At 61.2% G+C, this 55,833-nt stretch carries 54 protein-coding genes (2 of these 54 cut by a window edge); 31 read left to right on the top strand and 23 right to left on the bottom strand.

Annotated features, from left to right (window positions below):
* The 9 genes from ACIO0C_RS09695 to ACIO0C_RS09655 all read left to right on the top strand — a co-directional run.
* A protein-coding gene (locus ACIO0C_RS09695; RefSeq protein ID WP_401310862.1) for a hypothetical protein crosses the window boundary here: on the top strand, positions 1-64 show its 3' end. Its footprint begins 455 nt before the window's first position; 64 of the gene's 519 nt are visible here — the last part of the coding sequence; its start codon lies off the left edge, out of view; the stop codon is at positions 62-64.
* On the top strand, positions 61-1,893 hold the full coding sequence (locus ACIO0C_RS09690; protein ID WP_401310859.1) for a secretin N-terminal domain-containing protein: 1,833 nt from the start codon (positions 61-63) through the stop codon (positions 1,891-1,893). Before ACIO0C_RS09695 ends, ACIO0C_RS09690 begins: the two co-directional genes overlap by 4 nt.
* Before the next feature lie 2 nt (positions 1,894-1,895).
* Entirely contained in the window at positions 1,896-2,369 is a 474-nt protein-coding gene (locus ACIO0C_RS09685; RefSeq protein WP_401310856.1) for a type II secretion system protein, read from the top strand.
* 4 nt (positions 2,370-2,373) lie between these two features.
* Complete coding sequence (locus tag ACIO0C_RS09680; RefSeq protein WP_008054599.1) at positions 2,374-2,748, top strand: type II secretion system protein; 375 nt, start codon at positions 2,374-2,376, stop codon at positions 2,746-2,748.
* Positions 2,723-3,262: a type II secretion system protein gene (locus tag ACIO0C_RS09675; RefSeq protein ID WP_401310853.1), complete on the top strand. Its 540-nt coding sequence runs from the start codon at positions 2,723-2,725 to the stop codon at positions 3,260-3,262. The genes ACIO0C_RS09680 and ACIO0C_RS09675 overlap by 26 nt, the downstream gene beginning before the upstream one ends.
* Positions 3,259-3,648 (top strand): curli production assembly/transport protein CsgE, encoded by a 390-nt coding sequence (gene csgE, locus ACIO0C_RS09670; protein WP_401310850.1) that lies wholly within the window; start codon positions 3,259-3,261, stop codon positions 3,646-3,648. Before ACIO0C_RS09675 ends, csgE begins: the two co-directional genes overlap by 4 nt.
* Positions 3,645-4,064, top strand: a complete 420-nt coding sequence (locus ACIO0C_RS09665) for a curli assembly protein CsgF (RefSeq protein ID WP_401310847.1) — start codon at positions 3,645-3,647, stop codon at positions 4,062-4,064. The genes csgE and ACIO0C_RS09665 overlap by 4 nt, the downstream gene beginning before the upstream one ends.
* A gap of 30 nt (positions 4,065-4,094) precedes the next feature.
* Positions 4,095-4,967: a CsgG/HfaB family protein gene (locus ACIO0C_RS09660; protein WP_401310844.1), complete on the top strand. Its 873-nt coding sequence runs from the start codon at positions 4,095-4,097 to the stop codon at positions 4,965-4,967.
* A gap of 1,116 nt (positions 4,968-6,083) precedes the next feature.
* Positions 6,084-6,401 carry a DUF6124 family protein gene (locus tag ACIO0C_RS09655; RefSeq protein ID WP_401310841.1) on the top strand — a complete coding sequence of 106 codons (318 nt, stop codon included), beginning with the start codon at positions 6,084-6,086 and terminating at the stop codon, positions 6,399-6,401.
* Between the two features lie 197 nt (positions 6,402-6,598).
* Here ACIO0C_RS09655 and ACIO0C_RS09650 read toward each other — a convergent pair whose 3' ends face one another.
* From ACIO0C_RS09650 to ACIO0C_RS09635, 4 genes are read right to left on the bottom strand one after another with little or no spacing between them, the layout of a single operon-like run.
* Positions 6,599-8,053: a curlin gene (locus tag ACIO0C_RS09650; protein ID WP_401310838.1), complete on the bottom strand. Its 1,455-nt coding sequence runs from the start codon at positions 8,051-8,053 to the stop codon at positions 6,599-6,601.
* A 27-nt stretch (positions 8,054-8,080) separates the two neighbouring features.
* Complete coding sequence (locus tag ACIO0C_RS09645) at positions 8,081-8,542, bottom strand: curlin (RefSeq protein WP_401310837.1); 462 nt, start codon at positions 8,540-8,542, stop codon at positions 8,081-8,083.
* Between the two features lie 60 nt (positions 8,543-8,602).
* The gene (locus ACIO0C_RS09640; protein ID WP_401310834.1) at positions 8,603-10,837 is read right to left on the bottom strand and encodes an Ig-like domain-containing protein; all 2,235 of its coding nucleotides are present in this window, start codon (positions 10,835-10,837) and stop codon (positions 8,603-8,605) included.
* Positions 10,838-10,872: 35 nt separating this feature from the next.
* Complete coding sequence (locus ACIO0C_RS09635; RefSeq protein ID WP_401310832.1) at positions 10,873-12,219, bottom strand: hypothetical protein; 1,347 nt, start codon at positions 12,217-12,219, stop codon at positions 10,873-10,875.
* 291 nt (positions 12,220-12,510) lie between these two features.
* On the opposite strand from ACIO0C_RS09635, the gene ACIO0C_RS09630 reads away from it, so the two are divergent.
* The 4 genes from ACIO0C_RS09630 (at position 12,511) to ACIO0C_RS09615 (ending at position 18,218) form a co-directional block, all read left to right on the top strand.
* Positions 12,511-13,959 (top strand): sensor histidine kinase, encoded by a 1,449-nt coding sequence (locus tag ACIO0C_RS09630; RefSeq protein WP_401310829.1) that lies wholly within the window; start codon positions 12,511-12,513, stop codon positions 13,957-13,959.
* Positions 13,960-14,145: 186 nt separating this feature from the next.
* The gene (locus ACIO0C_RS09625; protein ID WP_401310827.1) at positions 14,146-15,225 is read left to right on the top strand and encodes an SCO family protein; all 1,080 of its coding nucleotides are present in this window, start codon (positions 14,146-14,148) and stop codon (positions 15,223-15,225) included.
* A 100-nt stretch (positions 15,226-15,325) separates the two neighbouring features.
* Positions 15,326-16,819, top strand: coding sequence for a sensor histidine kinase (locus ACIO0C_RS09620; RefSeq protein ID WP_401310824.1), 1,494 nt, complete (start codon positions 15,326-15,328; stop codon positions 16,817-16,819).
* On the top strand, positions 16,788-18,218 hold the full coding sequence (locus ACIO0C_RS09615) for a sigma-54-dependent transcriptional regulator (RefSeq protein WP_401310821.1): 1,431 nt from the start codon (positions 16,788-16,790) through the stop codon (positions 18,216-18,218). The genes ACIO0C_RS09620 and ACIO0C_RS09615 overlap by 32 nt, the downstream gene beginning before the upstream one ends.
* A 54-nt stretch (positions 18,219-18,272) precedes the next feature.
* Here ACIO0C_RS09615 and ACIO0C_RS09610 read toward each other — a convergent pair whose 3' ends face one another.
* Positions 18,273-18,653, bottom strand: coding sequence for a hypothetical protein (locus ACIO0C_RS09610; RefSeq protein WP_401310818.1), 381 nt, complete (start codon positions 18,651-18,653; stop codon positions 18,273-18,275).
* Positions 18,654-18,831: 178 nt separating this feature from the next.
* Here ACIO0C_RS09610 and ACIO0C_RS09605 point away from each other — a divergent pair, with 178 nt between their 5' ends.
* On the top strand, positions 18,832-19,638 hold the full coding sequence (locus tag ACIO0C_RS09605) for a class I SAM-dependent methyltransferase (RefSeq protein WP_401310815.1): 807 nt from the start codon (positions 18,832-18,834) through the stop codon (positions 19,636-19,638).
* Between the two features lie 158 nt (positions 19,639-19,796).
* Here the strand turns inward: ACIO0C_RS09605 and ACIO0C_RS09600 are convergent, their stop codons facing one another.
* Both ACIO0C_RS09600 and ACIO0C_RS09595 read right to left on the bottom strand, forming a co-directional pair.
* Positions 19,797-20,528, bottom strand: a complete 732-nt coding sequence (locus ACIO0C_RS09600; RefSeq protein ID WP_401310812.1) for an anti-sigma factor domain-containing protein — start codon at positions 20,526-20,528, stop codon at positions 19,797-19,799.
* A complete protein-coding gene (locus ACIO0C_RS09595) occupies positions 20,525-21,091 on the bottom strand; it encodes a sigma-70 family RNA polymerase sigma factor (RefSeq protein WP_401310810.1) in 567 nt (188 codons plus the stop codon). The genes ACIO0C_RS09600 and ACIO0C_RS09595 overlap by 4 nt, the downstream gene beginning before the upstream one ends.
* 228 nt (positions 21,092-21,319) lie before the next feature.
* On the opposite strand from ACIO0C_RS09595, the gene ACIO0C_RS09590 reads away from it, so the two are divergent.
* The 4 genes from ACIO0C_RS09590 (at position 21,320) to ACIO0C_RS09575 (ending at position 26,773) form a co-directional block, all read left to right on the top strand.
* Complete coding sequence (locus tag ACIO0C_RS09590) at positions 21,320-22,774, top strand: TrkH family potassium uptake protein (RefSeq protein ID WP_401310807.1); 1,455 nt, start codon at positions 21,320-21,322, stop codon at positions 22,772-22,774.
* Between the two features lie 327 nt (positions 22,775-23,101).
* Positions 23,102-24,394: an LssY C-terminal domain-containing protein gene (locus ACIO0C_RS09585; protein WP_401310804.1), complete on the top strand. Its 1,293-nt coding sequence runs from the start codon at positions 23,102-23,104 to the stop codon at positions 24,392-24,394.
* The gene (locus ACIO0C_RS09580) at positions 24,391-25,635 is read left to right on the top strand and encodes an LssY C-terminal domain-containing protein (protein ID WP_401310801.1); all 1,245 of its coding nucleotides are present in this window, start codon (positions 24,391-24,393) and stop codon (positions 25,633-25,635) included. The genes ACIO0C_RS09585 and ACIO0C_RS09580 overlap by 4 nt, the downstream gene beginning before the upstream one ends.
* Positions 25,622-26,773, top strand: a complete 1,152-nt coding sequence (locus ACIO0C_RS09575; protein WP_401310799.1) for a hypothetical protein — start codon at positions 25,622-25,624, stop codon at positions 26,771-26,773. The genes ACIO0C_RS09580 and ACIO0C_RS09575 overlap by 14 nt, the downstream gene beginning before the upstream one ends.
* A gap of 31 nt (positions 26,774-26,804) precedes the next feature.
* On the opposite strand, the gene ACIO0C_RS09570 is transcribed toward ACIO0C_RS09575, so the two are convergent.
* Entirely contained in the window at positions 26,805-27,209 is a 405-nt protein-coding gene (locus tag ACIO0C_RS09570; RefSeq protein ID WP_401310796.1) for a hypothetical protein, read from the bottom strand.
* A 213-nt stretch (positions 27,210-27,422) separates the two neighbouring features.
* On the opposite strand from ACIO0C_RS09570, the gene ACIO0C_RS09565 reads away from it, so the two are divergent.
* The 5 genes from ACIO0C_RS09565 (at position 27,423) to ACIO0C_RS09545 (ending at position 33,467) form a co-directional block, all read left to right on the top strand.
* Positions 27,423-28,091 carry an ABC transporter ATP-binding protein gene (locus ACIO0C_RS09565; protein ID WP_401310793.1) on the top strand — a complete coding sequence of 223 codons (669 nt, stop codon included), beginning with the start codon at positions 27,423-27,425 and terminating at the stop codon, positions 28,089-28,091.
* A gap of 1 nt (position 28,092) precedes the next feature.
* Positions 28,093-30,564: an ABC transporter permease gene (locus ACIO0C_RS09560; RefSeq protein WP_401310791.1), complete on the top strand. Its 2,472-nt coding sequence runs from the start codon at positions 28,093-28,095 to the stop codon at positions 30,562-30,564.
* Positions 30,554-31,627, top strand: a complete 1,074-nt coding sequence (locus tag ACIO0C_RS09555; protein WP_401310788.1) for a lipocalin-like domain-containing protein — start codon at positions 30,554-30,556, stop codon at positions 31,625-31,627. The genes ACIO0C_RS09560 and ACIO0C_RS09555 overlap by 11 nt, the downstream gene beginning before the upstream one ends.
* 194 nt (positions 31,628-31,821) lie before the next feature.
* Positions 31,822-32,403: a hypothetical protein gene (locus ACIO0C_RS09550; protein ID WP_401310785.1), complete on the top strand. Its 582-nt coding sequence runs from the start codon at positions 31,822-31,824 to the stop codon at positions 32,401-32,403.
* A 386-nt stretch (positions 32,404-32,789) separates the two neighbouring features.
* Positions 32,790-33,467: a type 1 glutamine amidotransferase domain-containing protein gene (locus tag ACIO0C_RS09545; RefSeq protein ID WP_401310782.1), complete on the top strand. Its 678-nt coding sequence runs from the start codon at positions 32,790-32,792 to the stop codon at positions 33,465-33,467.
* A gap of 103 nt (positions 33,468-33,570) precedes the next feature.
* On the opposite strand, the gene ACIO0C_RS09540 is transcribed toward ACIO0C_RS09545, so the two are convergent.
* The 3 genes from ACIO0C_RS09540 to ACIO0C_RS09530 form a co-directional block, all read right to left on the bottom strand.
* Entirely contained in the window at positions 33,571-34,950 is a 1,380-nt protein-coding gene (locus tag ACIO0C_RS09540; protein ID WP_401310779.1) for a VOC family protein, read from the bottom strand.
* A 111-nt stretch (positions 34,951-35,061) separates the two neighbouring features.
* On the bottom strand, positions 35,062-36,018 hold the full coding sequence (locus ACIO0C_RS09535; protein ID WP_401310776.1) for an alpha/beta fold hydrolase: 957 nt from the start codon (positions 36,016-36,018) through the stop codon (positions 35,062-35,064).
* Between the two features lie 21 nt (positions 36,019-36,039).
* The gene (locus ACIO0C_RS09530; protein ID WP_401310774.1) at positions 36,040-37,491 is read right to left on the bottom strand and encodes a flavin-containing monooxygenase; all 1,452 of its coding nucleotides are present in this window, start codon (positions 37,489-37,491) and stop codon (positions 36,040-36,042) included.
* A gap of 191 nt (positions 37,492-37,682) precedes the next feature.
* Between ACIO0C_RS09530 and ACIO0C_RS09525 the strand changes: the two genes are divergently transcribed.
* A complete protein-coding gene (locus ACIO0C_RS09525) occupies positions 37,683-38,756 on the top strand; it encodes a diguanylate cyclase (protein ID WP_401310771.1) in 1,074 nt (357 codons plus the stop codon).
* 269 nt (positions 38,757-39,025) lie between these two features.
* Here ACIO0C_RS09525 and ACIO0C_RS09520 read toward each other — a convergent pair whose 3' ends face one another.
* From ACIO0C_RS09520 to ACIO0C_RS09510, 3 genes are all read right to left on the bottom strand, one after another.
* Positions 39,026-39,895 (bottom strand): oxaloacetate decarboxylase, encoded by an 870-nt coding sequence (locus ACIO0C_RS09520; RefSeq protein ID WP_401310768.1) that lies wholly within the window; start codon positions 39,893-39,895, stop codon positions 39,026-39,028.
* Between the two features lie 42 nt (positions 39,896-39,937).
* Positions 39,938-41,074, bottom strand: coding sequence for an arginine N-succinyltransferase (gene astA, locus ACIO0C_RS09515; protein ID WP_401310765.1), 1,137 nt, complete (start codon positions 41,072-41,074; stop codon positions 39,938-39,940).
* A gap of 61 nt (positions 41,075-41,135) precedes the next feature.
* Positions 41,136-42,152 (bottom strand): arginine N-succinyltransferase, encoded by a 1,017-nt coding sequence (locus ACIO0C_RS09510; RefSeq protein WP_401310762.1) that lies wholly within the window; start codon positions 42,150-42,152, stop codon positions 41,136-41,138.
* Positions 42,153-42,495: 343 nt separating this feature from the next.
* On the opposite strand from ACIO0C_RS09510, the gene ACIO0C_RS09505 reads away from it, so the two are divergent.
* Both ACIO0C_RS09505 and cobF read left to right on the top strand, forming a co-directional pair.
* Positions 42,496-43,071, top strand: coding sequence for a histidine phosphatase family protein (locus tag ACIO0C_RS09505; RefSeq protein WP_401310760.1), 576 nt, complete (start codon positions 42,496-42,498; stop codon positions 43,069-43,071).
* Entirely contained in the window at positions 43,068-43,823 is a 756-nt protein-coding gene (gene cobF / locus ACIO0C_RS09500) for a precorrin-6A synthase (deacetylating) (RefSeq protein ID WP_401310757.1), read from the top strand. The genes ACIO0C_RS09505 and cobF overlap by 4 nt, the downstream gene beginning before the upstream one ends.
* 8 nt (positions 43,824-43,831) lie before the next feature.
* On the opposite strand, the gene ftrA is transcribed toward cobF, so the two are convergent.
* Positions 43,832-44,806: a transcriptional regulator FtrA gene (gene ftrA / locus ACIO0C_RS09495; protein WP_401310754.1), complete on the bottom strand. Its 975-nt coding sequence runs from the start codon at positions 44,804-44,806 to the stop codon at positions 43,832-43,834.
* A 101-nt stretch (positions 44,807-44,907) separates the two neighbouring features.
* On the opposite strand from ftrA, the gene ACIO0C_RS09490 reads away from it, so the two are divergent.
* The 3 genes from ACIO0C_RS09490 to ACIO0C_RS09480 all read left to right on the top strand — a co-directional run bounded on the left by ACIO0C_RS09490 (position 44,908) and on the right by ACIO0C_RS09480 (position 47,582).
* The gene (locus ACIO0C_RS09490; RefSeq protein WP_401310751.1) at positions 44,908-45,327 is read left to right on the top strand and encodes a rhodanese-like domain-containing protein; all 420 of its coding nucleotides are present in this window, start codon (positions 44,908-44,910) and stop codon (positions 45,325-45,327) included.
* A gap of 254 nt (positions 45,328-45,581) precedes the next feature.
* Positions 45,582-46,361: an ABC transporter substrate-binding protein gene (locus ACIO0C_RS09485; protein ID WP_401310748.1), complete on the top strand. Its 780-nt coding sequence runs from the start codon at positions 45,582-45,584 to the stop codon at positions 46,359-46,361.
* A 108-nt stretch (positions 46,362-46,469) separates the two neighbouring features.
* Positions 46,470-47,582: a succinylglutamate desuccinylase/aspartoacylase family protein gene (locus ACIO0C_RS09480; protein ID WP_401310745.1), complete on the top strand. Its 1,113-nt coding sequence runs from the start codon at positions 46,470-46,472 to the stop codon at positions 47,580-47,582.
* Between the two features lie 11 nt (positions 47,583-47,593).
* On the opposite strand, the gene ACIO0C_RS09475 is transcribed toward ACIO0C_RS09480, so the two are convergent.
* Positions 47,594-48,211: a hypothetical protein gene (locus ACIO0C_RS09475; protein ID WP_401310743.1), complete on the bottom strand. Its 618-nt coding sequence runs from the start codon at positions 48,209-48,211 to the stop codon at positions 47,594-47,596.
* The gene (locus ACIO0C_RS09470; protein WP_401310922.1) at positions 48,208-49,671 is read right to left on the bottom strand and encodes a PAAR domain-containing protein; all 1,464 of its coding nucleotides are present in this window, start codon (positions 49,669-49,671) and stop codon (positions 48,208-48,210) included. The genes ACIO0C_RS09475 and ACIO0C_RS09470 overlap by 4 nt, the downstream gene beginning before the upstream one ends.
* Before the next feature lie 205 nt (positions 49,672-49,876).
* On the opposite strand from ACIO0C_RS09470, the gene ACIO0C_RS09465 reads away from it, so the two are divergent.
* On the top strand, positions 49,877-50,593 hold the full coding sequence (locus ACIO0C_RS09465) for an alpha/beta hydrolase (protein WP_401310740.1): 717 nt from the start codon (positions 49,877-49,879) through the stop codon (positions 50,591-50,593).
* A gap of 3 nt (positions 50,594-50,596) precedes the next feature.
* On the opposite strand, the gene ACIO0C_RS09460 is transcribed toward ACIO0C_RS09465, so the two are convergent.
* From ACIO0C_RS09460 to ACIO0C_RS09440, 5 genes are all read right to left on the bottom strand, one after another.
* Positions 50,597-51,169, bottom strand: coding sequence for a hypothetical protein (locus tag ACIO0C_RS09460; RefSeq protein ID WP_401310737.1), 573 nt, complete (start codon positions 51,167-51,169; stop codon positions 50,597-50,599).
* Between the two features lie 108 nt (positions 51,170-51,277).
* Positions 51,278-51,604: a putative quinol monooxygenase gene (locus ACIO0C_RS09455; RefSeq protein WP_401310735.1), complete on the bottom strand. Its 327-nt coding sequence runs from the start codon at positions 51,602-51,604 to the stop codon at positions 51,278-51,280.
* A 28-nt stretch (positions 51,605-51,632) separates the two neighbouring features.
* Positions 51,633-52,307: a glutathione S-transferase family protein gene (locus ACIO0C_RS09450; RefSeq protein ID WP_401310733.1), complete on the bottom strand. Its 675-nt coding sequence runs from the start codon at positions 52,305-52,307 to the stop codon at positions 51,633-51,635.
* Positions 52,308-52,390: 83 nt separating this feature from the next.
* Positions 52,391-53,179, bottom strand: a complete 789-nt coding sequence (locus ACIO0C_RS09445; protein WP_401310731.1) for a hypothetical protein — start codon at positions 53,177-53,179, stop codon at positions 52,391-52,393.
* Positions 53,180-53,293: 114 nt separating this feature from the next.
* The gene (locus ACIO0C_RS09440; protein WP_401310728.1) at positions 53,294-54,187 is read right to left on the bottom strand and encodes a LysR family transcriptional regulator; all 894 of its coding nucleotides are present in this window, start codon (positions 54,185-54,187) and stop codon (positions 53,294-53,296) included.
* Positions 54,188-54,250: 63 nt separating this feature from the next.
* Here ACIO0C_RS09440 and ACIO0C_RS09435 point away from each other — a divergent pair, with 63 nt between their 5' ends.
* The gene (locus tag ACIO0C_RS09435) at positions 54,251-54,904 is read left to right on the top strand and encodes an NADPH-dependent F420 reductase (protein ID WP_401310725.1); all 654 of its coding nucleotides are present in this window, start codon (positions 54,251-54,253) and stop codon (positions 54,902-54,904) included.
* Positions 54,905-55,044: 140 nt separating this feature from the next.
* On the opposite strand, the gene ACIO0C_RS09430 is transcribed toward ACIO0C_RS09435, so the two are convergent.
* Positions 55,045-55,833 carry the 3' portion of an acetyl-CoA C-acetyltransferase gene (locus ACIO0C_RS09430; protein ID WP_401310722.1) on the bottom strand. The gene runs 393 nt beyond the window's last position, so the window shows 789 of its 1,182 coding nt (coding positions 394-1,182); the start codon falls outside the window, past its right edge — the gene reads right to left on this strand; its stop codon occupies positions 55,045-55,047.

The raw sequence follows: 55,833 nt of genomic DNA, 5'->3' as shown, positions 1-55,833 counted from the left end.
ACTGAGCCTGGTCTATTTGCCTCTGCATTTGTCCCAGACCTTGTCTGTGGGGAGCGCGCAATGAACAAATCCCGTTTGCTGATGAGCCTGTGTCTCTGTGCAGGGCTGGCCGCCTGCAGCTCGGCGCAGGTTGCCAAGGAAGAAGCCTCTGAGCTGATCGAACAGGGTCAGTACGAAGCCGGCCTGGCCCGGATCGAGGAGGGCCTGCGGGAAAACCCTCGCGATACCGAACTGCACATTGCCCTCAACAGCGCGCGTGCCCGTTCGATCACGGCGCTGCTGACCCAGGCCGACATGGATCGCACCCAGCGTGATTTCGCGTCCGCTCGCATGGGGTACGGCCGGGTGTTGACCATCGAGCCGAACAACCGCCGCGCCCAGGACGCCTTGCGCCAGCTGGAACACATGCGCAGCCTCGATGAAAAACTCGAACTGGCCCGTGGCGACCTGCGCCGTGGTGACATCTACGGCGCCGAGCGTCAGGTCAGGCAGATTCTCGAACTGGACCCCAACAATGAAGGAGCCCTGGAACTGCAAGGCAATATCCGCCTGGTGCAGAGCCGGAACGTAGTGACCTATCCGCAACTGCGCACCCGCCTGGACAAGCCGGTGACCCTGGAATTTCGCGACGCCAACCTCAAGACCATCTTCGAAGTGCTGTCCCAGGTCGCCGGCCTGAACTTCATCTTCGACAAGGACCTGCGCCCAGACATCAAAGCCACCATTTTCGTGCGCGACGTGCGCATCGAAGACGCGGTGGAACTGCTGCTGCAACAGAACCAGCTGCACCAGAAAGTGGTGAACGAAAACACCCTGCTGATCTACCCGGACTCGCCGCAGAAGCTCAAGGATTACCAGGAACTGGTGATGCGTACCTTCTACCTGACCAGCATCGATGCCAACACCGCGTTGAACATGGTCAAGACCATGCTCAAGACCCGCGACGTGTTCGTCGACGAACGCCTCAACACCCTGACCATGCGCGACACCGGCGACGCCGTGCGCATGGCGGAAAAACTCCTGCAATCGCAGGATCAGTCCAACCCCGAAGTGGTGCTGGAAGTGGAAGTGATGGAAGTCGCCACTCAGCGGATCCTCGACCTGGGCCTGCAATGGCCGAACACCTTTGGCGTGATCAACAGCGACGGTACCGCGGTCAGCGTTCTCGACCAGCTCAAGGGCATCAACTCCAGCCGGATCACCATCCAGCCTTCGCCACAGGCCAAGATCAACGCGGCAGACAAGGACATCAATACCCTGGCCAGCCCGGTGATCCGCGTCAGCAACCGCGAACAGGCGCGCATCCACATCGGCCAGCGCGTGCCGATCATCAGCGCCACGTCGGTGCCGTCGACCCAGGGACCGGTGATCACCGAAAGCGTGACTTACCTCGATGTCGGTCTGAAACTGGAGGTGCAGCCCACCGTGCACTTGAACAACGAAGTGGCGATCAAGGTGGCTCTGGAAGTCAGCAACGCCACGCCACTGGAACCGACCCGCCAGGGCACGATTCCGGTCCAGGTCGATACGCGCAACGCGCAGACCACCCTGCGCCTGCATGACGGCGAAACACAGATCCTCGCCGGCCTGATGCGCAACGACCATGGCAGCACCGGCAACAAGATTCCCGGTCTTGGCGATATCCCGGGCCTCGGCCGCCTGTTCGGCAGCAACAAGGACGACGTGAGCAAATCCGAGCTGGTGCTGTCGATCACGCCGCGGATCGTGCGCAACCTGCCGTACCAGAGCCCGTCGGACATGGAATTCCCCACCGGCACCGAAACCAGCATGCACATCCAGGCGCCGGATCGCTCGAAGGTCGAAGTCGAAGAGGTGAAAGTGCGGGGCATGAACGCACCGATCGCTACCACCGTCACCGTCGGGAAGCCTTGATCATGAACGCCTCGCAACGCGGTTTTACCTTGATCGAAGTCGTGGTGACGCTGTCGTTGATCGGCCTGCTGGCCGGCATGGCCGCGCCGCTGACCGAGACCGTGGTGCGCCGGGGCAAAGAGCAGGAACTGCGGACCGCGTTGTACCAGATACGCGATGCCATCGACGCCTACAAGCGCGCTTTCGACGCCGGTTACATCGAGAAGTCGCTCAACAGCAGCGGCTACCCGCCGAACCTGCAGGTGCTGGTGGAAGGGGTGCGCGATGTGCGTAGCGCCAAGGGTGCCAAGTTCTATTTCCTGCGCCGCGTACCCCATGACCCGCTGGCACCGGTCAAGCGCGACGACGAAGGTGGCTGGGGCCTGCGCTCCTATGACAGTACGGCTCAAAACCCGCGGGACGGCGAGGACGTCTTCGACGTTTACTCCAAGGCCCGGGGCAAGGGTCTCAACGGCATCGCCTACCGGGAGTGGTGAACATATGCGTCGGGAAAAGGGTTTTACCCTATTGGAACTGATGGTGGTCATGGCAATCATCGCCACCCTGATGACGATCGCCTTGCCCCGCTATTTCAACAGCCTGGAGGCCTCCAAGGAGACCACCCTGCGCCAGAGCCTGTCGGCGATGCGCGAGGCCCTGGACCACTACTACGGTGACACCGGGCGCTATCCCGATTCCATCGAGCAGCTGGTTGAACAGCGCTACCTGCGCAATCCGCCGATGGACCCGATTGCCGAACGCAAGGACGCCTGGGTCATGGTTGCACCGCCTGACGGCGTGGCCGGCGGTGTCGCCGATATCAAGAGTGGTGCCACAGGGAGGGCGCGTGATGGCAGCCTGTATTCCGAGTGGTAAGCCTGGGGCGCAAGACGGCTTCACCTACCTGGGTGTGCTGTTTCTGATCATGGTGATGGGCATGGGCCTGGCCAGTGCCGGCGAGTTGTGGTCCACCGCCTCGCGGCGCGATCGCGAACGCCAATTGCTCTGGGTCGGCACCCAGTACGCCCAGGCCCTGCGCAGCTATTACCGCAGTTCGCCCGGCCTGGCCCAATACCCCAAGGAACTCGCCGACCTGTTGCAGGACGAGCGCTTTCCCAATGCCAAGCATCATATCCGCCAGCTGTACCCGGACCCGATCGGCGGCGGCGAATGGTTCCTGATGCGTGGCTTCGACGGACGCATCACCGGCATCAGCAGCTCGTCCACGGAACTGCCGCTCAAACAGGCGGACTTCCCCAGCCAGTGGTCGGACTTCAACGGCATGGCCAGCTACAAGGACTGGCAGTTCGTGGCCGAGAAAGCCTTCCTCGATGGCACCTCGGGCCCGGCCAAAGGCCAGTCCGCGGCACCTGGGGGATTGCAGCCATGAAGCGCTTCTGTCTGGCGTTGGTCTTGCTGTTGAGCACTGCTGTGACCTGGGCCGCTGAAGAGGACGAAATGCTCGGCTTTATCGTCGACGACACGATCTCGCACATCGGCCACGAATTTTACTACTCGTTCAGTGAACGCCTGCGCGCCACCAGCCCGATGGATTTCAACCTGGTGGTACGCGAACGACCTTCGGCTCGCTGGGGCAGCCTGGTGACCGTGGAATATCAACAACGCCTGGTTTACCGGCGCTTCCTGCCGCCGAACACCGTGGAGCTCAAGGACGAGGCCTATGCCGCCGCCGACTGGGTACGCGGGCAGATTGTCCAGCGCAAGCTGGAAACCTTGTTGCAGGACACCACGGACCTTGAGAGGGACGAACTATGAAAGCGAAAACGTTTTTGCAGCGCGCCGGTGGATGCTTGCTCGGGCTGGGCGCCTGCGCCCTGGCCCAGGGCACGGAACTGGTCTATACGCCCGTCAACCCTTCGTTTGGCGGCAACCCGTTGAACGGCACCTGGCTGCTCAACAACGCCCAGGCGCAGAACGACTACGACGATCCCGACTTGAAGGATCGGACCTCGGCGGCCGGCACCTCGGCCCTGGAGCGCTTCAGCGCCCAGTTGCAATCGCGCCTGCTGGGGCAACTGCTGGACAACATTTCCACCGGCAATACGGGGAGCCTGTCCACGGACGCTTTCATCGTCGACGTGGTCGACGACTCCGGTGCGCTGACGATCAACGTGACCGACCGGGCCACGGGTGAAGTTTCGGAAATCCAGGTCAATGGCCTGGCCCCTTGAGGGGAATCGGGACAATGGGGAGTTAAGGACATGAAAAAAATAATTGCGCTAGGGCTGATGTTGGCGGCATTACAGGGGTGCAGTCTGCGCGAGCCGATGCCGGCCGAACAGGACTCCAAAACCCCGACCCTGACCCCAAGGGCCTCGACTTACTACGACCTGATCAACATGCCACGACCCAAGGGCCGGTTGATGGCGGTGGTCTACGGCTTCCGTGACCAGACCGGGCAATACAAGCCGACCCCGGCCAGCTCGTTTTCCACCAGCGTCACCCAGGGCGCGGCGAGCATGCTGATGGACGCCTTGCAGGCCAGCGGCTGGTTCGTGGTGCTCGAGCGCGAAGGGCTGCAGAACCTGTTGACCGAGCGCAAGATCATCCGCGCCTCGCAGAAAAAACCCAATACCCCGGTGAACATCCAGGGTGAACTGCCACCCCTGCAAGCGGCGAACATGATGCTCGAAGGCGGGATCATCGCCTACGACACCAACGTGCGCAGCGGCGGCGAAGGGGCGCGCTACCTGGGCATCGACATTGCCCGGGAGTACCGTGTCGACCAGGTCACGGTGAACCTGCGTGCGGTGGACGTGCGCAGCGGGCAGGTGCTGTCCAACGTCATGACCAGCAAGACCATCTACTCCGTGGCCCGTAGCGCTGGCGTGTTCAAGTTCATCGAGTTCAAGAAATTGCTTGAGGCCGAAGTGGGTTACACCACCAACGAACCGGCGCAGTTGTGCGTGTTGTCGGCGATCGAGGCGGCGGTGGGGCATATGCTGGCGCAGGGGATCGAGCGACGTTTGTGGCAGGTGGCGGGGGATAATTCCCAGCCTGCGCAGAATGAAACGCTGGATCGGTACCTGACGCAGAACCGGGTGGTGCCGGAGGGTGAGGGGGCGGATGAGTGAGCCGAGGCGACCTGAAAGCCGACCAGGCTCCCGCAGATGTACCCAATCCAAACTGTAGGAGCTGGCTTGCCGGCGAAGGCGGCCTGACAGCCGACCCATCTCTCACGGCTGTACTCGATTAACTGTGGGAGCTGGCTTGCCGGCGATGGCGTCCTTACAGCCGACCAGGCTCCCGCAGATGTACCCGATCCAAACTGTAGGAGCTGGCTTGCCAGCGAAGGCGGCCTGACAAACGACCTGGATTTTGTTGACGGAGTACATATCCATTTCTGCGGTAACGGCCACCTAGGGTTTCGCCCTTACGGCGAGTCACTTGGAAAAGCCCCAAGTAACCAAGGGCTCTTGCCCCTGACGTTCGGTGCCTCGCTAATGCTCGGCATGCCCTCGCTCCGGTCCTGCTCCGTGGGCCCGCCGCGATGGGCCCTCCCTGGCCCAGCGCGGCTAAACCGGCATCCATGCCGGTTTACCCACTGCGCAGAACCTCCGCTCGGCCTCTCGACGGGGCAAGAAAATCAAAAGCCAAAGCAAGATCAAAAGCCAAAGCAAAAGCAAAAACGAGGCGGCCTACGAGCCGACATGATTTAGCGGGTGTACCCGATCCCCCTGTAGGAGCCAGGCTTGCCAGCGAAATAGGCGCTACGGTGTCTCTGTTGTACCGCGCTATCGTTCTTCGCCGGCAAGCCTGGCTCCTACAGGGGTATGTCGCCCACAAAGTCACGGTATGGGCGCGCTTTTTTTGTAGGAGCGAGGCTTGCCCGCGAAGGCGGCTTGTCAGTCGACCAATCTCCCACGGCTGTACACGATCCAGGCAACATCTGTAGGAACAATCCGCGGCTACATCGCCTTGCGCCGTTGCCTACAACTACGCCAGAATCCGCCCGCTTGTGCGCCTTGGTCCTTGTCTCTATCGTCGCCGTATCGCTGCACATTCAGTGGTCGGGTTTAGCAGCTCGGTCAATTTCAAGGCGCGTCATTGTCACCCCGTTATGGTGGCTGTGCGTGGGGCACTTCGGTGCGCCGGGTTCCTTGATCCCTGGTCTGCTAACCCGCGTACAGTCGCCACCCATTCCATTTAGCAGCGAAGTGTGGCGGTTCCACTGATCGAGGAGCTTCACGATGCCCAAGCCCAGCCCCAATCCCCCCGCATCAAAATCCGAAAATCCAGCTTCCAGCCTTCATCTAAAACCCGCCATCCTGAAATCTTCCACCCCCCACAACCCCAGCTCAATGTTCCTCATCGCCCCAGACATCAGCACCGAAGACCTGCTGTCCCACGCCTGCGAATCCCTGGCGTCCGCCAGCATCATGGCCACCGATTTCGCAACGTTTGTAGACGGCCCCCAGCGCAGCATGTTGCTGGGCATCCAGCAGGTGATCATGCTCGCCGACCTGGCGGTAAACCGAGCGTTGGATAATCTCGATCCGCAGGGCTAACCACCCCATCTGTGGGCGCTGGCTTGCAGGAGCGCCGCATCCCAACAATGGCGCCCGAAAGAGCAGCGCAGGACCCAAGGACGCCTTCGCCTGCAAGCCTGGCTCCTACAGGGTTGTGCCGTCCAAAAATGAAGGTGTGGGCCATAAAAAAACCGCGACCCTCCCTCAAGAGCCGCGGTTTTTTCCCGCCGTGCAGTTTACTTCTGCAACACAGTCGCACTGTTAGCCGAACCAAACTGCTGCACGTTGGCCGTCTGGGTCATGCCGCTCTGATCGACACTGGCAATGTTGCCAGTCCCGCCCTGGGTCACGTAGGCGACGTTCATGGTGTCCGCCTGCTTGATGGTGATCATGTTGTCTTCGCCATACAGCTGCGTGGTGAACGCCTGGTTGCCGCTGCCTTCCTGGTTGACGTCGGTGGTGTTGTGGGTGCCGGTGCTGCTGCCCTGGGTCAGGTTGTTGGTGCCGCGCTGGTCGGCGATGAGGATGTTGTCGGTGCCGTTCTGGTCGAAGTACAGCTCGTTGTAGGTATCGGCCTGGGTGACCGTGGTTTTGTTGCCGTAGCCGGTCTGGTTGGTGGTCATGATGTGGCCGGTGTTTTTCTGGGTGAAGTTGGCGACGTTGCCGTCGCCGTTCTGGTTGACGGTGGCGCGCTGGTTGCTGCCGAACTGGCCGCCCATTTGCGTGGCCGGGCCTTTCCAGTTGCTGGCATAGACCTTGTTGTCGTTACCCGAAGACGTGGCGTTGAGCACATGGTTGGTGCCGGTCTGGTAGGTGAAGTGGATGTTGCCGATGCCCTGTTGATTGAGGGTCACGGTCGAGCCCATGGACTCGAACTGGTCGGCATAGATCGCGTTGAGATCACCGACCTGGATCACCTGGGCGACGTTGTGGTCGCCGAAACTCTGGTCGACGATGGTTTCGTTGGTCTGGCCGTTCTGGTCGATGGTGGTTTTGCTGGCGACCTGGGTGTCCTGCCAGACTTCGCTGCCGTTGCCGTCGCCATACTGGTTGATGGTCAGGTTGCCGCCATCGCCGTAGCGTTGGTCACCGTAGGCATAGTTGGTGCCACCGGACTGGTTGATATCGATCTGGCCGTTCATGTGGTTGATCTGTTCGGCGGTGGCGTAGTTGGCGGTGCCGTACTGGATGATCACCGCGTTGTTGGCCGTGCCCACCTGGATCTGTTCGATGTTGGCTTCGTTGCTGTCGCCGTACTGGTAGGTTTTGCCGGAGGTGTTTTCCTGGCTGTCCTGGTAGACGAACGAGAAGTTGCCATTGCCTTCCTGTTGTTGCAGGACCTGGCCACCGCCGACCCCGATCGACTGGCTGGCATGGCTGATGTTGGTGTCACCGCTCTGGTTCTGGATGATGCTGCTGTTGTTTTCGAACAGTTGCTCGGCATAGCCGGCGTTGTAGTTGCCGCTCTGGTTCTGTTCGATGGTGCTGGTGGCGTTGTCTTGTACGGCGGCCGCGTCGTTGCCGGTGCCGGACTGGTTCTGGGTGGCGGTGCTCAGGGGCGCCGCCGTCTGTTTCACATCGGCGATGTTGGTGTCACCGAACTGGTTTTGGGTCGACACGCTGTCATTGGCCAATGCTTGAGCACTGACTATGACCAGGATGGCGGCGGTGAGGGGCGTCAGTTTGAACATGATGAAACCTCCAAGTGGTGCAGTGCTTTAGCGATATTGAGTGACCGATACGCTCATTCCATTTCCTGCTTGGGTCACAGCGCTTTGCTGTCCCGTGCCGGCCTGGACAATGCTGGCGTCGTTGTTGTTGCCGTTCTGGGATATCTGTGCGCGGTTGTGGCTGCCGGTTTGGGTGATGGACGCGGCGTTGCCGTAACCTTGTTGGTTGATCAATGCCATCAGGTCGCTGCCTTGCTGCAGGATGTACGCTTCCTGATTGCTGCCCGACTGCACGATCTGGCCAAGCAGCGACTGGCCGTTCTGCTGAAGCAGCGCGACGTTGGCCTGGCCGTTCTGGTCGATCAGGGCTTGCTGGCCCACCGGAGGTGGCAGCTCGCCAAGATCGACGCCGGGTGCGATGTCATCGTTCTCCATCAAATCGTCGGCACGCCCGCCCGCGCCGCTGCAGAGCAGAAGCAGGCAGAGCAGGGCGGCGGTCGGCGTTTGCATGGCGTTGTCCTTAGGTAAGAGGCCGGCCTCCCCAGCCAGGTCGGCTGGGGAGGCGAGGGCTCAGTTGGAGACCACCGACACCGTGCGCACAGTGCCTTGGGACGATGTGATGGTGGCTGTCGGGTTCGCCGACGGAATCACCGTGGTCGAGTTGCTGACGGTCAGCCTCCAGCGCCCGGTCAGTGGCACCGTGGTGCTACCCAGGGTTACCAGGCCGGTTGGCGTGGTCACCTGGACGGTGATGGTGTTGCCGGTGGTCACCGAGGAGGTCCCCGTGAAGTCCCAGTTGAAGCGGTTGTTGGAACGGGCCGTCACCGTGGCTGTCGTGACCGTGAACGTTTCCGCGGCAGGCCGTGGCGAGACTTGCACCGTGACCGTGGCCGGTGACGTCGCCTGGGCACCGAAGCTGTCCTGGGCGATGTAGGTGAAGGTCGTGGTGAACGCCGTGGTGACCGTGGCCGGTGGGTTGTAGGTCAGGACGGTGCCGTTGCTGGTCACCGTGCCGCGCCCGGTCGGTGGTTGAGTGAAGCTGGCGACTGCGAGCGGCACGTTGCCTTCCGGATCGGTGTCGTTGGCCAGCACGCTGATCGGTATCGACACACCCAGGGTCGCAATGCTGTCGGCGACGGCCACCGGAGGCTGGTTAGGCGCCACAGTGATGGTCACGGTCGCCGCAGCGGTCGAGGCCAGGCCTTTGATGTCTTGCGCCTTGTAGGTGAAGGTCGTGGTCAGCGGAACAGTAACCACGGCTGGCGGGGTGTAGACCACCGCCGTGGTGCCGCTCAACGCCACGGTGCCCTGGCCGGTCGCCGGTTGGGTCAGCTCGGTGATGCTCAGTGGTGTGTTGCCGTCCGGGTCGCTGTCGTTGGTCAGCACGTTGAGGGTGATCGGGATGCCGAAGCTGGTGCTGCCGCTGTCGGCGAGCGCAATCGGCGCCTTGTTCTCGCCGGTGTCTGGCGCGGTGCCGACAACCACGACTGGCTCTGTATCGCTACCGCCCGAGGCCGACTTGATCGTCACGGTTGCCGGTGGCTGGGCCAGGTCAGCGACGGTCAGGCGTTGCAGGGTGCCGGACTTGGTCAACCGTCCGTAGCCCTGGGCGACCATATCCGGTACCACCACTTCGTCAGACGAGGTGGCTTCGATCAGCAGGCTGTGGTTGTCCCAGCTGTAGCGCGCGGTCTGGACCTTCACCACGTCGCTGACTTTGCTCGATACCGCCGTCGGCCGGGTGGTGCCACTGGGGTTGGTCGCGGTGACCACCACCAGTGGAGGAACGGTGCTGCCTGTCAGGCGATGGCCGAAGAACTGACCGTTGTTGTCGCCAGGCATAGTGATCAGGCAAGGCGTCGGCGGTGGTCCGGCCACCAGGGCGACGGATTCGCGAAAGCACAGGCTCGAACTGTTGGCCGATTTGCCGAAGACCTCCACCCGGGTACCTGCAGAGGTGCGACGGTAAGTGGCGCGGCCGATTTCCACCGGGGTTTGCGCCCGGTTGTCGAGGACTTTGCCAGACACGGTAAAGAGGTTGGTCTCGATGGTCCCGGCCGGACCCTGGACCCGCAGGAAGTTGGTATTGAACGGGCTGCCGGTGACCGCTTCGGTGAGGTTCGGGTCACCGACGAAAGTCTCGGTGGCACCGGTGTCCGGGTTCAGTTCGGTATAGGGACCGTTGACGCTGCGCAGGAATGGTCCGACTTCACCGTTGAGGGCGCCGGAGAAGTTGCCCGGTGCGCCGATGCCGATGTCGCGGGTTATGTTGATCGCCCGGCGGCCCGGTGTGGTGACGGTGACCGTATCCACGCCGTACGGGTGGGTGATGGTGTAAGTCCCGGCGACCGGCACGTTCACCCGCAGACGGATCCGCGCGAAGCTTGCCTGGTCTCCGTCGACAGGGTTCTCGGACGCGAATGCCGCTTCGATCCCGGCCACATAGGCATCCACGCCATAACCACCGACATCGTTGATGCTGGTCTCGGCGAGGTACCAGAACGTTTCTGGTGGCCAGTTATCCGGGAACACCATCGGCTGGGTGTCGTCGTAAACCCCCGGTTCCGGGATCAGGATGCACATGTAGGCTGGTGCACCGGGCGCGCCCGGTGACCGCGAACTGGTCGCCCGCGACTGGCACAGTTCCAGCGACAGCAGATTGTTGTCCTGATACCACATGGGGAATTTCCCCGTGGCATAGGTGTAGGGGCCGGGGTCGACGGCAGCCAGTTGCGCGAATGCACTGCCGGACAACGATAGAGTCAGTCCCAGGGCGTTGAGCGCCAGGCGTGGCAATTTGTTCATGATGCCTCCTGATGAGGATCTGCGCATGTGTGCGTTCATTGCACGATGACCACTTCTTCGGTATCGCTGCCGCCATTGGATGACGTCACCCGAACCTGGGCCGGTGGAATCGGCGTGATGCCGGTCGACAGGGATTTCACCGCGCCATCGCCACTGAGTGAGCCGATGGCGACACCCGTGCCGGTGGTGGCGGTGAGCACCGGTGGCGAGACTTCATCGCTGGTCGAGGCCACGATGGTGATCTGCCCGCTGTTGAGGCTGTATTGGGCCTGCGAAATCACCACCAGGTCGGTCAACGGCATGGACAGGGTGGTCGGCGTGCTGCTGGGAATGGCCAGGTGGTTATCGGCAGTCACCTGCAAGCTGCTCGGCAACGTCGGGTTGGTGGAGGATTGCGCGTACCAGTGGCCGGTGGTGTCGGCCTCGGTCAGGTTCAACACCGGGCTGTTGCTGTCCAGGGTCACGGTGGCCGGTGGTGGCGGGGCCATCACGAATACATCCTGCTGTGCCACCGGTGCGCTTTCCCCGGCTTTGCGCGAATAAGTGCTGCGCTCGGTGATCATCGGGGTGGGGCGGACCACCGTCGACAATTTGCCGGAAATGGTCATCACCGTCGTGCGCAAATCCAGTCCGTTGGGCCCTTCGATGCGGATGTAGTTGGTGTTGAAAGGGCTGCCGGTGAAGGCCTCGGCCAGGTTCGGATCGCCAACGAATTGCTCGGCTTGACCGGTGTCCGGGTTGGTTTCGGTGTAGGGGCCGTTGACGCTGCGCAGGAACGGCCCGATATCGCTCCTGAGTGCGCCGTCGTAGGTTTTCGGCGAGCCGATGCCGATGTCGCGGGTCATGTTGATGGCGCGGCCTCCACCGGCGGGAACGTCAAAGATGTCGACGCCGTAGGGGTGGGTGATGGTGTAGACGCCGGCGGTGGGCACGTCGACCCGAATACGGATACGGCCAAAACTGACCTGGTCGCCTTCTTTCACTTCTTCCGCGGCGAAGGCTGCTTCGATGGCGCTGACAAACGTCAGGTCGATGCCCCGGGCCGCGTCGACGATGGAACCCTCACCGGTAAACCAGAACGTTTCATCGGGAAAGTTGCTCGGGAAAGCGATGGGCAGGGTGTCGTCGAAAACCCCGGGAGCAGGATTCAAAACGCACATGTAGGAGGGGGCGCCAGGAGCACCCGCAACCCTGGAACTGACAGCCTTGGACAAGCACAAATCGAGGGTTCGACCGTGGGAGTCCTGATACCAGGCAGCGAAGCCGCCGGTGGCGGGTTGATAGGGACCTGGGTCTACAGCAAACAGTGCGGCCTGTGCAGCGCCTTGGGCCAGAGCACTCACGACCAGGGCGATCGCGGTTTTGGACAGTAAAGGGTGCATGAGTATTCCCTCTATCAGAGTACCTGCCCCTTGGATATGGGTCAGTTGGAGGGTCTTCGGCAACTCCCATGCCAACCGCAAAAAATGTCGGTGTCAGCCCCGGTACACAGGCGTTTGCGACGCGCGCCTTGTTCGAACGGCAAATGACCGGGCGGGCCTCTTTCCCCACCATTGGGGGGAGATGGGGGCAGCAGGGGTATCGGGGGGAGGTGGAGGAGGAATGACTCCAATGACGGGCAAACGGCGAGTAGTGCGCTATAAACCTATAGGGCTTCGGCGGGAACAATGTCCATGACCATGCTTGCAAAGACACTGGCGTCCGACCAGGGTGAAGTTCGCTTGAGATCGCGCAAGCAGCCGTTCAATCTGCTGCGCTGGTTTTCGCTCATCAGCATGGCGGTGATCGGCACGGTGGCGGTGGCGTTGGGCTCGGTGTCGACCAAGTTCGTGATTACCGAAAGCGTGCAGCGCGATGCACTGTTGACGTCGCAATTCATCCAGGCGATCGCCTCGGCCGAGGTGCGCCACGTATCGATTCCCAATGTGCGGACCATGGGCGAGTTGCTCGACCCGCGCAAGGACCGGGACTTTCCCGACGTCGACCCGCTGGCCCGCGCCAATGCCCGGGGCGAGTTCCTCGACCACATCGAACACTTGCCGGATGTGATCCTGGCCAACATCTATGCCCCCGACCGCATGATCATCTGGTCGACCAACCCGGCCCTGATGGGGACCACGATTCACGCCGACGAAGACCTGGACCAGGCCCTCGCCTCGAAGAGGCCCGTGTCGGCCAGTTATCACGATGTCGACCAGGCCCGTATGGAACAGAAGTTCATCACGCCGCCGGAATACATTTTCATCGAAAACTACATTCCGCTGTTCGATGCCGAAGGCAAGAACGTCACGGCGATGGTCGAGATCTACAAGGAACCCAAGGACCTGATCAGCCGGATGGAACGCGGCCTGGTGCTGATATGGATGGCCACGGCGCTGGGCGGCGGTCTGATTTACCTGGGGCTGTACTGGATCGTGCGGCGGGCGGCGATCCTGCTGGCGGCGCAACAGAAGCAACTGATCACCAACGAAACCTTCGTGGCCCTGGGCGAGATGTCGTCGGCCGTTGCCCACAGCCTGCGCAACCCCCTGGCCACGATTCGCTCAAGCGCCGAACTGGCACTGGAGTTCGACAGTGGCCCGGCGCACAAGAACATCAATGACATCATCGGCCAGGTCGATCGCATGTCGAAGTGGGTGCGCGAGCTGTTGCAATCCTTGCGCCCGCTCAATGACGACGGTGAACCGATCAACCTGGTGGCGGCGCTGCACGACAGCCTCATGGCTTTTGAGCAGCAGATCGTCAAGGGCCGGGTCAATGTGCTGTTCGAACCCATAGGGACGCCGATGGTGCTGAGCCAGCAGGTGCAGTTGACGCAGATCCTCAACAGTTTGCTGGCCAATGCGCTGGAGGCCATGGACGAAGGTGGTACCTTGGCCATCACCATGGCGCCCATCGATGCCCAACGTGTTCGCGTGGTGGTCAGTGATACCGGCAAAGGCATGACCGAGGAGCAGCGCCGCATGGCGTTCCGGCCGTTTTTCACGACCAAGCAGGGTGGTCTCGGTGTCGGGCTGGTGCTCGTCAAGCGCATCATGGAACGCTTTGGCGGGGCGGTGGCCCTTGAAAGCCGCGAGGGCGAGGGGACCCGTGTCAGCCTGTCGTTCAAGCGGGTTCCCTGAAAATGGGTGTGAACTTCCCCCGATAGCGGGTGCCATTCCCCAGTCGCTACTTCCGATCATGGCACATTGATGTTGATAAGCCGTTGTTTCGTCATGTGTTAATGCCTATGTATAAGGCAGTTACAAATCTGGCCGACTCCTTGCAAAACCCCCGTCATCCCCTTCACACATTCGAGGCGGCTGGTGATGGATACCGCACGTGCGCAAGCCCTGGGCATGCACCTGATGCTGATATTGGTGACTGGTTTGCTGGCCAGCCAGCTGCTGGTCGCCAGTCAGGCACCGACGACACCGGCACCGATAGCCTCTGCCGAATCCTCCACCCCCTGGGGTGGCGACTATTTCCCCAACACCCTGCTGACCGACCAGGACGGTCGGCAGGTGCGTTTTTTCGATGACATGATCAAGGGCAAGGTGGTGGTGATCAACTTCATCTTCACCTCGTGCAGCGACTCCTGCCCGCTGGAAACCGCGCGCCTGCGCCAGGTGCAGAAGCTGCTCGGCGACCGGGTCGGCAAGGACATCTTCTTCTACTCCATCAGCATCGACCCCTTGAGCGATACCCCCGAAGTGCTCAAGGCCTACGCGCAACGTTTTCAGGTCGGGCCAGGCTGGCAGTTTCTCACCGGGGAGTTCGCCGACGTCACCGAGCTGCGGCAAAAACTCGGGCTGTTCATCGAAGGTGTCGACAATGGCCGCAGCAAGGATCACAACCTGAGCCTGATCGTCGGCAACCAGCAAACCGGTCGCTGGATGAAAGCCTCGCCTTTCGAGAATCCCTGGATCCTGGCCGATCAATTGGCCAATACCTTGCATAACTGGAAGCAACCGAGCATCGGCGAAAGCTACGCCAATGCCCCGCAAATCCGCCCGCCGAGCAACGGCGAAGAATTGTTCCGCACCCGTTGCGCGTCGTGCCACAGCCTCGGTCCGATGGATGGGCAGGGCATCGGCATGCGCAGCATCGGTCCGGACCTGATCGGCGTGACGCGCCAGCGCGATCCGGCCTGGCTGAACCGCTGGATCCGCGAACCCGACCGCATGCTGGCCGAGAAAGACCCGATTGCCATGGCGTTGTTCGAGCGTTTCGACAAGATCCCGATGCCCAACCTGCGCCTGGACGAGCGCTCGGCGCAGTCGATCATCGAGTTCCTGCAGGCAGAAACCGACCGCCAGCAGCCGCTGCCCGCACCCCTGGCCGTCGGCGCTGAAGAACCGCAACACGGCCACGCGATCGCGGCACCGGACAAGGCGCAGGTGCAATAGTGGCGTAATAGTTTTATCGGGCAGCCGCGACGGTCAATGCCACCTACACTGATCGGGAATGCGGCTGAGAAAGGCTTGTTTCAAGCAATCAGGACCTCCCATGCAGAGACTGGAATCTCCAAAAGTATCTGCGCTGGATACGCCGGCAGCAGAGGGCAAGGATTGGCGGCCGCCATTCAACCTGGTGCGCTGGTTTTCCCTGGCGAGCTTTTTCATCATTGCCGGCGTGGCATTGGGGCTGGGCTACATTTCCACGCGTTTCGTGGTCGAGGAGAGCATCGAGCGCGACTCCATGCTGACCGCGCAATTCGTGCAAGCCATTGGCGCGGCCGAAATTCGCCACGCCGCGATTTCACCGAACCGGACCATGGGCGAAATGCTTGACCCACGCGCCGACGGGGCCTATCCCGACGTCGACCCAGGCGCCCGTGCCACGTCCCGTATCGAGTTTCTCGATCATGTCGAACACCTGCCGGACATCCTGCTGGCCACCGTGTACGCCCTGGACCGCACTGTGGTCTGGTCGACCAACCCCGAGCTGATCGGTGTGCGCATCGACAATGACCAGGAACTCGACGAGTCCTTCGAAATGAAGGAAGCAGTGTCCACCAGCTACCACGAGATCGACGAGGAGCGCCCCGAGCAACGGCTGCTGCATGAACCCCAATACCTGTTCGTCGAGAACTACATTCCAATGTTCAACGCCGACAAAAGCAAAGTGGTGGCCATGGTCGAGATCTACAAGGAGCCGACGGACCTGGTAGAGCGGATCCAGCGCGGGTTCAGGGCGATCTGGTTGACCACCCTGCTCGGCGGTGCGGTCATCTACCTGGGGTTGTTCTGGATCGTGCGCCGTGCGGCCCTGTTGTTGCAAAGCCAGCAGAAACAACTGGTGGCCAACGAAACCTTCGTCGCCTTGGGGGAAATGTCCTCGGCGGTCGCCCACAGCCTGCGCAATCCGCTGGCGAACATTCGTTCCAGCGCCGAACTGGCCCAGGAAATCGCCAACCAGACCGCGCAGAAGAACATCGGCGACATCATCAGCCAGGTCGATCGCATGTCGCGCTGGGTCCGTGAGTTGCTGGTGTCCTTGCGCCCGGTCAACGACGACTTTGAAACCGTCGACCTGGTGCTGGCCATCGACGACACCCTGAGCGCCTTCGCCCCGCAGATCCAGCGTTCGAACGTCGAGGTGCGCTTCACCCCCAGCAAGGTTGCACCGGTCGTCAGCCAACAGGTGTTGCTCACACAGATTCTCAATAGTCTGTTCGCCAACGCCCTGGAAGCCATGCCCAAGGGCGGCGTACTGAGTATCGATATTGAAACACCGGTAGCCGACCAGGTGCGCATGATCCTCAACGATACCGGCAAGGGCATGACCCCGCAGCAACAGCAAATGGTCTTCAAGCCGTTCTTCACCACCAAACAGGGGGGGTTGGGCGTGGGCCTGGCCCTGGTCAAAAGAATAATGGAGCGTTTCGAAGGCTCGGTCGAACTGACCAGCCAAGAGCAGGAAGGAACCCGCGTGTGTCTCAATTTCAAAGTGGCAACGGGAGGGGAATATGGAGCACAGCATACTGCTGGTCGAGGATGATGAGCTGCTCGCCGAGAATATCCAGACCTACCTGGAACGCAAGAACTTCGAAGTGACCGTCTGCCACTCGGCCGAAGACGCACTGTCGCAGTTGAGCACCTTCGTTCCGGATGTGGTGCTGACCGACAATTCGTTGCCGGGCATGAGTGGCCACGACCTGATCCAGAAGCTGCGCATCAGCGCGCCGGATCTGAAAGTGATCATGATGACCGGCTACGGCAATGTCGAAGACGCCGTGGTGGCGATGAAAGAGGGGGCGTTCCACTACGTGACTAAACCTGTGGCCTTGCCAGAGCTCAAGCTGCTGCTGGACAAGGCCCTGGCCACCGACCGGATGGAGCGCACGCTGTCGTTCTATCAGGAGCGTGAAGCGCAGAAGTCCGGGGTGCAGGCCTTGATCGGCGAATCGGCGCCGATGGTCTACCTCAAGGGCACCATCGCGCAGTTGCTCGACGCTGAGCGGCGCATGGCCAATACCGACCTGCCGCCGGTGCTGGTGGAAGGCGAGACCGGCACCGGCAAGGAACTGGTGGCGCGGGCGCTGCATTTCGACGGGCCGCGCAGCAAGGGACCGTTCATCGAATTCAACTGCGCCTCGATTCCTTCCAACCTGGTGGAGTCGGAGCTGTTCGGGCACGAGAAGGGCGCCTTCACCGATGCCAAGGACCGTCGCCTGGGGTTGGTGGAAGCGGCCGATGGCGGCACGCTGTTTCTCGATGAAATCGGCGAAATGGACCTGATACTGCAGGCAAAATTGCTGAAGCTGCTGGAGGACCGGACTATCCGCCGGGTCGGTTCGGTGAAGGAGCGCAAGGTCGACCTGCGGGTGATCAGCGCCACCAATTGCAACCTTGAGCAAATGGTCCAGCAGGGCAAGTTCCGCCGCGACCTGTTCTTCCGCCTGCGCATCATCTCGATCAAGGTGCCGCGCCTGTATGCCCGGGGCGAGGATATCCTGCTGCTGGCCCGGCACTTCCTGGCAACCCATGGCAAACGCTACGGCAAGCCGCACCTGCGTTTCAGCGAACAGGCCGAAGAGATGCTGCTCAACTACACTTGGCCGGGCAACGTGCGCGAACTGCGCAACATGCTTGAACAGACGGTGTTGCTGGCACAAAACGACACCATTGCCGCCCATCAGTTGAACGTCTGCCTGTGCCTGGTGGACGAGCCGGCGATGTTTACCCACGAGCTGCCGCCGATGGAACCCCGTGCGTCCTATAACGGCAACGAGTCAATGAACCTGCCGGAAGTGGAGCGCGACATGGTGCGCAAGATGCTCGACAAGACCGACTGGAACGTCACCAAGTCCGCACGGCTGTTGGGCCTGAGCCGCGACATGCTGCGTTACCGGATCGAGAAACTCGGCCTGGCGCGTCCGGACAAGCGCCAGTGGTAGAGAAACAGCTGCGAGCTTGAAGCTTCTTCAAGCTGCAAGTCAGGAGCGGCCTTGTCACAAGGCCGGGTTCTGGCCGCTGAGGCAGGCGAGCATGCACGTCGGGTCGATGACCTCCTGGTTCACATAGACGCCGTGTTCGGCGTCGTAGGTGCGAATGAATACGCGTACGGTGGTATCGGCCACCGTCGGCAAGCGGGAATCGGAAAACACGTGCTGGCTCGACACCGGGGTGAACGACTGGGGCGATGTCGGGATGTACGATCCCGGTGGCACCGTGCTCATGGTCTGAGGCACCGGATGGGCAAAGGGCTGGTCCGCGCCGTAGTAGTTGAATTCACTGCTGGACTCTTCGGTTTGCATCGCACTGTCGTCCGCCTGGGCGCTGCTGGCAGCCAGGCAGAGGGCAAGTAACAGCGTGGGTACGGTTGTGTTCATGGCAGCACCTGCGGCATCGGTTTTCGCGCGTTTCCCCAAGGTGATTAACTATAGCGTTCCCGTGGGCGAACGTCGGTGATGCGCGGTTTACAAAAAACCAACACCGCGGCGATGGTGACGTTTGCGGGCATGATCCAGACTCGGCCACTCGATTCAACAGCGAATGCCGGAGCGTGCAATGGAAATGCCGTCAAAAGAACAGGTCATCGCCAGCAACCGCGATGCCTGGAACGACTCTGCCCGTCACCACAAGGAGACCGCGCAATGGCAGGCGCACTTGAGCGCGGTGGCCCAGGCCGATTTTTCCTGTCTGGATGAAACCCTGGCCGGGGTACTGAACCAGGTCGGTATCGCCGCCAAGGACGTGCTGCAACTGGGCTGTAACAACGGCCGCGAAAGCCTGTCGCTGTTCGCCCTGGGGGCCCGCCATGTGGTGGGGGTCGACCAGTCCGCGGCGTTTCTCGAACAGGCACGGGAGCTGGCGTCACGCTCGCCCCATTCGCCCGAGTTCATCGAGGCCGACATTCACCTCCTGCCGCCGCCGTTGCACGGGCACTTCGACGTGGCGCTGGTCACCATCGGCGTGTTGAACTGGATGCCGGACATCGGCGAGTTCTTTCGCCATGCGGCGCAGACACTCAAGCCCGGTGGCGCGCTGGTGCTCTACGAAACCCACCCTTTCCTGGAAATGTTCGACCCCGAGGCCGCCGATCCCTACCGCCTGGCCAGCTCGTACTTTCGCCGAGAACCTTTTGTCCAGAACCAGCCGATTGTGTACGAAGGCAAAGTCGAGCAACAGGCCGCCCCGTCCTACTGGTTCGTCCACACCCTGGGCGCGATCTTCAGCGGCGCCATTGAAGCGGGGCTGCAGATCAGCCATTTCAGGGAGTACCCGCATTCCAACCGCGAGGAACTCTATGACCGCTACGAGTCGCAGGAGGCGCAGGTGCCGATGTGTTTCACCTGGGTGGCGGTAAAGCGTTGAACCGGGGGGCGCGGTGCATCTGCAGCACCGCGTCATGCGTTTCCGTTATCTGATGTCTTCCTTCGCCTGCAACTCACACACACACACACACAGATCCCCCGCCAAGCGCATTTGGATGAAAAGGCCGCCTCAGCGGCCTTGTCATCCAAAGCGCTCGCTCAGATCACTTTAACGGCCCGTCCAATGAATTGAATCGGTCCTGTGGGTTTGCCAGTCGGCGATCCATTGGGGTTTTCCAGCGTCAACTCAAAGAGTTGGTTGGGTTCCAGCGGCGGCAATTTATCCAGGGGGACAGAAAGCGTTTGCCCAGGTTTGACCAGTCCAAGGGATACCGGACCTTGCCAGCCATCCCCCTTGGTCCAGAACTCAAGTGCTTTGTCGATTGGGACTTGCGCGACCCCCAACGGGATCAGTTGGATTTCTCTTGGGCTGCTGGCCTGTATCACCCAGCCGGGCGCCTGGTTCTGGGGAGCCACCAGAACGACCAGGTAGGTGGTCGGATTCACCGCAGCTGTTTGTGTCAGTAACATTGTTCCGAGCAACAACGCTGCGGCCAGACCTGTCCCCGCCAGCCCACGCCACAGCGGCAGAAGGTTCCACCATGAGATTGGCTGCGCGGTGGCCGTCACTCGTGGTGCTCGCCGGTCAATGCCGTTCAAGCTGCGCTCGATACGCCCCCAGAGTAATGCCGTAGGTGTTTGCGGTTCAGCCAGTTCGGTCAACGCAAGCAAACGTTGTTCCCAGGCATCCACAGCCGCTCGCAAATCGGCATCCTGGGCAAGACGCTTTTGTACTTCGCTACGATGCTCTGCCGACAACGTGCCTAGCACATACTCACTCGCCAGTTCTTCAATGTTGTCGGGGCTGTCATCCTGTGGACTTATGGTCATCCCATGCACTCGCGCAATGCCAGCAGGCTGCGTTTGATCCAGGCTTTGACGGTCCCCAGTGGTGCGCCCAGTTTCTGTGAAATTTCTGAATGCGAATAGCCGTCGACATACGCATGAAGGATGCAGTTGCGACGCGCCGGCTCCAGTTGCTCGAGGCACGCATAAATACGCCCTGAACGGGCTCGATAATCGAAGGCATCCACATTCTCTGGCGATGCCTCCATGGACGCTGAAGCTTGCAGTGCTGTTTCCCGTTGCTCACTCACTTGTAGCTCCCTGGCGCTATCACGCATGAAGTTGAGCGCCAGATGCCGCGTTACGCTGAAAATCCAGCCACGCGCAGTGCCTCTCGCCGGATCGAAACTGGCGGCACGGGTCCAAATCCTGATAAAGGCATCGTGTACGATGTCTTCGGCCAGGGCGTTATCACGAGCGATGCGCTTGGCAACACCCAAAAGACGAGCACTTTCCTGCTCATACAAGTCCCGCAGTGCCTGCTGCTCGCCTCGGGCGCAAGCAATCAGGCAGGCTTCATAGTCAAAAAAGGGCTCAGGCAAGGACAAGGTTTTCAGCCATCAGCAGGTGGTAAATACCCCAGCCATAGGGCTGGGGTTGCATCGAAGCAGAGTAGACGACTTGTGCACCGACCACCTGGTGGATCGTTGGCTTAATTGGCCACTCAGTCTGGCCAACGGCGTTGGCCTTGTCGCGTAGAAGTTTTACGCAAAATTTACGGGGCTCTCAGGTTGGGTATCCGATACTGCGCGGTGAAAATTTGGAACGCTACTGTTATGTCCCTCGCAGCAATTCGGCTTATCGGCTTCATCCTGGGCATTTTTCTGATCACGCTGGCCGTAAGCATGGCTTTTCCCATGATCACACTGGTGGCCTATGAGCGTAGTGACGATCTGTCGGCGTTTCTTTGGTCGAGTTTGATAACCTTCATTTGTGGCCTCCTGTTGATCGTGCGGGGGCGCCCGGATACTGGCCAGCTTCGTCCCAGGGACATGTACCTGCTGACGACCGCAAGCTGGGTAGTTGTATGCACCTTCGCAGCGTTGCCAATGGTGTTCATCAGCGATATCAGCTACACCGACGCATTCTTTGAAACGATGTCTGGCATCACAACCACTGGCTCGACTGTACTCACCGGTTTGGATAGCTCCTCTCCCGGCTTGTTGATATGGCGCTCCATGCTGCATTGGTTGGGAGGTATCGGTTTTATCGGCATGGCAGTGGCGATCCTTCCACTGTTGCGAGTCGGCGGCATGCGTCTGTTCCAGACAGAGTCCTCAGATTGGTCGGAGAAAGTGACACCGCGTTCCCATGTGGCAGCCAAGTACATTCTTCTGCTCTATCTGGGGCTTACTGGCATCGGCGCTCTGGCGCTCTGGCTCGCTGGAATGACGCCTTTTGAAGCGGTCAACCACGCAATGTCGTTGATCTCTACCGGGGGGTTCTCAACTTCGGACGCTTCACTTGGGCATTGGACGCAACCAGCGATTCACTGGGTGGCGGTGGCCATCATGATTCTGGGCAGCCTGCCCTTTACCTTGTACGTTGCGACATTGCGGGGCAATCGGCGTGCGCTGATCAAGGACCACCAGGTACGCGGATTCATAGGATTCTTGCTCGTCACATCACTGGCTGTGGGGACCTGGCTTTGTTTTCACAGCGATTACGGATGGTGGGATGCGTTTCGTATCGTGGCAGTCAATGTGACCTCGGTCGTCACGACCACCGGAATTGCGGTTGGCGACTACACGTTATGGGGCAGCTTCGCTGTCTTGCTCTTTTTCTATCTGACCTTTGTCGGTGGATGTTCAGGCTCAACTGCAGGCGGCCTCAAAATCTTCCGTTTTCAGGTTGCTGCCGCCCTACTGGTCAGTAGTTTGAAGCAGTTGATCCATCCTCGAGCCGTGATTCAGAAGAAGTACAATGGTCATCCCATCGACGAGGAGATCTTGCGCTCGCTATTGACCTTCTCGTTTTTCTTCACCATCACTATTGCTGCCATCGCCTTGGGCCTGGCTCTCATTGGACTTGACTGGACAACAGCATTGAGCGGCGCCGCTACTGCGGTGTGTAACGTCGGGCCAGGGCTTGGCACGATCATTGGGCCGGCCGGTAATTTCTCAACATTACCGGATGCCGCCAAATGGCTACTGACCGTGGGAATGCTTCTAGGTCGATTGGAAATCCTGACTGTGTTGGTACTCGTAACTCCAGTTTTCTGGAGATATTGACCCACCATGTCGGGGTTTGAGCCTGAAAGGCACTCGACGGTGAACTCAATCAGTCCACCGTCTGCTACGCGTCATGTGTATGAGGGCCGATCGGCCGTTTCTGTGGTTCAGTTTCATTGCCCGTATCACCTGCAGAGGTCGAAGCGGCCTGCTATCGATAGTTCGACTATTCTGCCATGGCGGCGTTACTCACACCCAAAAGCCTGCGGGATTTGCGGGGCAGTTCATGATGAAAAGCTGCGATGTAGAAGCTAATGTTCGTGGTAGCCACGGATTACGTAGGCAGGCCAGCGAAGATGGGTAAAGCTCAGTCGATGAGGTTACGCGATGCATCGCATGGTGAGACAGGTTCTCGCAGCAACAGCCATCGTAGCCGCGCTCGCCGGCTGTGCTTCCCAGCCTGCGCCAACGACGAGCCTTGACTACAAGAGCCGCGCCGTGACACGCAGCGATGGCGGCTTGCGCGTGTCGACCGCCGTACTGTCGGCCGCCGAAAGCGAGGCGGTCTACGGCGTGCCGCTGGCGGATAAATCGATACAGCCAGTCTGGATCGAAGTCACAAATCGCGAAGACCGCGCCTACTATCTGCTTTCGCCGGGCCTCGATCCCAATTTCTTCCCTGCATCCGAGGCGGCCGAAGCATTTTTCTCAGGGGGCACGCAGGACGAGTGGACGGCGCTCGACCGGCACTTTCGTCGGCTGGCCTTGCGCAACCCAATCGCACCTGGCGCGACGACCTCGGGCTTCGTGTTGACCAATCTCGACGAGGGATTCAAGTTCGTTAACCTTGATCTGGTGGCAGACGGGCGGTCCAGGCACTTCTCTGTCCTGGCCATCGTGCCGGGCCTGCGCACCGATTACCACATCAGCGAAGTGTTCAGGAAGGGCATCTATGCGCCCCAGGACATTGTCAACTACACCGATGACGCCAGTTTCCAGGCGGCGCTGGAGGCGCTGCCGTGTTGCGTCACCAACGAGGAGGGTTCCAGGAACGGCGATCCGCTGAACCTGGTGGTTGTCGGCGGGCTCGATGATGCCTTCCCCGCCTTCGCACGTCGCGGCTGGCGTGGAACCGAGGAGAAGTGGTCGGGGTCGATCATGAAAGTGGTTAACTCGGCGCTTTCCGGTGAGCGTTATCCCTATGCGCCGGTGAGCGATCTCTATCTGTTCGGGCGAGCTCAGGACCTTGCCTTGCAAAAGGCGCGTGACAACGTCCACCAGCGCAATCACCTGAGGCTATGGCTCAGTCCCATGCAGTATCACGGCAAGCAGGTGTGGGTCGGACAGATCAGCCGTGATATCGGCAGCCGGTTGACCGTGCATACCGCGACGCTGACGACGCACAAGATCGACCCTGACGTCGACGAAGCGCGCAGTGCGCTGACACAGGATATGGCGTATTCGGTGACGCTGGCCAAATTCGGCTTTGTGAAGGGTGTGGGGGCTGCGCCCCAGAGCGCGCCGCGGGAGAACCTGACGACCGATCCTTACTATACGGATGGCCTGCGCTGTGTCCTGGTATTCGATCCTACGCACACCTCCCTGGCGCAAATCGAATTCTTTCTATCACAGGGCATCTACGAGAATGGCGGGCAATTACCGAGGCGGGTCAAGCCATGAGCCGATGGGCAATGCGCTGCTTGCACATCCTGGGTTGTGCAGCGACTCTTGCGCTCGCCGTTGCCTGTTCGACCTGGCAGGCGCCTGCCGACTTCAGTACCGCCGGATTGCGTGAACGTGCGCAGACGGCCACCAGCCACGAGATACGCGTCAGCGCCGCCGTGCTCAGTGCCGAAGACAGGCGGCGCATGCTGGGGGTAGAGCTGGACAAGACGCGTGTGCAGCCGGTGTGGGTCGAAGTCCAGAACCAGACGGCCGAACCGCTCTTGTTGCTGCGGCCGGGAACCGATCCCGATTACTTCTCGCCACTCGAAGTCGCCTGGTCCATGCACGGGATATTCGCCCCGGCAGCGAACGCGCGCATCAACGACCACCTGGACCAGCTGGGCTTCAAGAATCCCGTCCTGCCAGGCGAAACGAAAGCGGGCTTGCTGTTCATCAACCCGGAGCGCGCTACGCGGTTGCTCAATATCGATCTGCTGCAGAGAAAGACGCTGGTCCCGTTCTCCCTCTTCTTGCGGGTGCCGGACGATGCCGGGGAAAAATGGTTTGCCGAAGGCTTGTTCCAGCATCACGGTTCCGAGATCAAGGACTATGACGATCTGGCCGCGTTGCGTTCCGCTTTGGAGCGCCTTCCCTGCTGCGCCGCTGACGCGAACGGCAGGGCGAACGGTGATCCGTTCAATGCGATTCTCGTCGGCGAGTTCGCCGATATCGCCACCGCATTTGTGCGTCGTGGCTACCGACGTTCCACGCACCCCGCGGATGCGGCCGAACGTGCATTCGGCCGCATGCCCGATGCCGTGGTTCGCAAGCAATCGCAAGCCGGAGCGCCGGCGACCTGGGTGCGTGTGTGGATCACGCCTCTGCGCTTCGACGGTCACTCCGTTTATCTCGCGCAGGTCGCAAGACCGACCGGCGGACGCTTTGCACCGCGCGAGGCGCAAGACCTCGTCTTGCATGAGGACGTCGATGAGGCGAGGAATTTGCTGATCCAGGACATGATGTATTCAGCCGGTCTGGACAAGCTCGGGTTCGTCACCGGCGCCGGTGCTGCGGCCCAGGCACAACCGCGAACGACGTTCAGCGGCGCCCATTACTTCAGCGACGGTCTGCGTGCGGTCATGTTCTTTGCGACGCGGCCGCTCAGCCTGTCGCAGGTGCAGATGCTCGATTGGGAACCGTATCTGGACTGGCGCGAATCGCCTGCACGCAAGGAGGTCGACGATGCCCGCAAGTGACCTGTTCGGCAGGCCGGATGACTCGGCTGGCCGTTTGTGCGGTGCCTACCCATTGTTGCGCAGCGCGGGCATGGCATGGCTGGTGATCGCTGGCTGCCATGCGCTCACCGCCTGCACACCCGCGCCGCTGATTGCCTACTCGCCGGACACACCGCCGCTGGTGCTGGTCCCTGCGTCGCAGGCCGGCGTGAAGGACCAGCGGGGGCGCTTTCGCGAGATTTTCTGCTCGATCCTCGACACGCGAGCAAGCGTCCTGCCCGATAGCCGCCCTTGCGAGGAGGCACTGACACGCGTCGGTAGCGAACCTGTTGGCACTGGAAAACCCGTCGATCTCGGTCAATCGAAACGCCGTCTGATCGGCGCTGTGGTGGCCGGCGTCGGCTACGAATGCTTCGAGCAATGGCTGCAAGCGCCCGGCAGCGTAGCGATTCATCTGCGTCAGTTCGGATATGACCTGGTGCAGATGAAGGTCGACGCCTTATCGAGTTCCGCAAAGAACGCTCGGCAAATACGCGACGCGATCATGGCGATGCCAGCCGAAGCCGGACCGCCGCGCCTCGTCCTGATCGGCTATTCGAAGGGCGCGCCTGACATTCTCGAAGCGATGGTGAATTACCCGGAAATCCGCGGCCGCGTGGCGGCAGTGATCAGCGCAGCCGGCTCGGTCGGCGGCTCGGCGCTGGCCAACGATGCCGAGCAGTACCAGGCGGACCTGTTGCGGCACTTTCCCGGTGCGACCTGCGATTCGGGCGACGGTGGGGCGATCGACAGCCTGCGACCCGCAACGCGCAAGAACTGGCTGGCGCAGAACCGGCTGCCGTCCGATGTGAACTTCTATTCGCTCGTTACCTTCCCGCAACCGGACCACATCTCGGCCGTGCTGACATCGAGTTACAACAAGCTGGCGCGCATCGATGCCCGCAACGACAGCCAAGTGATCTTCTACGATCAGATTGTGCCTGGCAGCAGCCTGATGGGCTTTATCAACGCCGATCATTGGGCACTGGCAGTACCGATCGCCCGAACGCATTCGACCCTCGCTTCACTCTTGGTGACACAGAATGCCTATCCGCGCGAGGCGCTGGCGGAGGCGATGCTGCGCTTTGTCGAAGAGGATCTGGCGGCATCTGCGCGCTGACCCGCCCTGTCACGCGTCGGCGCTTTACACCTTAAAATAGCCGGGTGATTTCATTCAAGATCCGATCCTGGGTTTGAGTACTTGGCCTTTGGCGATAGGCCACTGCAAAAAATGCGACGCCTTCGTAGTCGCAGCGAATCGAAAAAGTCATGCCTTCACGCAGCCCATAGACTGATCGATCTCCTGCTTCAACAAAATACCTCGCTTTTGCAAGAGCCGCCCTGGCGTGCTCCAGACAGCCCTTTTGGCTCAGTGAGTGTTGCAGCCAACTGGTCGTGACTCGCACCGACGAAGTCTCGCTGTCATCGATAGGGGGGCGAGTAATTTCTTTAGGTGCCTTATAGTTCACGTCGCTGCTGCAAGCGGTCAGCCCCACTGTAATAACACCCAGTAAGAAGCCATAACGAACGATTGAATGCTTCAGTGGATTTAGCATCGTGGGGGCGTACCTGTGACGATCTGCAATGAATGAAGTGGCTACTAACGTAATAGCGGATTTCTGATCTATTGCTACCTGTGTTCAGTAATTGCGACGAGAAGCGTCGTGCGGTTTCGCATTCGAAAGGGCCGCGCAGGGCCTCAATCGGCAACGGACAAAAACCACTGCGGACCGCTATCCTTGGCCCACGCTCATCGAACGGGTGCTCCCATGCTGGAAGTCCAGGGTGTCTTCAAAAGCTACGCCACGCCGCAAGGGCCATTGCCGGTGTTGCAGGGTGTCGACCTGACCCTCAAACCCGGCAGCAGCCTGGCGCTGATGGGCGAGTCGGGCAGTGGCAAGAGCACCTTGCTGCACCTGATCGCCGGGCTGGACAAGGTCGATCGCGGCAGCATTCGCAGCGGTGAGCACCGGTTGGAGCAGATGAACGAAGGGCAACTGGCGAGCTGGCGCCGCAGCGAAATCGGCCTGGTGTTCCAGCAGTTCAACCTGATCGGCAGCTTGCGGGTGGAGGACAACCTGGCGTTTCAGGCGCGCCTTGCCGGCCGCCATGATCCGCGCTGGCAGGCGCATCTGGTGCAGCGCCTGGGCTTGGGCGATTTGCTGCGGCGTTATCCCGAACAACTCTCCGGCGGCCAGCAGCAACGGGTCGCCTTGGGCCGGGCCCTGGCCTCGCAACCCAAGTTGCTGTTGGCCGACGAGCCCACCGGCAGCCTCGATGAAGGCACCAGCGACGAAGTGCTGAAGTTGCTGCTGGAGTTGCTCGACGACAGTCCGACGACCCTGCTGATGGTCACCCACAGTCCCGGCGTGGCGGCGCGAATGGCTGAAAAGGTGGTGCTGCACGGCGGTCGGCTGGCGGCTGTGGACGAGCGCTGAGATGCGCATTTTTCGCCAGGCCCTGCACGCGCTGCTCAGTCATTGGCGACAGCACCCGGTGCAGTTTTTCAGCGTGCTGACCGGGCTGTGGCTGGCCACCAGCCTGCTGACCGGGGTGCAGGCGCTGAACAGCCAGGCGCGGGACAGCTATGCCAGGGCCAGTCAGCTGATTGGCGGCGAACCCCAGGCCAGCCTGAGTGCGCCCGCTGGCGGGACTTTTGCGCAGCAGTTGTTTGTCGACCTGCGCCGCGCCGGTTGGCCGGTGTCGCCGGTACTGCAGGGTCGGCTGACGCTCAAGGGCCATGAAGATCAGCGCCTGCAACTGATGGGCATCGAGCCCGTGTCGCTGCCGGCCGGGGCCGAGGTGGCGGGGCAGGCATTGGCCATCGAGCAGGTGGTCGAATTTTTCACCGCACCGGGCAGCACCTGGATTGCACCGCAGACCTTGCAGGGACTGGGGCTGAAGGAGGGCGAGCGGCCATTGGCCTTGAACGGCCACGCCTTGCCGCCGCTGCACGCTCAAGCGGACATGGCGCCGGGCGTGTTGCTGGTGGACATCGGGTTTGCCCAGCAGATCCTCGGTTTGCCGGATCAGTTATCACGCCTGCTGCTGCCCAGGGATTTCACCGCGACGCTGCCCGATTCGTTCAAGGGACAACTTCAGCTCAAGAGCAGCGGCGAAGAAAACAATCTGGCGCGCCTGACCGAGAGCTTTCACCTGAACCTGGACGCCCTCGGGTTTCTCTCGTTCGTGGTCGGCCTGTTCATCGTGCACGCCGCGATAGGACTGGCGCTGGAACAGCGTCGCGGTTTGCTGCGGACCCTGCGCGCCTGCGGGGTCAGCGCGCGGATGCTGATTTTTTGCCTGGCCGTCGAGCTGGGTGGCCTGGCGCTGATCGGCGGCGTGGCCGGCGTCGTCAGCGGTTACCTGCTGGCCAGCGTGCTGCTGCCGGATGTCGCCGCCAGCCTGCGCGGCTTGTACGGGGCCGAAGTGGCGGGGCAGTTGAACCTGAGCCCGCTGTGGTGGTTCAGCGGCGTCGGTCTGAGCCTGTTCGGCGCCGCGCTCGCCGGGGCCAACAGCTTGTGGCGTGCGGCGCGCTTGCCATTGCTGGCCCTGGCCGATCCGCAGGCCTGGCATCAGGCCCATGGGCGCTGGTTGCGCCGCCAGGGTTGGATCGCGGCGCTGGCCTCGGCCATTGCGTTGCTGGCCTTGCTGCGCGGTGACAGCCTGGCCAGTGGTTTTGTGCTCATGGCCGCGTTATTGCTGGGCGCCGCGTTGGCGTTGCCGGTGGTGCTCAATGCCGTGCTCAATGGGCTGACTACCCGCACTTCATCGGTGCTCGGCCAGTGGTTCGTCGCCGATTGCCGCCAGCAACTGCCGGCCTTGAGCCTGGCGTTGATGGCGCTGCTGCTGGCCCTGGCGGCCAACATCGGTGCCGGCAGCATGACCGCCGGTTTCCGCCAGACCTTCAGCAACTGGCTCGAACAACGGCTGACCGCCGAGCTCTACCTCAATCCACAAAACCCGGCCCAGGCTCGGGAGATGCATGACTGGCTCAAGCAACAGCCGCAGCCCACGGCGGTGTTGCCCAACTGGCAGGTCTCGATTCAACTGCAAGGCTGGCCCGCGGATTTGTCTGGCGTGATCGATCACCCGACCTATCGCCAGCACTGGCCGTTGCTGGAAGCCCTGGATGACAAGCCATGGGATCGCCTGGCCGCGGACGATGCGCTGATGCTCAGCGAGCAACTGGCGCGGCGCCTGAAGGTGAAGCTCGGCGATCACCTGACGATTGCCACGCCCAACGGTCCCTGGTCGCCGCGTATCGTCGGCATCTACGCCGACTACGGCAATCCCAAGGGCCACCTGCTGGTCAACGTCGAGCACTTGCTGCGCGGCTGGCCGCAACTGACGCCGAACCGCTTCAACCTGCGCATCGAGCCGGCCTTGATCACGCCGTTCGTGACCGCGCTGCAGGCGCGCTTCGCCCTGGAGGACAGCCGCATCGTCGATCAGGCCCGGCTCAAGGGCTGGTCGACGCAGGTGTTCGAGCGCACCTTCGCCGCCACCGCCGCGCTCAATAGCCTGACCCTTTGCGTGGCCGGCGTGGCGCTGTTCATCAGCCTGCTGACGCAAAGCCAGAGCCGTCTCGGGCAACTGGCGCCGCTGTGGGCGCTGGGCGTGACGCGCCGGCAACTGATGCTGCTCAACCTCGGGCAGACCTGGCTGCTGGCGCTGCTGACCCTGGTGCTGGCGTTGCCCTTGGGCATCGCGCTGGCCTGGTGCCTGGACGCGGTGATCAACGTCCAGGCATTCGGCTGGCGCCTGCCGCTGCAGGTGTTTCCCCTGCAATTGCTGCAGTTGATGGGGCTGGCATTGTTGGCGACTTTGCTGGCATCGGCGTGGCCGCTGTATTCGCTGTATCGCACGCAACCGGCGGACCTGCTGAGGACCTTTGCCCATGAGGATTAAGCTCGGGCTGTGCCTGGTAGCAGCGTTGCTCGCCGGTTGCGACCAGCCGGCACCGGAGGAAAAAGGTTTCGCCGGCCTTGGCAATCAAGCGGCCGCGTTTACCCAGGTGGTGCCCGGCCGGGTGTTCAGCTTCCCGGCGGATCACGGCCCGCACGAGGGTTTTCGCATCGAATGGTGGTACGTCACCGCCAACCTCAAGGATGCGCAGGGCCGCGAGTTCGGTGTGCAGTGGACGCTGTTTCGCAGTGCCTTGAAAGCCACGCCCGAGGTGGCCGGCTGGAGCAACCAGACGTTATGGCTGGGCCACGCGGCGGTGACCTCGGCCACTGTGCATCACGCCGCCGAGCGTTATGCCCGCGGCGGCGTGGAGCAGGCCGGGGTGAGCCTGACGCCGTTCAATGCGTGGATCGACGACTGGCATTTCAGCAGCCAGGCAACGGGTGCCGATCCCTTGGCCGATCTGCAACTCAGCGCCCGCGACAAGGGCTTCAGCTATCAACTGCGCCTGACCGCGAACCGACCGCTGGTGCTGCAGGGCGACAAGGGGTTCAGTCAGAAGTCCGAACAGGGCCAGGCGTCCTATTACTACAGCCAGCCGTTTTTCCAGGCCAGCGGCACCCTGGAGATCGACGGCCAGCGTTTTCAGGTCAGCGGCCCCGCGTGGCTCGACCGGGAGTGGAGCAGCCAGCCCCTGACCGCCGAGCAGAGCGGTTGGGACTGGTTTTCCCTGCACCTGGACGGCGGCGAGCAGGTGATGCTCTATCGCATGCGGCAAAAAAACGGCGAACCCTACCTGACCGGCACCTGGATCGACGCCCAGGGCCAGCCGCAACGGCTCGATGCCGACGCCATCCGCCTCACCCCGCAGGACACCGCCAAGGTGGCCGGGCGCTCGATGCCCGTGCGCTGGTCGATCCAGATCCCCGGCAAACACCTCGATATCGTCATCAGCGCCCTCAACCCCAATGCCTGGATGAATCTGCGCATCCCCTACTGGGAAGGGCCAGTGCACCTGAGCGGCAGCCACGGCGGCCAGGGCTACCTGGAAATGACCGGCTATTAGCATTTCCCTGTAGGAGCTGCCGCAGGCTGCGATCTCTTGATTTTCGTCTCCCGAGGCATGATCGGCAGGGGCGAATCAAACTGCGCAAAAACTGCGAACACTCCCGGATCAGCGTCTATGCTCAACCATCACACGGCGTTGAAACTTCGCGGGTGCGCCGTTTTCCATCCTCCATCACAGGGAATGTTCTGCCTATGAAACTCAACGCACTGACCAAAGCCGTCACCCTCGCTACCTTGCTGTCTGCCGCCAGTTTTAGTGCCGTCGCAGAAGACATCCCGTTGTCTGCCGTCGTGGAAGCTGATCAGATCAGCACCAAAGTCGTCTCGGTCGATGCCGCTAAACATCAAGTGGTGCTTGAAGGGCCGGAAGGTCGCCAGGTGCATGTGCAACTGACCGACAAGGCGAAAAACCTCGGCAACCTCAAGGCCGGCGACCAGGTCGACATCAAGGTCACCCGTTCCGTCGCGGCCTACCTCGACACCGATGTCGACAAAGGCTTGCCGGGCAGCTCAGAGCGTGCAGGTGAAGCCCGCAACGCACCCGGGAACGTCCCTGGCGGCGAAGCTTATCGCCAGGTACAGGTCCAGCTGCAAATCACCGACATCGACCAGAAGAAAAACCAGGTGTCCTTCAAAAACCCGCAGGGGCAGACCAAAACCATCACTGTCGAAGATCCGAAAGTTCAAGCCAAGCTCAAGGACCTTAAAGTCGGACAAAGCGTGTACGTGACATACACCGACATTCTGCAAGTGACCACCAAAGCCGGAAGTTGAGTGATCTATCCATTGATTGTTCCTGTGCAACTTTCGTATAGGAACAATCAACTACTTTGGTCTAGTCAGTGCGTTTAAGTTGTTGGTTTTGAATTATATTTAAGCTGACATCTTATAAAATACATATCAGCAAATTTCATGTTGCAGGCGCGGACATATCCATAAACATCTATTAAAATACACCCCGTTCGCCCAGTGTCAGGGTTCTTTACCAGTGCATGGATTGCCGAGGCCACAGCACTGGGCGAACACTTTTTCTCGATACACGACTGCATGTTCAAGCGAATGAATGGCGCAGTCGTTGTGCTCTGCAATATTCACCGGGCTGAACTTTTAACTGACTGTTATCTGTTTTGCCTGCAGCCCCGAGATGGAGTGACGACGACATGAAAATCCTGATGGTTCTAACGTCCCACGATCAATTGGGTAACACCGGCAAGAAAACCGGCTTCTGGCTGGAAGAATTCGCTGCACCCTATTACGCCTTCAAGGACGCTGGCGCCCAACTGACCCTGGCCTCGCCCAAGGGCGGCCAGCCACCGCTGGACCCCAAGAGCGACGAGCCGGATGCGCAAACCGAGGCCACCGAACGCTTTCGCCAGGACCCTGCGGCGCAATCCGCGTTGGCCGCGACCGTCGTGCTGGGCACGGTGAAGGCCGGGGACTACGACGCAATTTTCTATCCAGGCGGCCATGGACCGCTCTGGGACCTGGCCGAAGACCGGGATTCGATCGCGCTCATCGAAGCGTTCTACGACGCCGGTAAGCCGGTCGCGGCTGTCTGCCATGCGCCGGGCGTATTGCGCCATGCCAAAGGCGCCGACGGCCAGCCACTGGTCAAGGGCAAGCAGGTGACGGGGTTTACCAACAGCGAAGAAGAAGCGGTGCAGCTGACCAAGGTCGTGCCTTTCCTGGTGGAGGACGAGCTCAAGGCCAAGGGCGGGATTTTTTCCAAGGGGCCTGATTGGGCGAGCTACGTGTGTACCGACGGCCTACTGCTGACGGGGCAGAATCCGGCGTCTTCTCAGTCCACGGCCGAGGCTTTGCTGGCTAAATTGAAATGAACACTGTGTAGGAGCCGGCTTGCCGGCGAAGGCGTCTTCGAGCATTGCGTAAGTCTTGCGGACGCCTTCGCCGGCAAGCCGGCTCCTACAGGGGAGGTGTTGTTCAATTGCCCAAGGCGGCGAGACACTGCTCGATCGAGCGCTGTTGCGTTTCGGCGTACAACTGCAGTTCATCAATGGTCGGACGCCCCAGGGCTTTTTCGAACGCCTGCTGGTTGGAGTGCTCGCCGTAGTTGGTTTGTGCGGCATCGCCCAGGTTTGACTGGAAAATCCCCGCGGCGCTCACCGGCAGGAAATCCTCGTAGACCAGCGGTTCAACGCGCAGATAGCCGTCGCGGACCAGGTCTTCGAGCGCCAAGGTTTTCAGTTCGGCCGCCGCCAGGCCTTTTTCCGTCACAAAGTAGCGAAAGAACGCCAGTCCCTGTTGGCGCATGCCCTCATGGGTGTCAGGAAATTCGCTGAAGTGTTGCACCATCAATTCGTTATAGCGGTCGGCGTTGGCTTCGTTGGGGAAATCCTTGAGTTCGTCCCGCGCGGCATTGAGCAAGCGGTCGTACAGCGCCCGGCCTTTGGGCGTCAGTGCGGCGCCGCGTTGTTCGATTTCACCGAAGCGGGCGCTGTGGCTGCCGCGGGTGTCGGATTGATCGGTGAACGCGACCGGTTCGTCGAGCGCCTTGAAACTGGTCTGGCGCAGCAGGATAGGACACTGCCGGCGGGGTGGCCCTTCGATCACCGCTTTGGGGGTGATGCCGTGCGCGGGCATTTGCGCCTGCACGATGTCGATGTCCAGGGTGCGCGGCGTCAGGTGATTGATGTGCGGTCCCTTGAACGCCACCACATCGGCAATCAGGCGATGCTGGGCGCTGAGTTGCTGATATTGCCCGGCGCTGACCGTGGCGCTGTGGTGCCAGCGGAAGGTTTCCAGGGCCTGTTCGACGAACGCCTCGGCGTCTTTTTCGCTGAGGCCGCCCTGGCTTTCGGCGCGGTCGATGAGGGTGAGGGCAGCCGGGGTGAAGATCGAACGCTTGTCCAGCACCGACTGGGCAAACGCCCGCAGCTCGAGGTCTTCGATCAGCTCCAGGCGCAACAGCGAGGTGAACACCCGGAACGGGCTGACCTGCAACGATGCCTCATGCACCGCACGGAACGCGGTGGAATGCACCGGTACCCCGGCCGGGGTCAGGTCGTAGTAACCCACCGGCTGCATGCCCATGACGGCGAACAGGCGGGCGAGGGTGGCCAGTTCAGCGGCGGTGCCGACCCGGATGGCCCCGTGGCGCTCAAGGTCAAGGCGCTCGATTTCACCGGTGCTGTTCAAGCGTTGGGCCACTTGCGGGTCGGTGTCCAGCACGTGGCGGTTGGTCTGTTCCACCAGTTCCATCAGCGCGCCGTACAGCGGCACTTCTTCGCGGTACATGTCGGACATCGCCTTGGAGAAGCGTTGGCGGATCAGGTCGGGGCTGACGAAGCTCGGATGGCTCATGAACAAAATTCCTGGCGCGTGGACGTGAAGGATGGGAGAAAAGATCGCAGCCTTCAGCGACGCCGGCAAACGAAGTTTCTGACGAACTTCATTCTGCAAACGACTGCCAGTTCAGTGCAGTCGTTGATCCTGCGGGCTTTCCGAGCGCAGCGATGCCAAAAACTCCCGATACAGGTGCGCCGAACCGGCTGGCGCTTCGACCATCGGCATGTGCCCGATGCCCTCCCATATTTCCACCCGCAGATCCGCCAGGCCTTTGCTCCAGATGGCCACGCTGCTGACATCGATCAAGCGATCCTTGCGCCCCCACAGCAACAGCGCCGGCGCCTTGACCGCCGGCAATTTCGGTTCCATGGGCGGGCTAGCGCGAAAATCGCGGAAGATTTCCTCCAGTTCGTCGCGCGACTGTTGATAGCGATGGGCGATGGCGTCCAGCACCACCCGCGGCACCCACGGTGGTTCGGCCATGGTCATGCCATAGAAATACTTGAATTCTTCCCGTGAGTGGATCAGGAACGGGTTGTGGCCCTTGGCCAGATGCCGTTCCAGGTCACTGGGTTCCGGCGCGGTCACCCCGGCAGGGTCGAACAGGGCGAGCGAGGCAATGCGTTCCGGATAATTGGCCGCCAGCCAGGCGGCGATGTAGCCGCCCATCGAGTTGCCGATGACATGCACCTTGTCGACCCCGCAGACATCGAGCAACTGGATCATCCGCTTGGCTTGCAAGGGAATGTCATAGCCGCCACCCGCCTTGAAGCCGGTTTCACCATGCCCGGCGATGTCGGGAATGATCACCCGGTAGTTGCCGACAAAATGCCGGGCAAAACGCAGCCACAGGTTCTTGTCGGCACTGAAGCCGTGCAGCATCAACACATTGCTGGACGCCTCATACGGCCCGCCTTGCCAGGTCGAGACGGTCATTTCGGCGATGGGCACGACAATCTTGTGCAGTTTGTACAACTTGGCCTCGACAGCCACGCTCAAGTCGTACAGCCAGTACCCGATGGCCGGGTAGCTCAACCAGCTCCAGGCGGCGAACACCGCGATAGTGACAACCAGTAAAAGCATCAGCGTCTTCCTTCTATCGGATCAGGACACGATGTGATCCGCCGGTTTCAGGGTTCGGGTCAAGCGGTGAAAGCTGAAACTGAACCCGGGAAACATGGCAATCACATGACCGCTCTTGCTTTGATACCAACTGTGGCAGCCTCCTGACTTCCACACTGTGCGTTCCATTTCTCTATGGATCATTTCAGTGTAGGTACGTTCTGCCTCGGGGCGTACTTCGATGCTGCGCAAACCGCGTGCTTTTATCGTGCGAATGCAATCGAGGATGTAGTTCATCTGCGATTCGATGATGAACAGTGCCGATGTGTGGCCGATCCCGGTGTTCGGCCCGGTGACGATAAACAGGTTAGGGAAGGCCGGCAGGCTGGTGCCGAGGTAGGCGCGCGGGTATTGCGCCCAGACGTCCTTGAGGCGGGTGCCGTTTTTTCCCGTTACGGGGTAGGAAATCACCCCATCGGTGGCGTCGTAACCGGTGGACCAGACGATCAGGTCCAGGTCGATGTGTTGGCCGTCCTGCATGAGGATGCCGGTTTCATCGATGGCTTTGATGCCCTGTTCTCGGCTGTGCAATGTCACGTTGGCGCGGCCCAGCGCGGGGTAAAGGGTGCTCGACAGAATCACCCGCTTGCAGCCGAGTGTGTAGTCGGGGGTCAATTTTCGCCGCAGTTCGGCATCCGGCACCTGGCGCTTGAGCAAACGCAGGGCTTGCTGCTGAACCATGCGCACTGCCGGCCTTGAGTATTTGAAGGCAATCACCCGGGTTTCAAACTGCCAGTAGATCATCCAGCGCAGCAGCTTGTAGGCGGGTTTGAGCCCGAGCAACCAGCGCTGGAAACGGCCGAAGGTGCGGTCAGCCCGTGGCAGCACCCAATGCGGCGTGCGCTGGAATACATGCAGGTGCTCGACGTGCGGGGCGATCGCCGGAATCACCTGGGCCGCACTGGCGCCACTGCCGATGATGGCCACACGTTTTTGCCGGTAATCGTAGGCATGATCCCAATTGTTGGTATGAAAGGCTTTGCCCCGAAAGCGTTCCTGACCTTCGAAGTGCGGGACCACCGGTTGGCTCAGGGGGCCGGTGGCATTGATCAGGAACTGGGTATGAAACACGCCCTTGACGGTGTGTACCGCCCAGCGTGTATGTGCTTCGTCCCATTCGACACGCTCGACATTGGCCTGCAGTTCCACCTTGTCTCGCAAGCCGAAATGCTCCACCACGTAACGGGTGTAGCGGTGCAATTCAGCCTGTTCGGCGAACATCTGCGTCCAGCGGTAGGGGGCGAACGACAGCGAATAGAGCGGCGAGGGCACGTCGACCGCGGCGCCCGGGTAGGTGTTCTGGCACCAGGTGCCGCCGAAGAAATCCCGGCGTTCCAGCAGGCGAAAATCGTCGATGCCGGCCTTGAGCAAATTGACCGCCGCGCACTGGCCGCCAAAACCGCTGCCGATGATCAGCACTTGAAAGGTCTGCATGGGCCTCCTTTACAACGTTGTGCAGCAATCCCTACCTTCATGTATAGCCGTTTCTGCGGGTACATCGATTTGCCGGCGACGGGAGCTCGTCCCGCCGGCCGGTGATGGCTATTTGCCGTTGCCCTGATAGACTTCGAGCACACCTGCATTCCCGGTGTGAAAAGATTTCGTTCTGTGGTGCAGAGGTCCCAATGGGAAAGATGGGAGGAAAAGGACTTTCACTGGCCAGGAGGCTCTACACGTCGCGAATCCTCGGCCTGGTGTTGGGTTTGATCTGCGTGAGTGTGGCGATGTACCCGCTGGACCCGGCGCCGTGGGTCTGGAGCCTGATGCTGTTCAACGGCTTGCTCTGGCCGCATCTGGCCTATCAATGGGCGCGTCGGGGCAAGACGCCCTATCACGCCGAACATCGCAACCTCTTGGTCGACGCGTTCATGGGCGGCTTCTGGGTCGCTGCGATGCAGTTCAATCCGCTGCCCAGTGCAACGACTATTTCCATGATGGCGATGAACAACGTAGCCATCGGCGGTCTGCGTTTTCTACTGGTGGGAACGGTCGCGCAGGTGCTCGGGATCGGCGTTGGCTGGTTGATCTTTACACCGCTGTTCATTCCTGAAACAACCCAGTTGCAGCTCTACGCCTGCTTGCCCCTGATGTGTTTTTACCCGCTGGCGCTGGGCTTGATCTGCTTCCGCCAGGCGCATACCCTCGGCCAGCAAAAGCGTGAGCTGCTGGCCCTGAGCCGCACCGACAGCCTGACCGGCCTGCTCAATCACGGCGCCTGGAAGGATCAGCTGGAGATCGAGTTCCAGCGCTGCCAACGCCAGCATCAGGGCGGGGCCATCGCCCTGATCGACATCGACCACTTCAAGAGCATCAATGACACCTACGGCCACGTTGCCGGTGACATCGTGCTGCGCCAACTGAGCAAGATGCTCAAGCAGAACCTGCGGGCCACCGATGTGGCGGGGCGTTATGGCGGCGACGAGTTCTGCGTGATCCTTCCCGACCTGCCGTTGAGCAGCGCGGCTGTGGCCATGGACGCCTTGCGTGACCGTTTCGCGACCCTGGGGTACGAGCAAACTCCGGCCCTGAAAGTCAGCTTGAGCATTGGTCTTGCGGCCTTCAACGCACGCCACGCCGATGCGACGCTGTGGCTCAGTAATGCTGACCAGGCGTTGTATGAGGCCAAGACCATGGGGCGTAATCGGGTTATCTGTTGCAGTGATGACCGGCCTCATTGCGAGCTGCTTGACCCGGTCTGAACCTCACCGCTGACCCCTTGTAGGAGCTGGCTTGCCAGCGAAGGCGGCCTTATAGCCGACCAATCTCTCGCGGTTGTACCCGATCAACTACTGTAGGAGCGAGGCTTGCCCCAGCGTCCGGCCCCTCGCTAAGGCTCGGCGTTCCTTCGCTAAGGGGCGGGTGGATCAAAAACAAAAGCAAAAGCCAGAGTCAGAGCAAGAAGCCAGAGCAAAACCACTTGATATTCGGTCTGACGGGAACCCCCCATCAAACTCAAAGACCGCAGCCCTTACTCTTTAACGTGCATGAACTCTTCCGCCCAACGGATATATTCCTCCGGCTGCGTATAGGTATGCGTCAGTTCGGTAGCGTTCAGGTCCGCTGCCTGGGTAAATATCTGGCGCTGTTCGCGCAGGCTGTCGTAAGTCGCCTTGATGGCGGCGAAGTAGGCGCCGTGGCCGTCGATGACGATGCGCACGCCGAGCTCGGCAAGGCGTTTGTCGTCACGCAGCAGTGGATTGCCGTAGGTCACCAGCATCAGCGGCACGCTCAGGTGCTCGGCGATCTGCTCCAGGTGGTCGAAATCCTTTACCCCCACCATGCAAATTCCGTCAGCGCCCGCGGCCTGGTATTGCTTGGTGCGGCTGATGATTTCCTGGACCGGCAGGATGCCTGCATGGGTACGGGCGATGATTGCCATTTGCGAATCGCACCGGGCTTCCAGTGCCGCGCGAATCTTGCCGACACCTTCTGCCACCGTGATCAGGTCAGTGGATTTGCGGCCAAATTGCGCCGGCAGCAGGGTGTCTTCGATGGTCAGGGCCGCCACGCCGGCACGTTCCAGCTCGACGATGGTGCGCATGACATTGAGCGCGTTGCCGTAGCCATGGTCGGCGTCGGCAATCACCGGCAATTGTGCGACGCGGCCGATGCGTGTGGCCTGTTCGGCGAACTCGCTGAGGGTGATCAAGGCAAAGTCAGGGGCGCCCAATACCTGCAACGACGCGACCGATCCACCGAGGATCCCCACCTCGAACCCCAGGTCAGCAGCGATGCGTGCCGACATCGGGTCGAAGACCGACGCCGTGTGATAGCAGGTGTTGGAGGCGAACAGTTGGCGAAAATTGCGGCGCAAATCTTGATGAGAAAGCCTGGACATATGAGTTCCACCAATGGAAATGGAAAGGCTTGAGCAAAAGTGTCAACGCCGAAGATGGGGAAGGCTATCATGCGGGGAGGTCTGAAATGATGACGAATTTGCAGGTTTTCCAGCCAGGGATATCAATTTTGTGGCGAGCCAGGGCTCTCCCGCGCCCTGCTGCTGTCGACCGGGCAGCGGTACCGCGCGCACCGAATCGCCGGGTTGCAGCTGCAGGCGCTTGGCGGTGAGGCGGTCGACCAGCAGGCTGTTGCCCCCCGTCAGTCGCGCTGGGGCGGCGGTGATGCGGCAGTTTTCCAGGCGGCGATTATGGATCAGCCAGATCGGTGCCTGGTCGTCCGGGGTGCCGATAGTCAATGGCAGGTGTTGACTGTCACGCACGGTACGTATGCCCGAAACCGGGGCCTCTATGACCGGGCCCGCGTCGAAAATGTCGATGTAGCCCTGGTGGGAGAATCCCTCGGCAGTGAGGATCTTCAAGGCCGGCTCCGAATTGGGATGCGGCTTGCCGATCACCGCCCGGGCTCGTTCGGTGAGCAGGCAGGTATAGAGCGGTTGACGTGGCATCAGCTCGGCGATGAACGATTTGTTGCCCAGCCCCGACAAATGATCGGCATGACTGAAATCCATCTTGAAAAAGTGTCGGCCCACACTGTCCCAGAAAGGTGAGCAACCTTTCTCGTCGGCACTGCCGCGCAGCTCGGCGATCAGTTTCTCGCCGAACAGGTGCGGGAACTCCGCCACCAGCAACAGGCGTCCCAGCGACAGTAGACGGCCATTACTGCCCCAGCGTTGATCGGGGCGCAGGAACAACGAGCAGAGTTCCGATTGACCGGTCATCTCATTGTTGAGGAACAAGGTCGGGATATGGCGCGAAATACCCAGGTCGGGTGAAGAGTTGACAGTCAGCCCGACGCGATAGTTGTACCAGGGCTCGCGCAGGCCAACCGCCCCGGTCATGGCGCTGACGCCGACCACTTGCCGGTCGTCGTCTTCGAGCACAAACAGGTAGTCGGCGTCGGCGCGTTCGACCTGTTCGGCGAAGGTCCTTTGGGCCCAGCGCAAGCGATGGGTCAGGCGCTCTTCGTTGACCGGCAGGGTCGTCAAGCCGCGGCCCGCCAGGCGGCCCAGCGCGAGTAAGGCGGGCAGGTCGGTCACCTGGACCGGGCGGACAATCATGTTGCGCTGCCTTCTGCATGCCCGTTCGGGCGTTGTCGATGGGGCTCGTGGCGTTTAATGCTCACAGGGCGACCAGCCGGATCGTGCTGCCTTCAGTCACCTGCAGGGCTTGGCACATCCCGGCGTCCAGCGACACGGGTTGCCCTGTGCGGTAGTCGAGATCGGCGACGATGGCGCGATAGTCCTCGAGCGAATCGTTGCTGACCAGATAGCGGCCACGGGCGTCGATGTTCCCACCGGTCTTGACCCGTGCGGTCTGGCTTTGCGCGCAAGAGCGAATGTCGACCGTGCGTGCATACAGCGTCGGGCCACCATCGAACAGGTCGACATAGCTGTTGGTTTCGAACCCTTCGCGGGCAAGGATATCGAAGGCTTCCTGGCCGTCGGGGTGGATGCGCCCGATGCAGTCTTGCGCGGCCTGGGGCAGCATCGGCACGTAGATCGGGTATTGCGGCATCAGGTGGGCGAGAAACGTCCGGCTTTGCAGGCCGCAAAGACGCTCGGCCTCGACGTAGGGCAGGTCGAAAAAATGCTTGCCCACGGCATCCCAGAAGGGGGAGTGGCCGTCATCGCTGCTGTAGCCGACGATTTCGCTGATCACGGCATCGGCAAAGCGTTGTGCATGCGCGGCCATGAACAGCAGGCGCGCCCGCGACAACAATTCGGAGTGCGGCGTACACACCAACGCCGTATCGATATGGAAGCCGCGCAGCAAGGTGTGGCCGTTGAGGTCCTGGCAGAGCGACAGGGCAGGTACGCCGTGCTTGATGTTCAGCTCGCGCGAGGCACTGGTGAAAGGGCGGTTGCGCAGGCTGTAGAAGGGTTCGCTGGAACCGGTCGTGGCGACGATTTCCGAGCAACCTGCCAGACGCCGGTTCGTCTGGTCTTCGAGGACGAAAAGGTAATTTTGCGGGCCGGGACTCTCGATGTTTTGTTGCAGTGACGAACAAGAGTCGAGAATCCTGTCGTGCAAGCGTGCAATATCATCGGGCAAGGAGGTGACGCCTACCAGGCTTTCGCGGGCCAGTCGTTGCAGCTGGGGCAGGTCGGTTGGTTGCACGGTGCGCAAGACCAGCATGGGTGCACTCCTGTATCAAAGGGCTCGGTGACCGGCCTTCGCATGAGGGCATCCCGGCTCCTGCTGGATGAGGTGTTCGTTAATCCATTGAAAACAGTATTTATAGATGGCGCACTACATGTCTAGTTAATTTTCACCGGGCTTTTTCTGGGTTGAACGGGCGGGAAATGACTGTCAGCAGTTGGCGAAGGGGATGTTGATGGGCTGTGTAGGGCTTCGCCATTAAAGAGCGTCCGAATCGTTGAAATGTGGCCCCCTGAAGAACTTTCTTACGGCACAATTAGGCAATGACTGACGGCCTGGCGCCGGTATTCCTTTCAATCCCTCAGAGTGATTTTTTTTCGTGCAGGCGACCCGTTTGACCTTGATCTGCCACGCTCGAACCCTTGCGCAGAAGCTGGCGCGCTTTCCCGAGGACGAACCCCTGGAGATGGATTGGCAATCGGCACGGGGTTCCCGGGGGGCTCGATTCAAGGAGGCATCGCGCCTGGTGTGCGCTCCTGAATTGCGCGCGCGACAGACCGCCGAACTGTTCGGCAAACCCGTGGAAATAGTCGCGGACCTGCGCGATTGTGACTTCGGTAATTGGTGCGGTGTGCGGATCAGCGACCTGCAAAAAAATCAGGGCGAATCACTTCAGGCCTGGCTTGCCGACCCACGCTCGTCACCCCACGGCGGCGAGTCGGTGGCGCAAGTCGGCGAACGCGTCGCGGCCTGGATGAAAACCCTGGAAGCGCTGCCCGGCCATGTGCTTGCCGTGACCCATCCCTTTGTCATGCGTGCCGCGTTGATGCACGTGCTGCAGGGTTCGGCCTTCAACCTGATCGATGTCGAGCCACTGTCAACGATAGGCCTGCAGTTCCATGGTTGCTGGCGGCTGCGGCTGTCGTGCAGCGATAACGAGGGAATGCCCAGATGAAAAAACTCTTGGTCATCGGCATCGGCGCCGGCAACCCCGATTACATAACCCTGCAGGCCGTGAAGGCGCTGAACCGGGTCGATGTTTTTTTCATCATGGACAAGGGCCGGGACAAGGACTCGCTGGTCGACCTGCGTCGCTCGCTTTGCGAGCGCCATATCACCGATCCGCACTACCGCTTTGTCGAGGCTCCAAGCCCGGAGCGCGAACGTGGCGACATCGACTACAAAACCAGCGTCGATGCGTTGAACCTGGCCAGGCAGCAAACCTTCGAGCGGCTGATCAATGAGGAACTGGCCGATGACCAGTGCGGCGGTTTTCTGGTGTGGGGCGACCCGGCGTTGTACGACAGCACCCTTCGCATCCTCCAGGCGATCCTGGTTTCAGGCACCTGTACCTTCGAGTTCGAGGTGATTCCCGGCATTACCAGCGTCCAGGCGCTGGCCGCGGCGCACAAGGTGACGCTCAATCAAATTGGCCGCCCGGTTGAAATCACCACCGGTCGGCGACTGGCAGCGGGGCAGGTGAGCGATGCCGACAGTCTGGTGGTGATGCTCGACGCCCAGGATGCCTACCAGCATGTGGCGGATCAGCAGACAGAGATTTACTGGGGCGCTTACCTCGGGACGCCGGATGAAATCCTCATCAGCGGCAAGCTCGGGGAGGTGGCGCAGCAGATCGAGCAGGTGCGCAAGGCGGCCCGGCAGGCCAATGGCTGGATCATGGACACCTATCTATTGCGCAAGCCCTGAAGCACACCTCAGGACAGGCGCTGGTCCGTTCGGCCAAACCGTTCCCGGTACACCGACGGCGGCACGCCGACCACGTTGCGAAACGCCACGCGGAAGCTTTCCACCGAACGATAACCACAGTGCTGGGCGATCTGCTCGGTGTGCTGATCGGTGCTTTCCAGCAATTCCCGGGCACGGCCCAGCCGTTCATGTTGCAACCAGGTCTTGGGCGACTGGCCGCTGGCTTCGGTGAAACGGCGCAGGAAGGTGCGCTCGCTCATCGCGGCTTCGCTGGCCAGGTCGCGCACCTCCAGCGGTTGGTGCAAACGCTCCCGTGCCCACTGCATCACGCGTGAAAGATCGCTGCGCGGCGTAGGACTGACCGGCGTCGGAATGAACTGCACCTGGCCCCCGGTGCGTTGCGGTGACATCACCAGGCGTCGCGCCACCGAGTTGGCGACCTGGGTACCGAAGTCCCGCGCCACCAGATGCAGGCAGGCGTCGATGCCGGCTGCGCTGCCGGCCGAGGTGATCAACTGACCCGAATCGACGTAGAGCACGTCCGGGTCCACCAGGATGTTCGGGAAGCGTTCGGCCAGTTCCGCGGTGTAGCGCCAGTGAGTGGTGGCGCCGCGACCGTCGAGCAAACCGGTGGCGGCGAGCACGAACACCCCCGAGCAGATCGACAGCAACCGCGCGCCCCGCGCATGGGCCTGGCGCAGGGCCGTCAGCAATGCCTCGGGCACGGCTGCCTGACGATCGCGCCAGCCGGGAATGATCACGGTCCGGGCCTGTTCCAGCAATTCCAGGCCGCCATCGACCAGTACCCGGATGCCGCCCATGGCGCGCATCGGGCCTTGATCGACGGCCGCAATCTGATGGCTGTACCAAGGGAAATCGAATTCTGGCCGCGCCAGGCCAAAGATCTCCACGGCGATGCCGAATTCGAAGGTACACAGGCCGTCGTAGGCCAGGATTGCGACCAGTCCTGGAGAGGAATGCATTTGGCGGAAAATTCCCGGTGAGTGTCTTGTGCGCCACTGTAGCTGCTGTTGGCGGGCAGATAAAGTCTGTTCACACCCCATCACATCCAGGAGCCCTGCCCATGACCAGCCTCGTTCGCGACATTCCCGCCGCCCCTTCAGCCATCGCCTTGATGCATTTCAGCAACCGCCTGACATTCGAAACCGACTGTTCCGACGTCTACGCCAGCCAACAGGCCGGTGAAGTCGATTTCATCCTGGTGGATGTGCGGGGGCCGTTGGCGTTCGACCGGGGGCATGTACCCGGCGCGATCAACATCCCCGGGCGATTGCTCACCGCCGATGGCTTGCGCGCCTACCCGAAAACCAGCCTGTTCGTGGTCTATTGCGCCGGCCCCCACTGCAATGGCGCGAACAAGGCAGCGGTGAAGCTGGCGGCGCTGGGTTACCCGGTCAAGGAAATGATCGGCGGGGTGACCGGATGGCTGGACGAAGGGTTTGAGTTAAGTGCAGCGGGTGCCGCTGTCGGCTGCGCGTGCTGATGCCCCCCCTGTAGGAGCGAGCATGCTCGCTCCTACAGGGGGTCGGCGCTGAGGTCATTGTCTGACAGACCCTTGCATCGCCCTGGCGCACACCTCATCGGTTTGCGCTTTGCTGACCACCTTCTATAAATATTTGTCGCCTTGAAATAATTTGCCCTGTGAAAGCCGCTCTAGACTGCCGGCCACTTCGGTCCCCAGCCACAAGCTATTGACCGAAAGCTGCCAATAAAAGTCTCCGCACACAGGAGTTATAAATGAACAAGCTAGTGATGTTCGGTGCCCTGGCACTGTCGATGTTGTCCCTGACCGTCGTGGCCGCGGATACCAAGCCCATCCGCATCGGAATCGAAGCCGGTTACCCGCCGTTCTCGATGAAGACCCCTGACGGCAAACTTACCGGCTTCGACGTGGACATCGGCGACGCACTGTGCGAGCAGATGAACGTCAAGTGCACCTGGGTCGAGCAAGAGTTCGACGGCCTGATTCCGGCACTGAAGGTCAAGAAAATCGACGCCATCCTGTCGTCCATGACCATCACCGACGATCGCAAGAAAAACGTCGATTTCACCATCAAGTACTACCACACCCCGGCACGTTTCGTGATGAAGGAAGGCTCCGCCGTCAAAGACCCGTTGACCGAACTCAAGGGCAAGAAAGTCGGCGTACTGCGCGCCAGTACCCACGACCGTTTTGCCACCGAAGTGCTGCAACCGGCAGGGATTATCCTGGTGCGTTATGGCTCCCAGCAGGAAGCCAACCTGGACATGGTGTCTGGTCGCGTTGACGCGCTGCTGGCCGACTCGGTCAACCTGGACGACGGTTTCCTGAAGACCGACGCCGGTAAGGGTTTCGCTTTCGTGGGGCCTGAGTACAACGATCCGAAATACTTCGGCGGTGGCGCCGGGATTGCCGTGCGCAAGGGCGATACCGCCCTGGCCGAGCAGTTCAACAAAGCCATCACCGAGATCCGCGCCAACGGCAAGTACAAGCAAGTGCAGGACAAGTACTTCAAGTTTGACGTTTACGGCGAGTAATCGAGCCGTTCAAAAAATGGCAGCCGTTGACGCGGCTGCCATTTTTTTATGCTCATGATTTATCCTGCCCAACACATTTCCCAACCGTGGGAGCATCGGAGTTCTGCCATGCAACGCATCGACCATCCACTGCCCTGGAGCCACCTGGGTACCGAGCGCACCCTCAGCGTGTTTCGTTATGGCGCAGGCACTCGCAAGGTCTACATCCAGGCCAGCCTGCATGCCGATGAACTGCCAGGCATGCGCACGGCCTGGGAGCTCAAGCAGCGCCTGGCCGAACTGGAAATCCAGGGCCAACTGCAAGGCCTGATCGAACTGGTGCCGGTGGCCAACCCCATCGGTCTCGACCAACACCTGCAAGGCAGCCACATGGGGCGCTTCGAACTGGGCAGCGGCAAGAACTTCAACCGCTCGTTCGTCGAACTGAGCGCACCGGTGGCGCAGCGGGTGGGTGATCGTCTGGGCAGCGATGCCGTGGCCAACATCGCCTTGATTCGCCAGGCCATGGGCGAGGTGCTCGACGACCTGCCGGCCCCGGCGTCGCAACTGGAAGCGATGCACCGCCTGTTGCTGCGCCACGCCTGCGACGCCGACATCACCCTCGATCTGCATTGCGACTTCGACGCGGCGATTCACCTCTATGCGTTGCCGCAACACTGGCCGCAGTGGCAATCGCTGGCGGCGCGCCTGAAAGCCGGGGTGGCTCTGCTGTGCGAAGATTCCGGCGGCAGTTCCTTCGACGAGTCCTGTTCTTCGCCCTGGTTACGCCTGGCCAGGGCTTTCCCCGAAGCGGCCATCCCACCGGCCAACCTGGCAACCACGCTGGAGCTTGGCAGCATGGGCGACACCCGGGTCGATCAGGCCCAGGCCAATTGCGAGGCGATCCTGGGCTTTCTCGCCGAACAGGGTTTCATCAAGGGTACCTGGCCGGCGGCACCGGGCGAGTGCTGCGAGGGCATGCCGTTCGAAGGCACCCAGTACCTGTTCGCACCGCATCACGGCGTGGTCAGCTTCCTGCGCGATGCGGGTGAATGGGTGGAGCAGGGCGATGCGCTGTTTGAAGTGGTCGACCCGTTGAACGACAAGGTCACCACCGTGCGCGCGGGCACCAGTGGCGTGTTGTTTGCGATTGATCGTGGTCGTTATACGCAACCGGGCACCTGGCAGGCGAAAGTGGCCGGACGCGAGCCGATTCGGGTTGGGAAGTTGATTAACGATTGAGGGGGGGAGGCTCACTGCACGCCGCGTGATCGGTGGATGCCCAAGGTAATGAGGTAGCGCTCTTCTGTGGGGTGTTTGTAGTCCTCGAAACGGCTAACCACCAGCATCAGTTGGTACTTGTCACCTGCTCGCCAGTAGGCTTTTTCGACGTTCTTTACACCTTGCAATTGGGCACGCCATTGCGGGGTGTCGGCGAACGAGGGAAAGTCCTTGACCCGGATGGGTACCCAGCCAGCGTTGCGCCATTGCTCCTGCAGATCCAGCACGACCTTGAGGGTGTCGTCGAGTAATAGCGGCTCGATTTGCGGAGACATGCGGACACCGTCGATCCGCTCATCGCGTCCAAAACCCACCGTGAAGAAACGGGCCAGCGGGGTCACAAAGCCAAACTCAGGATCTGCGAAGCGCAGACGGGCATCAGACTTGGGAACATTGAACCAGGAGTGCCCTGGTATGACTGGATCGATTCTTGCGCTGGAGCGCTGGCGCATAGCCTCGTACGGCTCGCCAATCACCAGCGCGATTTCCGGTTCATCCGAAAGTGTTTGAATCGCCGCCATCGTCAGGAGGGCGGCGACCGCCAGTGCCAACGCACCACGTCGCCAGCCCACGCGCTGCAGCAGGCTCATCGTACGCCACCGCCCAGGGCAATATTGCGAATCGACCGCTCAATTTGCTCGCGTTGGTCACTTAGCAGCAGATCATCAAACTGCTTCGCGGCCCTCAGTACGAAGGCCATGCGCTGATTGATATCGGCCAGGTTGGCAAAGGGGGTGTTGCTGAAACCAATGGTGCGTCCATCATCGATGCGGCGGCACTGACTGGCCAACGTCAATTCGATGGCTTCGGCGGCACCGGACGGAATACCGACTAGGTAGGAAAGATGATTACTGTACAGCAATGAATTGAATCGCCAGTCGCTGTACATCGCTGGTTGCAGAATATTGACCTGTTCGTGTTTGGCCAGATACTCAACACTTTCGGCGATGTTACCCGCCTCAATCGCCTCGAAGGCCAGGAGAATTTCCTCATGGTCAATCCCGAACTCTAGCGTTTTCTGCCCGACCGGCCACAGCACCGGATGTTGGTCCTGCCCGTAAATGTTGCTGCGTGAGCCCAGGCAATCCTTGAGCGCCTCCAACCCCCGCTCCTGGTAGAACACATGCAGCGGATACACATCCAGGAACAGCGTGGTATTGCCCATCGCCAGCATCTCGTACACAAACCGGTACATCCGTTGCGAGGACGACAAGGGAAGGTCGGCACCCCATTGGGCGAAGCCCCACACCGGGTTGTCACGGTTGGCCTCTTCGTACTCGCGTTGGCGCTGCTCAAACTCGCGGATTGTCGCTCGTTTTTCCCTTTCGCTGGGGCTGAGCAAACCCCTCAGTCCTTGTCTGGCACTGTCCCTCAGTTGCTGTATCGTCTCTTCTTCAGTCTGAATTTTCTCGATCGTGTCAGCAGCGTGCAGCAAGCCACAACCCACCTGCTTGGAGGCGAACGCCGCCAGCCCGGCCCACTGGAACCGCGGATCGTGGCGCCACAGCTGCGCGTAGGCGGCATTGATCGCCTTGTTGCGCGCTTTCGGGTCGGCAATCAGCTTGCCGCCGGGTGCCACGACGTTTTCGACCCGCTGCTGGTAGCCGCGCCAGAGGTTTTCACAGACCGTCCCTGGCCGTTCGCTGAGCGTCGGTGAGGGGGCCCGCACTGAAGTGAAAGTGGATTGTCGCGGCGTCACCGGATTGCTGGGCGCAACGGGTGCGGTCGCCTGTTGAGGGGCACTCCTCGCGGCTTGCGGCGCTGAACCCTGGGTGGACTCATAGCTGACGTTGGTAAACGACGGGAGGAGCCCGGCCTTGCAGGGACAGCTGCTGCGGCTATCCAGCGAGCCAGCTGCCAGCCTGCCGTGACTGTCAAAGGACGAAATTCCACCGACGATCTTGTAGGTTTCGTCGTTCTTGCCGCAGGAAACCGGATCCCCGGCGCGAGCATGGGCGAAGCCAAACATCGTGACGCGGGTATCGGCGTCCAGCACCTCGCCACCACAGGTGGTCTTGTCACCCTTGCGAATGAAATATCCCGTTGCCATTGCTTGAACTCCTTGTCTGTTGACGATCAAATTGCTCCTGCTCCCACTGGTACGCAGGAGTGGCAAAGTGCCGTGCACAGGGTTCTATACGAGGCTGTCAGGGGTAAATCAGACGTTTCCTTGTCTGGTGTAGGCCGATTCCGCAATCGCTCGAACGAAGGTGCTAGGCTCTGTCCCGAACCCTGCGCACGGTGAAGGAAGGTTTATGCTGAAGTTTCTCGCTCTGTTCACGCTGCTGGCATCCGCCGCTGTCCACGCTCAATCCCCCCTGCAAACCGATCTGCCACTCAAGTACCTGGAGCAGGCCAACCCCGACTCCCGCGAGCAGCCACTGGTGATTTTTCTCCACGGCTATGGCAGTAACGAGCAGGACCTGTTCGGCATCAAGGATGAGTTGCCCCGTGAGTACAACTACCTGTCCGTGCGTGCGCCGATGGTGATGCAAGAGGGGAGTTACCAGTGGTTTCGCAAGAAAGGCGAGGGTGCCTATAACGGCGAAACCGATGATCTGAAGGCCAGCGGCCAGTTGTTGCTGGATTTCGTCGTACAGGCGGCGAAGAAATATCAAACACAACCGGAGAAGGTGTTCCTGGTGGGTTTCAGCCAGGGCGCGATCATGTCCTATGAAGTCGCCCTGCGTCATCCCGAGGCGGTGGGCGGGATTGCCGCGTTGAGCGGGCGGATTCTGCCGGTGCTCCGGTCCGAGCTCAAACCGGATGAAAAACGCCAGTCACTGGCGATTTTCATCGGTCATGGCACGGCGGACCAGCGCCTTCCCTTGAGCGATGGCACCGAGGCCAACAGCCTGCTGCAAAGCGTGTCACTGGAACCCGAGTTCCACGCCTACCAGGGTGTTGGTCACAGCATCAGTGCCGAAGAACTGCAGGACTTGAGCGCCTGGCTGCAGCGCCGCAACCCCTGAGGCTTACTTGCCGCTGACGATCTGCTTGATCAGGGTTTCGTGGGCCGCCATGTCGCCGGGGCGGGAAATGACCTGGATCACGGTCATGTGGTTGCCCGAAGCCGCCATCAACGTGGTGTTGAGGGTCATGCCGCCGCCCTGGGTGGCGGTGCTGTCGACCTGGCGCACGCCCAGGCCTGTCGCCTTCAGGGTCAGGCTTTTTTCGCTGAGCTTGTTGTAGTCCGCCAGGGCCTTGTGTTGCGCCGCGTCGAAGTCGGCGGCGGTGCCGTCGAGAAATTCACCGTCGTTGTCCTTGACCTTGACGCCTTCGGGCAGGCTGTTCTGCGCGGCGATCACCACGGTCTTGGTGGTTTCATTGGCGTACATGGTGCCGCTTGCGCCCGTGGGGCTGGCGGGCAACGGGTTGGCAATGAAACCCTTGGCCAGGGTGAAGGTGAACTTGCCATCGAGCATCGAGACTTTCTGACCCTGCACCGTCTCTTTGGCAGGAGCCTTGGCCGCCTGCACATTCAACGCCCCCAGGCTGGCGGCCGCTGCCAGCAGCAGGACAACGGCTTTTTTACTCAACAGTGACATTCGAAAAACTCCAGGGATGGTCGCGCGGTGGGGGGCGATCATCCCATGGGGGCTGTGACGCATTCCAGTGCGGGCTAACGGACGGTCACTCCAAGGAGTCCAGCGCAGTCACACCCCCCGACGCACCGGATAGCTCTCGATCACATCCAGAAACTCGATTCGCCGTTCGCTGGCCAGCAGCTGCGGCAGCAGTTTTTCGTACTCCTGGCGATAGGGTTTGCTCAGGTGACGAGCGATGAAGTCTTCCTTGCTGCAGTTCCAGGTTTCGTAAAGCACCAGGGTGTTCGGCTCGTCCTGCAGCTGGTGCACCCAGGTATTGATGAAGTCCGGCTCGGCCGACATCTGGTGCACGACGTCCAGCAGCCGTTGCCTGGTTTCGGCGAAGCGTTCAGGTTTGGCCGGCAGGTACACGATAAACGCGACTTGATCACTCATTTCATCACCCTCGAATGTCGGGAACGGCTTACTGGGCCTGATTCTGCGGGAACAGGTTACGGCGGGTTTCTTCGTCGAATTCGGCCTTGAGCACAAGCTTCTCTTTCAAACCCAGAGCACGCTGGGCGGCCGGGCGAGCGCTGATTTCATCGAACAGGCGCTTGACGTTCGGGAAGGCCGCCAAGCCGTTTTCGCCGAGGATGTAGGGCGCGTAGTTGGCCCAGCCCCAGAGTGCCATGTCGGCGATGCTGTAGCTGTCGCCAGCCAGGTACTGATGGTCGGCCAGACGCTGGTCGAGCACACGATAGTGGCGTTCGACTTCCTTGAGGTAGCGATTTTTCGCGTAGGGCAGGTCTTCTGGAGCGTGATGCAGGAAATGCACGGCTTGGCCGCAAAACGGTGAAAGGCCGGTGGCGATGAACATCAGCCATGACAGCAGTTCGGCGTTGCCGGCAGCGCTGCTGGGCAGGAAACGCTGATGCTTGTGCGCCAGGTGCAGCAGGATGGCCTGGGAGTCGAAAACCGTCGCGTCGCCATCGACCAGGGCTGGAACCTTGGCGTTCGGATTGATCGCGAGGAAGGCTGGCAAGTGTTGCTCGCCCTTGAAAGTGTCGACGCCGATCAACTCATAAGGCGTTTGCAATTCTTCGAGCAACAGGGCGACTTTCATCGGGTTCGGCGAAGGATGGAAAAAGAATTTCATGGTGTAGGCCTCAGTCGGGAGTGGGTTGGAACTGAGGCTGATGGTGGGGCAAACCTGTTCGATTGACGTACAAGGATGTTGGGCTACTCGTTCGAAATTGTTGAACGGGTTGCCAGCGGAGCGGGTTTTGCCAGCAATCGTCTGGTGACGCCGAGCATGGCCACCGAGACTGCAACGCCAACACCGAAACCCATCATGCCCATGCTGGGCAAGGTCAGCGTCACGACCAGGCAGAAGGCGGAAAATGAATACATCCCGGTGGCCGTTGCCCGCAATAACGCGGCGGTAAACGCCGGGCCTCGGGTTTGTTGGGAGAACACCGCCATCACACTGCCAAGCACCGGGAACACGGCGAGCAGGCCGCTCCAGCGATCGCCAACGGTGCTGGCGAGCAAGGTGACAGCCAGGGTCAGCAAGGCGCCGGCGACCATTCGCAGCAGCAGTTTGTCGGACTTTGGCGCCGGTCCTGAAACGATCGGCTGCACTGCCGGGAACAAGTGCGGCGCGGCCAGCAGTGCCGTGGCGGCGGCAATCACCGAGAGCGGCAGCGATGGCGGGAGCAACGACAGGACCACGGCAACCAGGGCCCATACCAGTAGCGAGATCGTCAGTGCCAGCGGCCATCGTGCGCGTTGCGCGACCTGTGCATAGGTCACGCAGAAGGCAATCATCGCGAACATCGCCGACAGCGCTGCCATGGCCGACTGAGCGGCGAACGCCTGGCCTTGTTCGATGGCGAGGAACAACAAAATAGGCCCGACCACCACCGGCAACCCCGACAACCAACCCGCCACGCTTGGTCCCCAGCGTTTGCCAGCCAGGGAGATCAGCATCAGGAAGCCTGGGATGACCAGCAGTTTAAGCATCAACACGCGCACTTCTCCGACAGGTGTGTGCTGGCCACGGTAGCATTTTGCGAAGTTATTTGCTTTAAATGTGAGTTGGTTTTGTATACAAAGTGCGAGACAGGTATTGCTGAGCCTCCATCAGCGGGTAAACGCCTGCACCACAAAATCAATGAACGCCCGCGTCTTGGCCGGCATCAGCGTGCGGCTCGGGTAGTACAGCGAAATCGCCCCGGCATCTCCCTGCCAATCGGGCAACAGGTGCACCAGTTCGCCGCGCTGGATGTTCGGTTGCACATCGGACAGCACCAGCAACGTCACGCCCAATCCCAGCATGGCCGCCTCGCGCATGGCGGCGGGGTCGTTGAGCACGATGCTTTCGTTTAGGGTGGCCGGCATTTCATGGCCGGCGCCATCGCGCATGAGCCATTGTCGAATCTTCCCGGTGCGGCTGCCGCGCATCACGATCCCGGTGTGCCGGGCCAGGTCCGCCGGGGTAGCGGGCAGGCTGCGTTGCGCCAGATACGCCGGTGAGGCGACGGCCACCACGAGGGCCGGTGCCAGCGTTCGGGAGACGACACCCGGGGTCAATTCGAAACCACCGCCGATGGCGGCGTCGTAACCTTCGGCGATCAAGTCCACGGCGCGGTTTTCGAAATGCCATTCCGGGCGGATCAGCGGGTAGCGCGCCAGAAAGGCCGGCAGCAGCGGCAGGACATGGCCGATGCCGAACGTTGGCGCCAGGCTGACCTTGAGCACGCCTGCCGGCTCGCCCCGATCGGTGGTGACCGCGTTGATCGCCGCTTGCAGCGCCTCAAGGTTGCCGCCGATGCTGGCCAGGAACCGTTCCCCGGCCTCAGTCAGGGACAGCTTGCGGGTCGAGCGCTGGAACAGGCGAACGCCGATGTTGCGCTCCAGTATGGCCACGTTGCGGCTCACGGCGGCCGGGGTCAGCGCGAGCAAGCGGGCGGCGGCGGAAAAGCTTCCGGTTTCGGCACTGCGCACAAAAGATTCGAGGTTGGCGAGGGTTTCCATCGGTATGGACCTGATAGTAACGCTTGAAAATCATTCAAGGAATTACAGGCTAATCATACCCTAATGGCAAGCGCAGTATTCACTCCGACGACAACCCACTCGGAGCGACAAACCATGAACACCATCGGAATTATCGGCGCCGGCGCAATCGGCGCTGCATTCGCCAAAGCCCTTACACGTCAGGGCATTAACGTGGTCATCAGCAACAGTCGCGGCCCCGAAAGCCTGGCCTCGCTGGTGGCAGAACTCGGGCCAACCGCTCGCGCCGGTACCCGTGAAGAAGCGGCTGCCCAGCCCGTCGTGCTGGTGGCGGTGAACTGGTCGAAGTTGCCGACGGCACTGGCCGGCCTGCCGGATTTTGCCGGGCGGATCGTGATCGATGCCAATAATTCGATCGAAGCGCCGTCGTTCAAGGCATTGGACCTGCACGGACGCATGTCCAGTGAGGTGTTTGCCGAATGGGTACCGGGTGCGCGGGTGGTCAAGGCGTTCAATCACCTTCAGGCGCATTTGCTGGAAAGCGAACCGACAGCGGAAGGTGGGCGAAGGGTGCTGTTTTTCTCGGGCGACGACGCGCAGGCGAAGAGTCAGGTGGCGACGCTGATCGAGCGCCTGGGATTCTTCGGGATTGATCTTGGGGTGTTAAGCGTCGGTGCGCGACTGGTGCAGTTTCCCGGCGGGCCGCTGCCGGCGTTGAATCTGGTGAAGTTTGCCTGACCCCACTGCTCCTTGAAAGCAAAGCGCGCTTGCAGTTCTGCAAATGTGGAAACCCGGTGCGACGTGAATCGCACCGGGTGTTTTGCCAGGCGGTGGCGGATCTTCGTGGGTCCCCGCACCGACTGTTAAACGCTGTCGGCTTATGCCCGTTCGAGCGCCAGTGCCACACCCTGACCCCCACCGATGCACAGGGTGGCGAGGCCTTTCTTGGCGTCACGCTTGATCATTTCATGCAGCAGGGTCACCAGTACGCGGCACCCCGAGGCCCCGATCGGGTGGCCGAGGGCGATGGCGCCGCCGTTGACGTTGACCTTGTTCAAGTCCCATTCCAGGTCCTTGGCCACGGCCAGCGATTGTGCGGCGAAGGCTTCGTTGGCTTCAATCAGCTCAAGCTGGTCGATAGACCAGCCGGCCTTGTCCAGGCAGCGGCGAGTGGCCGACACCGGGCCGATGCCCATGATTGCCGGATCGACACCCGCGTTGGCGTAAGCGGCGATTTTCGCCAGTACCGGCAGGCCCAGGGCCTTGGCTTTTTCGGCGCTCATCAGGATCACTGCGGCGGCGCCGTCGTTGAGCGACGAAGCGTTGCCGGCGGTCACCGAACCGTCCTTCTTGAAGGCCGGCTTGAGCTTGCCCAGGGATTCGGTGGTGGTGCCGGCCCGTGGTTGCTCATCGGTGGCGAAGGACAGCGGATCGCCCTTGCGCTGGGGGATCAGGATCGGTGTGATTTCGTCAACGAAGCGCCCGGCTTCGATGGCAGCCACGGCTTTTTGCTGCGAGGCGGCGGCGAATGCGTCCTGCTGCTCGCGGCTCAGGCTGTATTTCTCGGCCAGGTTCTCGGCGGTGATGCCCATGTGGTAATCGTTGAACGCATCCCACAGGCCATCGCTGATCATGGTGTCGACGATTGGCGCGTTGCCCATGCGCAG

It is taken from the genome of Pseudomonas sp. NPDC087336 (assembly GCF_044744285.1).
In the GTDB taxonomy this organism is placed as follows: Bacteria; Pseudomonadota; Gammaproteobacteria; order Pseudomonadales; family Pseudomonadaceae; genus Aquipseudomonas.
Note: the sequence above shows the minus strand (reverse complement) of the source record. Positions and strands in the feature narration are given on the sequence as shown.

Coding starts and splice junctions, on each gene's coding strand:
- ACIO0C_RS09535 (WP_401310776.1), bottom strand. CDS start 36,018: ATGCTTTTACTGGTTGTCACTATCGCGGTGTTCGCCGCCTGGAGCTGG.
- ACIO0C_RS09560 (WP_401310791.1), top strand. CDS start 28,093: ATGCGCATTTTTCGCCAGGCCCTGCACGCGCTGCTCAGTCATTGGCGA.
- ACIO0C_RS09475 (WP_401310743.1), bottom strand. CDS start 48,211: ATGAGCCTGCTGCAGCGCGTGGGCTGGCGACGTGGTGCGTTGGCACTG.
- ACIO0C_RS09635 (WP_401310832.1), bottom strand. CDS start 12,219: ATGCACCCTTTACTGTCCAAAACCGCGATCGCCCTGGTCGTGAGTGCT.
- ACIO0C_RS09465 (WP_401310740.1), top strand. CDS start 49,877: ATGCTGAAGTTTCTCGCTCTGTTCACGCTGCTGGCATCCGCCGCTGTC.
- ACIO0C_RS09545 (WP_401310782.1), top strand. CDS start 32,790: ATGAAAATCCTGATGGTTCTAACGTCCCACGATCAATTGGGTAACACC.
- ACIO0C_RS09490 (WP_401310751.1), top strand. CDS start 44,908: ATGACCAGCCTCGTTCGCGACATTCCCGCCGCCCCTTCAGCCATCGCC.
- ACIO0C_RS09590 (WP_401310807.1), top strand. CDS start 21,320: ATGTCCCTCGCAGCAATTCGGCTTATCGGCTTCATCCTGGGCATTTTT.
- ACIO0C_RS09630 (WP_401310829.1), top strand. CDS start 12,511: ATGACCATGCTTGCAAAGACACTGGCGTCCGACCAGGGTGAAGTTCGC.
- ACIO0C_RS09665 (WP_401310847.1), top strand. CDS start 3,645: ATGAAAGCGAAAACGTTTTTGCAGCGCGCCGGTGGATGCTTGCTCGGG.
- ACIO0C_RS09620 (WP_401310824.1), top strand. CDS start 15,326: ATGCAGAGACTGGAATCTCCAAAAGTATCTGCGCTGGATACGCCGGCA.
- ACIO0C_RS09685 (WP_401310856.1), top strand. CDS start 1,896: ATGAACGCCTCGCAACGCGGTTTTACCTTGATCGAAGTCGTGGTGACG.
- ACIO0C_RS09525 (WP_401310771.1), top strand. CDS start 37,683: ATGGGAAAGATGGGAGGAAAAGGACTTTCACTGGCCAGGAGGCTCTAC.
- ACIO0C_RS09540 (WP_401310779.1), bottom strand. CDS start 34,950: ATGAGCCATCCGAGCTTCGTCAGCCCCGACCTGATCCGCCAACGCTTC.
- ACIO0C_RS09435 (WP_401310725.1), top strand. CDS start 54,251: ATGGCAAGCGCAGTATTCACTCCGACGACAACCCACTCGGAGCGACAA.
- ACIO0C_RS09520 (WP_401310768.1), bottom strand. CDS start 39,895: ATGTCCAGGCTTTCTCATCAAGATTTGCGCCGCAATTTTCGCCAACTG.
- ACIO0C_RS09605 (WP_401310815.1), top strand. CDS start 18,832: ATGGAAATGCCGTCAAAAGAACAGGTCATCGCCAGCAACCGCGATGCC.
- ACIO0C_RS09675 (WP_401310853.1), top strand. CDS start 2,723: ATGGCAGCCTGTATTCCGAGTGGTAAGCCTGGGGCGCAAGACGGCTTC.
- ACIO0C_RS09650 (WP_401310838.1), bottom strand. CDS start 8,053: ATGTTCAAACTGACGCCCCTCACCGCCGCCATCCTGGTCATAGTCAGT.
- ACIO0C_RS09690 (WP_401310859.1), top strand. CDS start 61: ATGAACAAATCCCGTTTGCTGATGAGCCTGTGTCTCTGTGCAGGGCTG.
- ACIO0C_RS09530 (WP_401310774.1), bottom strand. CDS start 37,491: ATGCAGACCTTTCAAGTGCTGATCATCGGCAGCGGTTTTGGCGGCCAG.
- ACIO0C_RS09460 (WP_401310737.1), bottom strand. CDS start 51,169: ATGTCACTGTTGAGTAAAAAAGCCGTTGTCCTGCTGCTGGCAGCGGCC.
- ACIO0C_RS09655 (WP_401310841.1), top strand. CDS start 6,084: ATGCCCAAGCCCAGCCCCAATCCCCCCGCATCAAAATCCGAAAATCCA.
- astA (WP_401310765.1), bottom strand. CDS start 41,074: ATGATTGTCCGCCCGGTCCAGGTGACCGACCTGCCCGCCTTACTCGCG.
- ACIO0C_RS09510 (WP_401310762.1), bottom strand. CDS start 42,152: ATGCTGGTCTTGCGCACCGTGCAACCAACCGACCTGCCCCAGCTGCAA.
- ACIO0C_RS09485 (WP_401310748.1), top strand. CDS start 45,582: ATGAACAAGCTAGTGATGTTCGGTGCCCTGGCACTGTCGATGTTGTCC.
- ftrA (WP_401310754.1), bottom strand. CDS start 44,806: ATGCATTCCTCTCCAGGACTGGTCGCAATCCTGGCCTACGACGGCCTG.
- ACIO0C_RS09555 (WP_401310788.1), top strand. CDS start 30,554: ATGAGGATTAAGCTCGGGCTGTGCCTGGTAGCAGCGTTGCTCGCCGGT.
- ACIO0C_RS09565 (WP_401310793.1), top strand. CDS start 27,423: ATGCTGGAAGTCCAGGGTGTCTTCAAAAGCTACGCCACGCCGCAAGGG.
- ACIO0C_RS09610 (WP_401310818.1), bottom strand. CDS start 18,653: ATGAACACAACCGTACCCACGCTGTTACTTGCCCTCTGCCTGGCTGCC.
- ACIO0C_RS09660 (WP_401310844.1), top strand. CDS start 4,095: ATGAAAAAAATAATTGCGCTAGGGCTGATGTTGGCGGCATTACAGGGG.
- ACIO0C_RS09600 (WP_401310812.1), bottom strand. CDS start 20,528: ATGACCATAAGTCCACAGGATGACAGCCCCGACAACATTGAAGAACTG.
- ACIO0C_RS09625 (WP_401310827.1), top strand. CDS start 14,146: ATGGATACCGCACGTGCGCAAGCCCTGGGCATGCACCTGATGCTGATA.
- ACIO0C_RS09450 (WP_401310733.1), bottom strand. CDS start 52,307: ATGAAATTCTTTTTCCATCCTTCGCCGAACCCGATGAAAGTCGCCCTG.
- ACIO0C_RS09580 (WP_401310801.1), top strand. CDS start 24,391: ATGAGCCGATGGGCAATGCGCTGCTTGCACATCCTGGGTTGTGCAGCG.
- cobF (WP_401310757.1), top strand. CDS start 43,068: ATGAAAAAACTCTTGGTCATCGGCATCGGCGCCGGCAACCCCGATTAC.
- ACIO0C_RS09640 (WP_401310834.1), bottom strand. CDS start 10,837: ATGAACAAATTGCCACGCCTGGCGCTCAACGCCCTGGGACTGACTCTA.
- ACIO0C_RS09645 (WP_401310837.1), bottom strand. CDS start 8,542: ATGCAAACGCCGACCGCCGCCCTGCTCTGCCTGCTTCTGCTCTGCAGC.
- ACIO0C_RS09470 (WP_401310922.1), bottom strand. CDS start 49,671: ATGGCAACGGGATATTTCATTCGCAAGGGTGACAAGACCACCTGTGGT.
- ACIO0C_RS09440 (WP_401310728.1), bottom strand. CDS start 54,187: ATGGAAACCCTCGCCAACCTCGAATCTTTTGTGCGCAGTGCCGAAACC.
- csgE (WP_401310850.1), top strand. CDS start 3,259: ATGAAGCGCTTCTGTCTGGCGTTGGTCTTGCTGTTGAGCACTGCTGTG.
- ACIO0C_RS09550 (WP_401310785.1), top strand. CDS start 31,822: ATGAAACTCAACGCACTGACCAAAGCCGTCACCCTCGCTACCTTGCTG.
- ACIO0C_RS09680 (WP_008054599.1), top strand. CDS start 2,374: ATGCGTCGGGAAAAGGGTTTTACCCTATTGGAACTGATGGTGGTCATG.
- ACIO0C_RS09480 (WP_401310745.1), top strand. CDS start 46,470: ATGCAACGCATCGACCATCCACTGCCCTGGAGCCACCTGGGTACCGAG.
- ACIO0C_RS09615 (WP_401310821.1), top strand. CDS start 16,788: ATGGAGCACAGCATACTGCTGGTCGAGGATGATGAGCTGCTCGCCGAG.
- ACIO0C_RS09585 (WP_401310804.1), top strand. CDS start 23,102: ATGCATCGCATGGTGAGACAGGTTCTCGCAGCAACAGCCATCGTAGCC.
- ACIO0C_RS09570 (WP_401310796.1), bottom strand. CDS start 27,209: ATGCTAAATCCACTGAAGCATTCAATCGTTCGTTATGGCTTCTTACTG.
- ACIO0C_RS09575 (WP_401310799.1), top strand. CDS start 25,622: ATGCCCGCAAGTGACCTGTTCGGCAGGCCGGATGACTCGGCTGGCCGT.
- ACIO0C_RS09455 (WP_401310735.1), bottom strand. CDS start 51,604: ATGAGTGATCAAGTCGCGTTTATCGTGTACCTGCCGGCCAAACCTGAA.